59 protein-coding genes and 2 riboswitches (1 of these 61 running past the window's edge) are annotated in these 57,671 nt (G+C 39.3%); of the genes, 4 read left to right on the top strand and 55 right to left on the bottom strand.

The features are described 5' to 3' along the window. Positions 1-173 precede the first annotated feature (173 nt). The 14 genes from ACQKEV_RS04430 to ACQKEV_RS04365 all read right to left on the bottom strand — a co-directional run bounded on the left by ACQKEV_RS04430 (position 174) and on the right by ACQKEV_RS04365 (position 12,762). Positions 174-1,424: a S1C family serine protease gene (locus tag ACQKEV_RS04430; RefSeq protein ID WP_427443728.1), complete on the bottom strand. Its 1,251-nt coding sequence runs from the start codon at positions 1,422-1,424 to the stop codon at positions 174-176. 65 nt (positions 1,425-1,489) lie between these two features. Beyond that, positions 1,490-2,671 (bottom strand): S1C family serine protease, encoded by a 1,182-nt coding sequence (locus ACQKEV_RS04425; protein ID WP_427443726.1) that lies wholly within the window; start codon positions 2,669-2,671, stop codon positions 1,490-1,492. Positions 2,672-3,089: 418 nt separating this feature from the next. Beyond that, on the bottom strand, positions 3,090-3,620 hold the full coding sequence (locus ACQKEV_RS04420) for a divergent PAP2 family protein (RefSeq protein ID WP_427443725.1): 531 nt from the start codon (positions 3,618-3,620) through the stop codon (positions 3,090-3,092). Between the two features lie 719 nt (positions 3,621-4,339). Further along, positions 4,340-4,822, bottom strand: coding sequence for a metal-dependent hydrolase (locus ACQKEV_RS04415; protein WP_427443724.1), 483 nt, complete (start codon positions 4,820-4,822; stop codon positions 4,340-4,342). Between the two features lie 231 nt (positions 4,823-5,053). Continuing rightward, positions 5,054-5,701, bottom strand: a complete 648-nt coding sequence (locus ACQKEV_RS04410) for a hypothetical protein (RefSeq protein ID WP_427443723.1) — start codon at positions 5,699-5,701, stop codon at positions 5,054-5,056. A 47-nt stretch (positions 5,702-5,748) separates the two neighbouring features. Next, positions 5,749-7,311, bottom strand: a complete 1,563-nt coding sequence (locus ACQKEV_RS04405) for a fatty acid--CoA ligase (RefSeq protein WP_427443721.1) — start codon at positions 7,309-7,311, stop codon at positions 5,749-5,751. A gap of 132 nt (positions 7,312-7,443) precedes the next feature. Continuing rightward, complete coding sequence (locus tag ACQKEV_RS04400; RefSeq protein WP_427457738.1) at positions 7,444-7,602, bottom strand: hypothetical protein; 159 nt, start codon at positions 7,600-7,602, stop codon at positions 7,444-7,446. Positions 7,603-7,808: 206 nt separating this feature from the next. Next, complete coding sequence (locus ACQKEV_RS04395; RefSeq protein WP_427457735.1) at positions 7,809-8,774, bottom strand: type IV pilus modification PilV family protein; 966 nt, start codon at positions 8,772-8,774, stop codon at positions 7,809-7,811. Positions 8,775-8,787: 13 nt separating this feature from the next. Then, positions 8,788-9,222, bottom strand: a complete 435-nt coding sequence (locus ACQKEV_RS04390) for a prepilin-type N-terminal cleavage/methylation domain-containing protein (protein ID WP_427443715.1) — start codon at positions 9,220-9,222, stop codon at positions 8,788-8,790. Further along, the gene (locus ACQKEV_RS04385) at positions 9,219-9,710 is read right to left on the bottom strand and encodes a type IV pilus modification PilV family protein (protein ID WP_427443713.1); all 492 of its coding nucleotides are present in this window, start codon (positions 9,708-9,710) and stop codon (positions 9,219-9,221) included. The genes ACQKEV_RS04390 and ACQKEV_RS04385 overlap by 4 nt, the downstream gene beginning before the upstream one ends. A gap of 204 nt (positions 9,711-9,914) precedes the next feature. Further along, positions 9,915-10,070: a hypothetical protein gene (locus ACQKEV_RS04380; RefSeq protein ID WP_427443711.1), complete on the bottom strand. Its 156-nt coding sequence runs from the start codon at positions 10,068-10,070 to the stop codon at positions 9,915-9,917. Between the two features lie 359 nt (positions 10,071-10,429). Beyond that, positions 10,430-11,125: a GDSL-type esterase/lipase family protein gene (locus ACQKEV_RS04375; RefSeq protein ID WP_427443708.1), complete on the bottom strand. Its 696-nt coding sequence runs from the start codon at positions 11,123-11,125 to the stop codon at positions 10,430-10,432. 266 nt (positions 11,126-11,391) lie between these two features. After that, positions 11,392-11,532: a hypothetical protein gene (locus ACQKEV_RS04370; protein ID WP_427443706.1), complete on the bottom strand. Its 141-nt coding sequence runs from the start codon at positions 11,530-11,532 to the stop codon at positions 11,392-11,394. Between the two features lie 12 nt (positions 11,533-11,544). Next, positions 11,545-12,762, bottom strand: coding sequence for a tetratricopeptide repeat protein (locus ACQKEV_RS04365; protein WP_427443704.1), 1,218 nt, complete (start codon positions 12,760-12,762; stop codon positions 11,545-11,547). 138 nt (positions 12,763-12,900) lie between these two features. On the opposite strand from ACQKEV_RS04365, the gene ACQKEV_RS04360 reads away from it, so the two are divergent. Next, entirely contained in the window at positions 12,901-14,166 is a 1,266-nt protein-coding gene (locus tag ACQKEV_RS04360; protein WP_427443702.1) for a S8 family peptidase, read from the top strand. Between the two features lie 593 nt (positions 14,167-14,759). After that, a complete protein-coding gene (locus ACQKEV_RS04355; RefSeq protein ID WP_427443700.1) occupies positions 14,760-14,885 on the top strand; it encodes a hypothetical protein in 126 nt (41 codons plus the stop codon). Between the two features lie 807 nt (positions 14,886-15,692). On the opposite strand, the gene ACQKEV_RS04350 is transcribed toward ACQKEV_RS04355, so the two are convergent. The 26 genes from ACQKEV_RS04350 to flgB all read right to left on the bottom strand — a co-directional run bounded on the left by ACQKEV_RS04350 (position 15,693) and on the right by flgB (position 37,228). Beyond that, on the bottom strand, positions 15,693-16,037 hold the full coding sequence (locus tag ACQKEV_RS04350) for a PilZ domain-containing protein (protein WP_427443696.1): 345 nt from the start codon (positions 16,035-16,037) through the stop codon (positions 15,693-15,695). Between the two features lie 27 nt (positions 16,038-16,064). Beyond that, positions 16,065-16,511, bottom strand: a complete 447-nt coding sequence (locus tag ACQKEV_RS04345) for a YaaR family protein (protein ID WP_427443695.1) — start codon at positions 16,509-16,511, stop codon at positions 16,065-16,067. A gap of 6 nt (positions 16,512-16,517) precedes the next feature. Next, positions 16,518-17,012, bottom strand: a complete 495-nt coding sequence (locus ACQKEV_RS04340) for a DUF6115 domain-containing protein (protein ID WP_427443693.1) — start codon at positions 17,010-17,012, stop codon at positions 16,518-16,520. Positions 17,013-17,037: 25 nt separating this feature from the next. Beyond that, positions 17,038-17,814, bottom strand: a complete 777-nt coding sequence (locus ACQKEV_RS04335; RefSeq protein WP_427443691.1) for a FliA/WhiG family RNA polymerase sigma factor — start codon at positions 17,812-17,814, stop codon at positions 17,038-17,040. Positions 17,815-18,156: 342 nt separating this feature from the next. Then, positions 18,157-19,014, bottom strand: coding sequence for a MinD/ParA family protein (locus ACQKEV_RS04330; RefSeq protein ID WP_427443689.1), 858 nt, complete (start codon positions 19,012-19,014; stop codon positions 18,157-18,159). Beyond that, entirely contained in the window at positions 19,007-20,170 is a 1,164-nt protein-coding gene (gene flhF / locus ACQKEV_RS04325) for a flagellar biosynthesis protein FlhF (protein WP_427443687.1), read from the bottom strand. The genes ACQKEV_RS04330 and flhF overlap by 8 nt, the downstream gene beginning before the upstream one ends. Further along, positions 20,167-22,230 carry a flagellar biosynthesis protein FlhA gene (gene flhA, locus ACQKEV_RS04320; RefSeq protein WP_427443685.1) on the bottom strand — a complete coding sequence of 688 codons (2,064 nt, stop codon included), beginning with the start codon at positions 22,228-22,230 and terminating at the stop codon, positions 20,167-20,169. The genes flhF and flhA overlap by 4 nt, the downstream gene beginning before the upstream one ends. Positions 22,231-22,252: 22 nt before the next feature. Continuing rightward, a complete protein-coding gene (flhB, locus tag ACQKEV_RS04315) occupies positions 22,253-23,341 on the bottom strand; it encodes a flagellar biosynthesis protein FlhB (protein WP_427443683.1) in 1,089 nt (362 codons plus the stop codon). Continuing rightward, positions 23,342-24,121, bottom strand: a complete 780-nt coding sequence (fliR, locus tag ACQKEV_RS04310; RefSeq protein WP_427443681.1) for a flagellar biosynthetic protein FliR — start codon at positions 24,119-24,121, stop codon at positions 23,342-23,344. 10 nt (positions 24,122-24,131) lie between these two features. Further along, on the bottom strand, positions 24,132-24,401 hold the full coding sequence (gene fliQ, locus ACQKEV_RS04305; RefSeq protein WP_427443679.1) for a flagellar biosynthesis protein FliQ: 270 nt from the start codon (positions 24,399-24,401) through the stop codon (positions 24,132-24,134). A gap of 15 nt (positions 24,402-24,416) precedes the next feature. Continuing rightward, positions 24,417-25,109, bottom strand: a complete 693-nt coding sequence (gene fliP / locus ACQKEV_RS04300; RefSeq protein WP_427443678.1) for a flagellar type III secretion system pore protein FliP — start codon at positions 25,107-25,109, stop codon at positions 24,417-24,419. After that, a complete protein-coding gene (locus ACQKEV_RS04295) occupies positions 25,109-25,786 on the bottom strand; it encodes a flagellar biosynthetic protein FliO (RefSeq protein ID WP_427443676.1) in 678 nt (225 codons plus the stop codon). Before ACQKEV_RS04295 ends, fliP begins: the two co-directional genes overlap by 1 nt. Positions 25,787-25,812: 26 nt before the next feature. After that, positions 25,813-26,880, bottom strand: coding sequence for a flagellar motor switch phosphatase FliY (fliY, locus tag ACQKEV_RS04290; protein ID WP_427443674.1), 1,068 nt, complete (start codon positions 26,878-26,880; stop codon positions 25,813-25,815). Beyond that, a complete protein-coding gene (fliM, locus tag ACQKEV_RS04285; protein ID WP_427444824.1) occupies positions 26,870-27,859 on the bottom strand; it encodes a flagellar motor switch protein FliM in 990 nt (329 codons plus the stop codon). The genes fliY and fliM overlap by 11 nt, the downstream gene beginning before the upstream one ends. Positions 27,860-27,872: 13 nt before the next feature. Beyond that, on the bottom strand, positions 27,873-28,112 hold the full coding sequence (locus ACQKEV_RS04280) for a flagellar FlbD family protein (RefSeq protein WP_427457732.1): 240 nt from the start codon (positions 28,110-28,112) through the stop codon (positions 27,873-27,875). A 28-nt stretch (positions 28,113-28,140) separates the two neighbouring features. Continuing rightward, complete coding sequence (locus ACQKEV_RS04275) at positions 28,141-28,929, bottom strand: flagellar hook-basal body complex protein (RefSeq protein WP_427443672.1); 789 nt, start codon at positions 28,927-28,929, stop codon at positions 28,141-28,143. A gap of 62 nt (positions 28,930-28,991) precedes the next feature. Further along, complete coding sequence (locus ACQKEV_RS04270; RefSeq protein WP_427443670.1) at positions 28,992-29,429, bottom strand: flagellar hook capping FlgD N-terminal domain-containing protein; 438 nt, start codon at positions 29,427-29,429, stop codon at positions 28,992-28,994. Positions 29,430-29,447: 18 nt separating this feature from the next. Then, positions 29,448-30,800: a flagellar hook-length control protein FliK gene (locus ACQKEV_RS04265; RefSeq protein ID WP_427443668.1), complete on the bottom strand. Its 1,353-nt coding sequence runs from the start codon at positions 30,798-30,800 to the stop codon at positions 29,448-29,450. A 7-nt stretch (positions 30,801-30,807) separates the two neighbouring features. After that, positions 30,808-31,272, bottom strand: a complete 465-nt coding sequence (gene fliJ / locus ACQKEV_RS04260; RefSeq protein ID WP_427443667.1) for a flagellar export protein FliJ — start codon at positions 31,270-31,272, stop codon at positions 30,808-30,810. Beyond that, entirely contained in the window at positions 31,269-32,591 is a 1,323-nt protein-coding gene (gene fliI / locus ACQKEV_RS04255; protein WP_269926004.1) for a flagellar protein export ATPase FliI, read from the bottom strand. Before fliI ends, fliJ begins: the two co-directional genes overlap by 4 nt. Further along, positions 32,572-33,369 carry a FliH/SctL family protein gene (locus tag ACQKEV_RS04250; protein ID WP_427443665.1) on the bottom strand — a complete coding sequence of 266 codons (798 nt, stop codon included), beginning with the start codon at positions 33,367-33,369 and terminating at the stop codon, positions 32,572-32,574. The genes fliI and ACQKEV_RS04250 overlap by 20 nt, the downstream gene beginning before the upstream one ends. Then, a complete protein-coding gene (gene fliG, locus ACQKEV_RS04245) occupies positions 33,362-34,375 on the bottom strand; it encodes a flagellar motor switch protein FliG (protein ID WP_427443663.1) in 1,014 nt (337 codons plus the stop codon). The genes ACQKEV_RS04250 and fliG overlap by 8 nt, the downstream gene beginning before the upstream one ends. A gap of 11 nt (positions 34,376-34,386) precedes the next feature. After that, complete coding sequence (gene fliF, locus ACQKEV_RS04240) at positions 34,387-36,027, bottom strand: flagellar basal-body MS-ring/collar protein FliF (RefSeq protein ID WP_427443661.1); 1,641 nt, start codon at positions 36,025-36,027, stop codon at positions 34,387-34,389. Between the two features lie 17 nt (positions 36,028-36,044). After that, positions 36,045-36,341 (bottom strand): flagellar hook-basal body complex protein FliE, encoded by a 297-nt coding sequence (gene fliE, locus ACQKEV_RS04235; protein ID WP_427443659.1) that lies wholly within the window; start codon positions 36,339-36,341, stop codon positions 36,045-36,047. Between the two features lie 24 nt (positions 36,342-36,365). Further along, the gene (gene flgC / locus ACQKEV_RS04230; protein WP_427443657.1) at positions 36,366-36,821 is read right to left on the bottom strand and encodes a flagellar basal body rod protein FlgC; all 456 of its coding nucleotides are present in this window, start codon (positions 36,819-36,821) and stop codon (positions 36,366-36,368) included. Between the two features lie 5 nt (positions 36,822-36,826). Next, a complete protein-coding gene (gene flgB / locus ACQKEV_RS04225) occupies positions 36,827-37,228 on the bottom strand; it encodes a flagellar basal body rod protein FlgB (protein WP_427443656.1) in 402 nt (133 codons plus the stop codon). 83 nt (positions 37,229-37,311) lie between these two features. Beyond that, a riboswitch (cyclic di-GMP riboswitch) is annotated at positions 37,312-37,397 on the bottom strand. Between the two features lie 231 nt (positions 37,398-37,628). Here flgB and ACQKEV_RS04220 point away from each other — a divergent pair. Together ACQKEV_RS04220 and ACQKEV_RS04215 are read left to right on the top strand one after the other, a co-directional pair. Then, on the top strand, positions 37,629-38,471 hold the full coding sequence (locus ACQKEV_RS04220; RefSeq protein ID WP_427443655.1) for a flagellar hook-basal body protein: 843 nt from the start codon (positions 37,629-37,631) through the stop codon (positions 38,469-38,471). Positions 38,472-38,485: 14 nt separating this feature from the next. Next, a complete protein-coding gene (locus ACQKEV_RS04215; protein WP_427443653.1) occupies positions 38,486-39,316 on the top strand; it encodes a flagellar hook-basal body protein in 831 nt (276 codons plus the stop codon). A 379-nt stretch (positions 39,317-39,695) separates the two neighbouring features. Here the strand turns inward: ACQKEV_RS04215 and flgL are convergent, their stop codons facing one another. The 15 genes from flgL to ACQKEV_RS04140 form a co-directional block, all read right to left on the bottom strand. Then, entirely contained in the window at positions 39,696-40,580 is an 885-nt protein-coding gene (gene flgL / locus ACQKEV_RS04210; RefSeq protein WP_427443651.1) for a flagellar hook-associated protein FlgL, read from the bottom strand. A 22-nt stretch (positions 40,581-40,602) separates the two neighbouring features. Then, complete coding sequence (gene flgK / locus ACQKEV_RS04205) at positions 40,603-41,898, bottom strand: flagellar hook-associated protein FlgK (RefSeq protein ID WP_427443649.1); 1,296 nt, start codon at positions 41,896-41,898, stop codon at positions 40,603-40,605. 25 nt (positions 41,899-41,923) lie between these two features. Then, positions 41,924-42,403 carry a flagellar protein FlgN gene (locus ACQKEV_RS04200; RefSeq protein WP_427443648.1) on the bottom strand — a complete coding sequence of 160 codons (480 nt, stop codon included), beginning with the start codon at positions 42,401-42,403 and terminating at the stop codon, positions 41,924-41,926. Between the two features lie 29 nt (positions 42,404-42,432). Beyond that, positions 42,433-42,705, bottom strand: coding sequence for a flagellar biosynthesis anti-sigma factor FlgM (flgM, locus tag ACQKEV_RS04195; protein WP_427443646.1), 273 nt, complete (start codon positions 42,703-42,705; stop codon positions 42,433-42,435). A gap of 25 nt (positions 42,706-42,730) precedes the next feature. Further along, on the bottom strand, positions 42,731-43,168 hold the full coding sequence (locus ACQKEV_RS04190) for a flagellar protein (RefSeq protein ID WP_427443644.1): 438 nt from the start codon (positions 43,166-43,168) through the stop codon (positions 42,731-42,733). A gap of 69 nt (positions 43,169-43,237) precedes the next feature. Then, a complete protein-coding gene (locus ACQKEV_RS04185) occupies positions 43,238-43,669 on the bottom strand; it encodes a flagellar basal body-associated FliL family protein (RefSeq protein WP_427443642.1) in 432 nt (143 codons plus the stop codon). 18 nt (positions 43,670-43,687) lie between these two features. Further along, positions 43,688-44,455: a flagellar motor protein MotB gene (gene motB / locus ACQKEV_RS04180; RefSeq protein WP_427443640.1), complete on the bottom strand. Its 768-nt coding sequence runs from the start codon at positions 44,453-44,455 to the stop codon at positions 43,688-43,690. Beyond that, positions 44,445-45,248 (bottom strand): flagellar motor stator protein MotA, encoded by an 804-nt coding sequence (gene motA, locus ACQKEV_RS04175; RefSeq protein ID WP_427443638.1) that lies wholly within the window; start codon positions 45,246-45,248, stop codon positions 44,445-44,447. Before motA ends, motB begins: the two co-directional genes overlap by 11 nt. Before the next feature lie 54 nt (positions 45,249-45,302). Further along, a complete protein-coding gene (gene fliS, locus ACQKEV_RS04170; RefSeq protein WP_427443636.1) occupies positions 45,303-45,674 on the bottom strand; it encodes a flagellar export chaperone FliS in 372 nt (123 codons plus the stop codon). Positions 45,675-45,693: 19 nt separating this feature from the next. Next, complete coding sequence (locus ACQKEV_RS04165; RefSeq protein ID WP_427443635.1) at positions 45,694-46,083, bottom strand: flagellar protein FliT; 390 nt, start codon at positions 46,081-46,083, stop codon at positions 45,694-45,696. Continuing rightward, positions 46,083-47,621, bottom strand: coding sequence for a flagellar filament capping protein FliD (fliD, locus tag ACQKEV_RS04160; RefSeq protein WP_427443634.1), 1,539 nt, complete (start codon positions 47,619-47,621; stop codon positions 46,083-46,085). Before fliD ends, ACQKEV_RS04165 begins: the two co-directional genes overlap by 1 nt. Positions 47,622-47,646: 25 nt before the next feature. Next, positions 47,647-47,988 (bottom strand): flagellar protein FlaG, encoded by a 342-nt coding sequence (gene flaG / locus ACQKEV_RS04155; protein ID WP_427443633.1) that lies wholly within the window; start codon positions 47,986-47,988, stop codon positions 47,647-47,649. Between the two features lie 194 nt (positions 47,989-48,182). Beyond that, positions 48,183-48,896, bottom strand: coding sequence for a glucosaminidase domain-containing protein (locus ACQKEV_RS04150; RefSeq protein ID WP_427443632.1), 714 nt, complete (start codon positions 48,894-48,896; stop codon positions 48,183-48,185). Between the two features lie 162 nt (positions 48,897-49,058). Beyond that, positions 49,059-54,710, bottom strand: coding sequence for an OmpL47-type beta-barrel domain-containing protein (locus tag ACQKEV_RS04145; protein WP_427443630.1), 5,652 nt, complete (start codon positions 54,708-54,710; stop codon positions 49,059-49,061). A gap of 77 nt (positions 54,711-54,787) precedes the next feature. Further along, positions 54,788-54,880, bottom strand: a riboswitch (cyclic di-GMP riboswitch). Between the two features lie 34 nt (positions 54,881-54,914). Beyond that, on the bottom strand, positions 54,915-57,671 hold the 3' portion of the coding sequence (locus tag ACQKEV_RS04140; RefSeq protein WP_427443628.1) for a hypothetical protein. Its footprint extends 1,326 nt past the window's final position; the window shows 2,757 of its 4,083 coding nt (coding positions 1,327-4,083); its start codon lies off the right edge, out of view; the stop codon is at positions 54,915-54,917.

The following is a 57,671-nucleotide window of genomic DNA, read 5'->3' as shown; positions in this document are numbered from 1 at the left end:
GAATCTAATATAAGCTGTTACAACAGCTCCCTACACATGAAATCAAGCACATGTTAAGAGAGTTGGAAGACAATTCATTAAATCTTAAACAGATATTAGCCTCATTTTGAATTTCCCTCTTAAATCAACAGCAAAAAAAGTGCTAACTCCATTGTGAAGTAAGCACTGTTTAACTAACGATCAACAAAGTCCGTTATTGAATAATAACCATACTGATCCATGACAATGGTATAGTCTCTTTCTCTCTTAATAGTAGTGGTCTTTCCATCTGGTTCTATAAGGTTGAACTCTTCCTGTACGCATACAAGAGCATGGTCGTTTTCAATCACAACGTTTAAAGCTTTACTAGCAATAAAATTAAAACGTACTTCTTTCCCTTTATATTCAACAATATGAGGTTTCAATTCTTCGTAAGCAATACTTCCAGGCTCCACTCTCTCTTCAATAAAGGCGAAATTCCCATATTCCACTGCCGACTCATAATCAACCAGAAAATCTTCTGCAAAATCCTTTAAAGTGACTTCATCAAATTCGTAGTCGTCCTCGTACGCATATTCAAAACTTTCATCAAAAAGATCTTCATGTGGTTTGAATTTAGCCACTTCTTCTCTCGACATGGGAGAAGATGCCCATTGTTCGAGCTGTGCATACATAGCATGTGCCGGTATAGAGAATCCGATTGATTCATCTTCCGTTAGAAACGCGGTATTAATTCCAATCACTTTGCCAGTATTAGCATCCACTAAGGGACCGCCGCTACTACCAGGAGACGTTTGTGCATCAAATTGATAAAGGTCTTCGTATTGATAGCCTGCGTCAAAATCCCTGTCCATACCAGCTACATATCCTATCGATGCCGAATTATCAAAACCATAAGGGCTACCAAATGCAATAATCTTCGTACCGATTTCCGAAATTTTCTTATCCATTACCAAAGGCTTTTTGTCTTTGTATTCAACTACTTCTAGTAATGCCACATCAAACTCGTCGGAAATACCAATTACGCGACCTGTCGTAATGTGACCCATGAAATCTCTTAGCCACACTTCCGTAAAGCCCGCCACGATATGGGCACTCGTCACAACCGACCCTTTTTCATCAAATAAAAACCCTGACCCCATGCCTGTCTCGGTAGAAATGGTATATACGCTGGGTTGTATTTCTTTAATCAGATCCGTTTTATCATTCTCCGTCACATCAATATTTTCAGAAGCTAATCCAATACTTGCCTCTGACATGGTTGTAGAAGAAAAGAAAGTGTTCAGCGCCAACCCTAGTATGGACAACAACACTACTGATAAAGTGATGATGAAGTATTTGATTTTCGTCTTCGATTTAACTTGTGTCGCTTGTAGCTTTAGTCCGCAATCGAAACAATGTTTCGCATGCTGCTCATTTTTTAATCCACATCTCACACAAAACATTCCCGTACCCCTCACTGTCAAATCTCCTTACTACTATCAAACAAGCACAGCCACAAAAAATCGGATTAATAACTTGAAATTTTTGTTATCGTATAGAATCCATATTCATCAAAAATGATCGTATAGTCTTTTTGCTTCTTAAAGGTAGACCGTTCTCCTTGGGGACTTATGCTATCATAAACTTCAACAGCATTGACAATGGCATGGTCATTCTTAATCACGACATTTGTTACTTCATTCGAAGTTAATTCAAATTTAGAGCCGTTCCCTCCAATTAGAACGATGGCCTCTTCTAATTTCTGATAAGCCTCACTATCTTCACCTAGCATGTCTATAATGTAATAAAAATCTTCTTCCTCGATTGCTATCTCATAGCTGCTGCGGAAATACTGCACAAAATTCGTAAGACTGGATACTTCAAAGATGCTTTCAGAGGCGTCCTCTCCAAATTCAAAATCCTCCTCATCGTCTCCAGATGGCACAACTTTTGCCACTTCTTCCTCAGTCATCGGAGAATTTGACCATTTTTTCAGAAGCACTTCCATTGCCGAAATAGGAATGGCAAACCCAATCGTGTCATCCTCAATCAGCAGACCTGAGTTTATGCCGATTACTTCTCCCGTTTTAGCATCTAGTAAAGGTCCACCACTACTTCCCGGATAAATCTGTGCGTCAATTTGATAGACTTCTCCATAGTTATAATCTGTATCTTCTAAAGTTCGGTCGAGTCCCGTTAAATAACCAACTGATGCCGAATTTTCCAACCCCTGTGGACTTCCTAAAGCAATAATTTCAGAGCCCAGCTCCATGAATTCATTGCCAATGGGCAATGGTGTTTCACCTTCATATGCATCGACTTGAATCAAAGCGACGTCAAAAAACTTAGAAATACCAATGATACGCCCAGGAGTGTCCTGTCCAAGACTATTTCGGACGGTAACATCCGTAAAACCCGCCACTACATGAGCATTCGTCACAACAGTTCCTTTTTCTTCAAATAAAAACCCAGAACCCATACCATCATCTGTAAAAATGGTGTAGACGCTTTTTTGGGCTTTTTTAATGATGTCCTTTTTATCATCATTATTAGCATGTTTTAAGACACTATTAGTGAAAGTTGCAGGTAACATCGCCACTTTCTGAGTATCATCCAATGTATGAAGATACCCGTATCCGGCTCCCCCGATTATCAATAAAAACACGATCATCCCAGTCAGAATAATCCGATTCTTTTTATTCGTTTTCACCTGGTTCTCTTTTATTTGTTCTTCACAAAGTAAACAAATTATTTCTTCTCTTTTATTTTCCACATTGTACACAGAACATTTCTCTATCCCTCACTGTCAAATCTTGTAGCCTTCATCATACTATTTACACAGCTAAATAGACATACATTTTGTCGGAATAGTATGTTAATATATTACCTTAATACGAAATTTTCCTGTTTAGCGCACAAAAAAACGATCGAAATAAATTTTCAATCGCTCTTCTAAATCTATTTATCTTTTATAAATAAATGAATAGACCAACTCGTCCACATCAGCATTTCACCTTCCCCGTTTCACCTAATTTTTCCATTTATAAAGGTAATATCTTCATCGTATCAATTAAAAAAGGCGGCCGAAGATGATCCATCTTCGACTGCCTATAGTTCTAATATTCACGTCAATCCCAGGATACCCTTTCTGGTACCTCCAATTGTTTTCCGTACTTGCGATTTCTACGGCGCTCGTCGTTCTCGAGCTTCGCTGCAATAAGACCGTAAGCAACTCCAAACAAGGCGCCACCTAATACTTCAATAGGTTGATGACCAAGAAGCTCTTTCAGCTCACCTTCACGTTCCGTATATTGGAAGCTTGGGAAGTCGCCAGAGAATGCAACCAATTCATCTTCTAAATCATTTACGAGCTGTGCAATTTCACCCGTATGACGTCGAATTCCTTGCGCATCATACATAACGATAAAGCCGAAAACTACTGCAAGAGCAGTTTCAGTATGACGGGTTCCTTTATTAGCTGCGACATATGATGCTAATGCCGCTACACCTGCTGAATGAGAACTCGGCATGCCACCCGTTTGAATCAATGGTCGCCAATCCCATTTGCCTGTATTTCTCTTATGTGTAAAAACTTTTAATCCTTGTGCAACACCAATGGCAGATAATGCCGTAACAATTCCACGATTCATTTTTTTCATTCTCTTCACCCTCAGCTTTTTGTCATAATAAAACACCTTAAAATATTCTTCTTCCTTTTATTACCCCACTTGCTTATTTTTATTCGTTTTACATTTAAAAATGTTTCGTTAAAAATTGCAATTTCAAATTGAATTTTAAATAGACGCAGCAAATCTAGAAAAGCGAGATGTGATTGTGCGTGAATATAGGGGTTAGATTGAAAGAAAGTGGGTTCAAGTAGATAGAATCGGGGTCCAGGTAGAGAGAAAGTGGTTTTAGATTGACAGAAAGTGGTTCCAAGGTAGACAGAATGTGGATCCCGGTAGACAGAATTGAGCTCCAGGTAGACAGAAAGTGTATCCAGGTAGACAGAAAGTGTATCCAGGTAGACAGAAAGTGTATCCAGGTAGACAGAATAGGGTTCCAGGTAGACAGAATAGGGTTCCAGGTAGACAGAATAGGATTCCAGGTAGACAGAATAGGGTTCCAGGTAGACAGAATAGGGTTCCAGGTAGACAGAATGGCTTTCCAGGTTGCACAAATTGATTTCAACACTACTTGCTCAAGTCAACGAACTGGATTAGGATTGCACGCTATGCGTTGCAACCCTCTTTATGTCACCTTCTAATCGAAAATGCCCTGAGTTCATACTTTATGGAGTTCCGAGTAGCACCAAATCACTTTTCCACCAACAAAAAATGAGAGAACTGACTCGACTGGTCAGTTCTCTCATTATCCCTTATTGTAAATAAACTCCAAACGCCTCATAACCGAAATACACGGTTAGAACCGACAGTGCGGCGAAAACAAGCGATTCCACTGTGCCACCCGTTCTGGTCGTCAATGGGAAACGCACACGAATTTTAAATGGAAACAGTAACTTGATGCCGTTTCGGGTCATCATGTCCAATACCAAATGACTGACCATCCCTATCAAAATTCCCTCAGTCACTGCTTCATTCGTCACAAATGATTTCAAGAGAAGTGAAATAATTAATAAAAACAATAAGCTGTGCGTGAAAGAACGATGTCCAAAAATTACATTGATTAGTTTCGAGATCAAAGGAAATGTACGTCCGATTTTACTTCCTCCGTGACAAATATCCGGAAGAAGCGCACCGATTACTCCTGCACCTACCAACAGTACGGGATCGTAACTGGTGAATTGTGCGTAAGCAAGACTTGCTGTTAAACCGCCTATGATGTGTGTCTTTCCTGTCATGCTATTGCTCCTTTTTCATTGGTTACCATGCAGGGACGCAAATAAACATATTTCGTCTTTGCCCTGCCCCAACCTTTTCAACGATTACTTTACACCAACCCTTTTCCTAGAAACAAGCGGCTGAAGATTCATTTTTATCTTTTCCATCCAAAAACGTATTTTTACTATCAAATGCAAAAACGAGTCGCTGAAGATTTACTTTTCAGCGGCTCGTTTTTCTTTATCTCCATTTTATTCACCTACACGAAATACAAGCATATTCAACCCATCTGTCAAATCCAAAGTGAATTCGTATTTCTTCCCATTAAACTCCACTTTATACAATCCATCCTTATCGGTTGCAAACGGAATTTCCCCTAAGTATTCATTCGCCTGCGAAACCGATACTTCACTATCCACATAACTAACAAACATGCTCATTGAATGGAAAATGGCACTTCGATCCGCGCCAGCTATTTCATATCCAATTAGTTTCATTTCAGTAATTTCTTTGGTTTCATTATCAATTGTGTATTGTAGACGAATACGTAAAGAAGCTTGGAACTCATGAAAAAAAGTCGTGAATTCATCATTTGAAAGCGACTCATCTTTTATAATGCGAGATGCATCCAACCTGAACATAGGATACGTCTCTATGAAATCAGTTGCTGTAGCGTTCCATTTTGCCGCCTCATTTTCAGCATTTGGTAGCCTTTCCAGCTGCACCACTTTTTCAGGCTCTTCAACTACAGGCACCTCTTTATCTTCCTTGACAACGGTTCCTTGTACTTTTACAGTCTCTTCTTTTTTAGCCACTCGATCTAGCGCAAAAAAACCGACAAACAGCATACTCATACTCATTAAAATCCCAACAACAATCGTCAATGTTTTACTTTTCACAGAATTCCCCTAACTGTTATTCCTTCCCTGTATCGCCAGACTAAACATTACATAGGACTGACACTTTCCACTCGCTGTTCCCTCAACAGGAACTTCTGTATTTTTCCACTCGCATTACGCGGCAGTTCATTCACAAACTGATAATGTCTCGGACGTTTATAGCCTGCCAATTTGTCGTTTCCTTTACAGAACTGTTCAAGCTCATCCGCAGTAAGCGCCGAATCATTCGTTACGATAAACGCCATTACTGATTCTCCCCACTTCTCATCTGGAATCCCGAGCACCGCTACATCCTGCACCGCCTCATGTTCGTGTAACACATCCTCCACTTCACGAGGATAAATGTTTTCCCCACCACTAATAATCATGTCGTCCACACGGTCCGCCACATACAAATAGCCATCCTCATCCATGTAACCTAAATCACTGGAATGATACCAGCCTTTATAAAGCGCCTTTTCAGTTGCATCCTCACGATTGAAATAACCAGCCATCATGCAAGGACCTTTCACAATGATTTCACCCACTTGACCCGGTTTCAAAATCGCATCCGGCTCCGAAGGTCCATCCTCATTCGGCTGAACAATACGAATCTCATGATTGTACGCGGGTTTCCCGGCAGAACCCACTTTCGTCAGCTGCTCATCTTCCGCAAGAAACGTAATCGCCGGCCCCATCTCCGTCTGGCCATATGCCTGAATTAAATCGATTCCCAAAACATCTTTCACTCTCTTAACAAGAACAGGAGCCATCGGTGCAGCGCCATACAACCCACGTTGCAACGTTCCCACTTTAGACGCTGCGCCTTCCTGGTCCACCATCATGCTCCACATCGTAGGAACGGCAAACATCACGGTCACTTTTTCTTTTTCAACCGTATTAAGAGCCACTTGTGGATGGAATTGATGCATAATCACACTCTTCGCACCTGCCTGAACACGCGGAATCACACAGCAATGCAGCTCCGCACAATGGAACATCGGTGCTGTCACAAGCCCCACATCATTTTTCGTATACCGCAGCACAGCCGTGCAAATAAGACTTTGCTCCGCCATATCTCGGTGACGATGAATTACGCCTTTCGGTCGCCCCGTCGTCCCACTCGTATACATGATGGCATACGTATCCATTTCACTCACTTCCACTATCGGTGGCGTTGACGGGGCACCGCCAACTTCCGCATGATAGTTTTTCGCATACTCAGGCGTCTCTTCATTAATAAACCAGAACTGAATATCGGGAAACTGTGACTGGATCGCCGCCACTTGATCCTTCAAAGCCTCTTCAAACATCACAACTTTAGGCTCGGCATCATTTAAAATATATGCCACTTCCTCCGACTTCAACCGGAAATTGATTGGATTAAATATCGCCCCGATCTTGGCACACGCAAACAAAGTAGTCGCAAGCTCACTCGTATTGAACAAAAACGTCGACACCCGGTCCCCTTTTCCAACACCTGCCGAAGTCAACGCATTCGCCAAACGATGCACCTCGTCACGCCACTCCCCATACGTCCAACGCTGTCCCCGCTTCAAATCCACGAGCGCCTCACGGTTCGGAAAATTGCTCACCGTCTGATCAAAAATTCTCCCTAAAGTCGCATACATCGTCCCATCCCCCATCGCAATGAATGTTCATTCATTTCATTTTGTCAGAAAACATAGAACATTTCAATAACTTTTTAGTTTACTAAAGAATCGTCACTCCATTTAGCAAAATGTGCGGCTGAAGATACAATTTCAGCCGCCTCCTTCTCTTTCTAAAGGCACTTCTCCCATTTCCAACAAAAAGCTGTGTTGTCCAACTAAGATCGCTGTTTGTCCAACGAAATTGTCATATTGTCCAACGAACTCTCCAAAACATCCAACTAAATTGCTGTTCATCACTTCTTTTACCAAAATACCACCAAGCTACAGCTGGTGGGCCATTCCAATGCACTTAAAACCTTGATTGGGGCTATTCGCTACGCTCGGTAGCCTTTTCTTTTCGTACCCAAAAAGCTTGGATGCCTTATCCTCTGCGCTTCTAAGAAAACCAAAAAGAGAATCTTTTCAAAAAGTAAAACGGCCGAAGATGCAAACTTCGGCCGTTTTTTTGATGGGATTCAATTGTATGTAATAATCAATTCGGGTTGATTCGAGGAATTACCTAAGTTGCTCGGCACTTTACAATTTCCTGGATTAATTGATGGGTCGATACCCATATAGGGTTTAGGATTTTGAAGTACACCATCAATATAGACATTCCCTACAACGAAAAGTCCCCCGTGATTTTTATGGTAATTGAAATTACTTGGAATATATGCGTCACCCAAAACAAAGATTGTTGATTTGTTTTTGGTTCGCAAATAATTCTTAACTTCAAATTTCCCTTTTATAATCGCACATGAATGTGTTGGTAAATTAAAGTCATTTGCAGTCAGATTTTTATTGAATAATAGCATCTGTTTATTTTTGTTTGTTGAAAAAATATCTACATTAACATTATTGTCGAATGAGGTCCACTGTCGATAGTCATTTACTTCTTTGCTGTATATTATAGTATCACCCGGTGTCTCGTAAAGACCTGCATCCATTTTAACAGTTGCGGCTACACTAACACCTTTATCATCTGAGTTTTTTTTACTGATAACTGTAAAATCCCACTTTAATGGGTCTGTAATAGAGAGATTGCAATTAACTTGCATACTGGATGGTGAGACGGTATATTCTGATGTTATTAACTTGTAACTTTTTACCCTATTACAAAATTCATTGTTTCTACTTTTAATATCGTTTCTATATTTATCAACTACTTTTTTTTGTTGACCTGGTGGTTCACTGTTTAAGCTGTTTATGTCCACTTTGTTAAGTTGAGCTACATGATCCCATTCTTTTACAATATACGCTCTATAATGCTGTGCACCCATTTCAGCAGCATGTCTAGCCTGCACAGTTTTTTCTTTACTATCGAATTGTTTAGCAGAAGTAATATTAAGTGACATCAAACTTATACCCAGTACAGAAAATACCATGACTAGCATAAGGACAATCAATAATATATATCCTTTTTGATTTTTCATATAAAACATAAAAGGCTCCTTCCTATAACTTGCTGAAAGTGGTATCGATAATATAAATTCGGGCACCATCTTTTATTTCCATTTTAAATTTTTGGTGGCCTCCCCTGTCAATCTCCATCTTGTTGACATCGACTGTATCGAGAAACTTATATGTATAACCTGTTGAGAGGATATCTTCTGCTATTCCACCTTGTTCACCTTTTATTTTCAGTACATTGCCGATAATCTCCAATTCAAATGTTGGCGTATAGCCAGCTTCGTGAGAATTCATCAAATGTACTCTTCGCAATTTCTCAACAATAATATTCGCTTCCTGCTGCAACCTCTGATTAGATGTGTTCCGATCTGATGCATTTAAACCTTGAGTCATTATCGAAAAAGCTAACGCAGCAACTAGACCTACTAGTGCGAGAGCTGCAAGTAATTCAACCAATGTGATCCCTTTTTGATTTCTCATAAACCACTCACCTCAATAAAGATTTCAGTTTTAAACGGTTTAGAATCTTTAATAGTTGCATTAATTGGCTTCACTTCAATTTCGACTCTCTTAAGAGTATTAATATTCGTTGGCGCGGCTTTCATTGTTAGAAATACTTTATAATTTGAATTACCACTATTGATTACTTCAATTGGATCCAACCCTTTAAAAGCATCTGTGGCAGACACATCAACTCTATTAGTTACCCCGTTAGTTACCGTAATTTTTTTAAGGTTTCCGAGTTCCGTAAAATCATTCGTCATTCTAATTTTCCCAATAACGTCTTCGGCAATTTCCACCGAAGACAACGTTTCTCGATTATGAGCAGTATATTTTGCAGACTGTGTAAACATTGCCATGAACGATAAAAGAACTAATGACAGGATAAGAATCGCTGCCAAAATTTCAACTAGCGTTAAACCATTTTCGTTTAATAGCCTATGTTTTTTGTCTCCATTGGAAGTCATTCCATTCACCTACTCATTCAATTTAATTTACATTATCATTCCATTAAACACCCAATAAGTCCCACTTGTAAATAAGCATTATAATAAAATATTCATATAAACAGTACTATATAAATAGAATAATTACCAATATTATCCGACATCCAATATGAACAGTTAATTGCATGAAAAAGTAGCCGAAGATTTAATCTACGGCTTCTTATATTAATTATTCATATAGTTGTTCTCTTTTTTATCCTTCACACGTTGCACCACATATCCCAATAACGAGATGAACAACAAATACGGAACGATGAAAATGCCATAAGCTGTAACGTAATCCTGAAGGTCCTCAGTGAAATACCTCACAAAACTATCCATCTCTAACCCTCGTTTTAAATAACTAATAGAAAATCCAACTCTATTTAATTTCTCCCTGAATGTCTATAAATCCTTTTTCGAAAATGGACTTTAGACTGGAGAACAAAATTGGAGCTTACATTGCAACTCTTACTTAAACTCACATTTCCAACTAATCGATCATGCCTCATTTCTATCACAAAGAATTACCCGATATGCTTCAGCGAGTGGAACATTACCAAGGCTTTAAAGTTCTTTGGAATGATCTACTCACTACGCTAGTTCACCATTTTTATTGGCGTTTTGCCGTAAGTGGATTAATGCCACTTAGATTTCATGCCAATAAAAAACCAGCAGCATCAACGCCACTGGTCATTCCACTATAAATTCTCCATCCACAGATCGTACCCTTTGCCAGATAAATGAACCCCATCTACCGTCAGTTCTTCTTTCAATTGTCCATCGGTATCTTTAAAGTGAGGATTCAAATCAACATATTCTAGTCCATGTTTCTTCACTAGTTTTTGAAGTACTTCATTGAATTGATCAACGGTTTCGTTGGATATTTTATTTTGGAAATCTTGATTATTGATTGGAAGTATCGACTGTATTATCACTTTCGTTGACGCTTTATCGAACGATTGAATAATTTTTTCCATATTCTTTTCATACACATCCACGTCGACATTCTCACCAATATCATTAATACCAATCAAAATATAAACTTCTTTTGGTTTACGTTTCACCACTTCATCAATACGCTTTAATACACCTTTTGATTTATCATCCACGATTCCTCGATTTAATACCACTTCTCCAGGAAAATACGTCTGTAACTCTCCGTGGTCTGTGATACTGTCCCCGACGAAGATTTTATCCACTTTCCCATAATCCAGTGAATCGTATAACTGAGTTTTTTGTAGATAATATGCCGAAAAATCCTGGGGCTTTACCACTTGTTTAACTAATTCTTTTCCGCTTTTTTTAGACAAAGCATAACTTCCCGCTCCAATTAATAAAACGTTAACGAGCAATGACAAAACTAAAAAAATTTTCAACTTCTTCAACCTGTACACATCCTATTTCTATTCTAGTAGTTAATATATTGCTATATTTATATAATAGTGTTTCCGAAAACCAAACATACTAAACACTACAAATATTGGATAATGCTATATTTATAGCATTGACTTGTACATGGGAAGGCTTTACTTATTATCTTTCCATCTCTGAATCCAGACGCAAAAAAACCAGCAGCTTTAGCAGCTACTGGTTTAAAAAATTTCATTATTAATAAAAATCCCATCAATCTTCAAGGATACTCTGACATCCCTCTATGAAATCAACCCACTGGTGGGCGAATAGGAAAAGTATTCGATACATCATCTGTGCTAGCCATCTCAATTTTTACATTTTTCATTTCATGGCTGTTTGCAAAGTAAGCCAAACTCAAAATTAGTGCCAACAGAATCGTCTTTTTCATCCAAAACACTCCTCATAATATGAATTGCACGGCTTTTTCGTATTTCCCTTCACGCTTGTAATGCTCGGCTAATATATGAGAAAAAGTTTGATGAGCATCTTTCAGTTCGTCAGTTTTCGTTATGTGGGGAACCACTTTGTTTTCAAGAAAGTTCATGGCCTTTTGTTGTTGATCAGCTAGCAAATATAAGTAGAACTTTGCATACAGCTGATATGAGACCACTTTCATCTTACAGGCTTCTTCATGCAATAACGTAAAATCCCTCTTGCTGTCATTCAATCTGTCGAGCTTATACTCAGTAACAGCCAGATTGTACAAACAAAGCAAATAGTTTTCCGTATTCTTCGGAAACAGGGCGGCGCTTTTCTTAAACATTTCCATTGCACTTGCGTAGTCACCCATATGATGTTTCAGGTCGCCAATATTATGAAGCACTTGCGGTAGCAAGTCTTGCTGCTTTAACAATTCAGTGTTACGCAACAAGTGTTCATAGTTTTCCAGCGCTTCCTCATACATCTTCGACTGCGAGTAATCAATGGCGAGCGCCATCTGCACGTGTAGGATCCGCATATAGTTGAACTGCTCCGTAAAAAAACTCAAAGCTTTCTTTCCATAAAAGATTGCGTGACCCGCTTGCTCCAAATACCCCTTCACTAGTGCAAGATGATAATATAATTCTCCTTCAAAGTAGTTCAACCCAACGCTTTCTTGAACGAGCCTGGTAAGCTTTTCATCCGCTTCCCCATACTTTCCCCGTAGGATTAAAGCTATCGCAGTAAAATAGGAAAGTAAATACTGCTCATGTTGGGAAAAATTCTGACGGTGCGCTTGTAACCACTTAATCTGTCGTTCTGAGGCTTCAAGGTCCTTCTTAAACAAGTAGTAGCGCAGTTTATACATTTCGTACAAGTAAATATAATCGGTAAAACCGATGATTTCTTTATGTGATTCCAGCTCCTTGAACGTCTCGTCCGCTTTCTCCACTTCAACATAATTAATGTGAATCAGCAATTGTTTCTGCAATTTTTTAATTGCTCGTTCACTTTCCTCAACGTCTTGAAGATCCACATCTAACCGGTCCAACAACAGCCTAATTGTCTCAGAATTCGCTTCCTTGCTGTTATTTTCGATTTTACTGAGATGAGGAATGGAGCAAATCCCCATTGCCAGCTGATTTTGAGTCAGCTCCTTTTTTGTTCGATGATACTTGATCAATGAGCCAATCTGCATACAATCACCTATTTACTTTTATTTACTTTAATATTAATAATATTAAAATATTTCCCAATAATCAAATTAACAGTAGTGTGATAGGTTTGAATTAGCAACAAAAACAAAAAATTCCCCAACGAAAAGGAGCAAACAAACATGAACAAGTCGAAGAAAATCTTGATGAGCGTTTTATTGACAGCAAGTCTGGCAATCCCTACGGCAGGGGCAAGTGCTTCTACACAAAACACAGACAATGGTGTTGAGAAATTCCGTGTCTATGTAGAATCGAACAATCTTTCCCAGAAAGATACGCTGAAGAAGCAATACAAATCACGTTGGGAACTAACGGAAAACGGTTTCTCTACTGAAATGACACAAAAGCAATTCGAAGCGTTGCAAAAAAACAAAAATCTTACACTGACAAAAGTACAAGAAGTTAAATTGGATACGGACGTACGTTCAACGCAAAGCGAAGTACAAGCGGCTGAATATCCAACACACCAAACACCATGGGGCATCAAAGCCATCTATAATAACAGTAGTCAAACCACAACATCTGGTGGAGCAGGCATCAACATCGCTGTTCTTGATACAGGAGTTTACACTGCCCACTACGATCTTGAAAATGCAGTTGAGCAATGTAAAGACTTCACACAAGCAACATCACTAGTTAACGGCGCATGTAACGATGCTCATGGACATGGAACTCACGTAGCAGGTTCAGCTCTTGCTGATGGAGGAGACGACGGTGCAGGTGTTTACGGGGTAGCTCCTCAAGCTGACCTTTGGGCATACAAAGTACTTGGCGATAACGGTTCAGGTTACTCAGATGATATCGCTGCTGCCATCCGCCACGCGGCTGACCAAGCAACATCAACTGGTACAAAAACAGTAATCAACATGTCACTTGGTTCTGCAGGAAATGACAGCTTAATCTCAAGCGCTGTTACGTATGCATATAACAAAGGTGTTCTTATCGTGGCAGCTGCAGGAAATGAAGGTCCGAACCAAGGCTCTATCGGTTACCCAGGCGCATTAGTTAACGCTGTTGCCGTCGCAGCATTAGAAAACGTTCAGCAAAACGGTACATACCGCGTTGCAGACTTCTCTTCTCGCGGATACGCTTCAACAGACGGTGATTATGTAATCCAACAAGGTGACGTTGAAATCTCTGCTCCAGGTGCAGCAATCTACTCAACTTGGAACAATGGTGGCTACAACACATTGAACGGTACATCAATGGCTACACCACACGTAGCAGGTCTTGCTGCAAAAATTTGGGCATCAAACCCAAGCTGGTCACACACAACATTACGCACCAACCTTCAAAACAAAGCAAAAGCAGTCGATATTAAAGGTGGAATCGGTGCAACAACTGGTGACGACTATGCATCAGGCTTCGGCTTCGCACGTGTACAATAAACGCTAGACTACAAGATTTCTCGAAACAATTTCATACCTAAAAAGAAAGCTGCCGAAGATACAATTTCGGCAGCTTTCTTTAGTTCACTAAGGAAATCCCTTCCTATTTTGCGGTCATTTGAGGAATCATCATGATCTCTACTATTTTTCCGACTACAATGGTCATTTTTCAGACGTCAATCCAGAAAAGTCAGACGTGAACGTCATTTTTTCAGACGTCGTACGCCAAAAGTCAGACTGAGCATCTGCTCAGCTAATTATCCATACATCAAAGGAAGGAAAAATAGTTAGAAAGCTGCCGGACGAATATTATTGGCCGCTCCCTTTAGTTTTCCAAGAAATCCTATTCTGTCTTGCGGTCACTTGATGAATCATCATAATCTCTACTATTTTTCCGACTACAAAGGTTAAATTTCAGACGTGAATCCTCAAAAGTCAGACGTGAACGTCATTTTTTTAGACGTCGTACACCGAAAGTCAGACTGAGTGTCTGCTCAGCTAATTAACATTACAATAAAGAAAGGAAAAATAGTTTCCTAGTTCATCAAATAATGGCTTGTCCCCGCATATACTCCAAAAAGGAGGCGGTACATATGTCATACTATTTAGTGATTACAATTGGCTTTCTGCTATGTTTGGCTATGCTCGGGGGTGCATTTGTTTATTTCCTTTCTCATGGACTAAAACCTGGCGATGCATCGAAAATCGATCCGAAATAAGTGAATGATAGATTTATAAAACAAGCACCCGATGCTGATAAATCGGGTGCTTGTTGGTTTTTATTCACTTAATTCCAAATCTCGTCTGTGTGTCTCCCCATTGCAATCTAACCAAGTGACATATGCTGAAGGGTAGATTACGAGGAATGAGGTAAAAGATTTGACGAATAATCCATATTATCGGAGTGGAAATGAATTTGATTCATCGAGCTTTCCACAAGGTTTCTCAAACGATTATTTTGAGCCACCTCCATTTGGACCACCACCCGGCACTGGCTTGCCTCCCATGGCACCACCACCTGGCTTCTCCCCACCAATTCCAGCATGGCAGGTCGGACCTGGCGGAATCAGAAATTGTCTATTTAGCAACACGTACGTGTGGTTAAGGAACGGCAGAAGTTATTGGTTTTTCCCTACCTTTGTAGGCAGACAAATAATCGTTGGCTACCGCTGGAGAAGAAGGCGGGGATGGACATATCAAATTTTGAATATGCACGAGATACTTACTTATCAATGCTTCTAACCGTAAGAGCTCGTGGCCAAAAATTCGACATAGTTATCATTCATATTATTGGATAACTTTAATTCTGGTGTCAGATTTCCAAAGCTGGCACCTTTTATTTATTTTCATGTCTGTAAAATCTCTCTTTCAAACGAGTGGATCTTTTGGTATTTGTACATATCACATTAATCAATAAAAAAGAATCCAGCATATCAATAACTGGATTCCTTAATATCATTTACATAAACAGAGAATCTCTCTAAGATTCTCTTGGCATGAATGAACTGTGTGTTTAAACGATTTGTTTATTTCCCTTTACGCTGACGAATTTGATAATAGTTCAATTGCTTGAATAACTCAGAAGAAGTACTTTGGTTCACTTCAAATCCAACGCCGTATTCAAAATCATGCAATCTCATCGACTTACGAATAATGGATCCTTCCAATAAAAAAGGACTGTCTAAAATTTCAAAACGACAGGTTACTCGTCTCTCTAATGGAATGTCCATAGATGAGATGAATTTCAGACCTCTCACACTTACATTTTCAATTTCTACCGGCATGAAGAAGATTGCTCCATCCAATGAAATTTCTCCAGCAATCGATTGATGAAATACTACTCGAAAAAATTCGCGACGATTCTCGCTCATTTTGTTCCCCCCTTTTTATAACTGCTTTCACATATATAAATTAATAAGTAATCCTTTGATTTCGCCGACTAAACGAAGCGTATTAAGACCTTCATTTTCATTATTTAGCACTTCATCCTGTACTTCAATAAGTTTTTGATCAATCACTTCCACTAGTTGGTGCGTTTTCATTCCACCACTTGAATTGAAGCTTTGTTTTTCGGACAATTGCATCCCAAAACTTAAGGATTCCCCGATAAACTGCTTTACTAAATTTTTATAATCCAAGAGGTTTTCAAGGGTTCTTTGTTTTGCCAACTTTTGTCCTTGTGTATCCACACGAGACATTAATTGATTTAAAGAATCCAAGTGCATGTTATTCTGTGATTTCCTCATCACGTTGGCAAAAGAATCGGATGTCTTACTTTCCACTGCATTTTTAGAAATCCGGTCGTTTGAAAAATTCGTTTGCATTCCAATACGCAAATGAAACACCTCATTCTACTTTTGATTACTTTGCTTTTTTTTGAACATATTCAGGACAAGTTCCACTTCTCCCAGATCCATCTGCAACACCTTGGCAATTTGCTTTTCAGAAAAACCTTGTTTATACAATTTCAACATCTTATCATTTTCTTGCTCGTTGACCTCAGAAGCAGCAACATAAACGTGAGCTTCATCAACTTGTTGCTCTTGTTGAAGTTTCACGGGAGAGCCCCCTGCCATTTCATTGTTGAGTTTTTCTTCCAACAATCGGATTTTCTCATCGAGTTTGCTATCTTTCATATGTATATGATCGACAAATCTTTGATAAAGTTCATCATTTTCTTTTTCCACACTCGTCACGAATTCTTCCATACTTCCGTGAATCGTGTTTATATCTTCAATCATTTGAGCCCTTTTTTGTTTCAATTCGGCCAATACAAGAAATGACCGGATATTCACCAGAATAACTAAAATAATCATCGCAATCAGGAACCAATCCAACGGTATCACCTTATCCTTCTATACCTTTTTAATTTCAATAGTTTTCGTGTATGGCAAGTGTGGCTGCCCGTAAACGAAGTATTGCTTTGGAGTGCATTTGGGAAACTCGGGATACACTGACACTGAGAACTTCTGCAATTTCAGTTAATTTCAGTTCCTCGAAATAACAGAGAGAAATAACAAGCTTCTCTTTTTCAGGTAAGCGTCCAATCGCATTTGATAATGATTCTTTAATCATCTGTGCGGTTAAATGGCGTTCTGGCGATTCTGCATGCTCATTTTCAATCAGCGAGTATTTTCCGACTTGTCGATCCTCATCGTAAACAGTCTCATCAATGGAAATCATGGTGGACAGAGCCGCTTCTGAAACCGTTTTGTTCAGTTCGGATTTTGTAATTCCTAAATAATCACTGACTTCCTCATCCGTAACAGCCTCGTTTTTCTGCTGTTCCAGAATTATGTACGCATTTTCGATTTTTTTCACTTTATCCCGAACGGAACGGGGTAACCAATCGCTATGCCTAAGTCCATCAATGACTGCTCCTTTGATACGCCATGTCGCATACGTTTCAAACTTCATATCTCTTTCCATATTGAATTTATCAAATGCATCAAGCAGTCCCTCATATGCGAAACTACGGATGTCGTCCTTATCGACTGTTTTAGGCAAACTGATCATAAACCTTTGGACGATGTAATCAACCAATGGAAGGTAGCGCTCGACTAAATATTCTCCCGCCTGGGGGTCTCGCTCTTTTTGCCAATTTCCCCAATAGGCCAGTTCTTCTTTCGACAATTTGTTGTTCAACATGAGTTTCACCCCCACTTATAAGAATGCTTTATGCTTTTATTTAAAGGCTATTTAAAATGTTGCTGTTGATATACCGTAAAAAATCTGCACTTTCCACAGGCTTGCACCGAACTAACTCGGACTTAGCTTCCGAGTGGATTTCGGCACTTCGTTTTTCCTGCTGGAGTCTCCCCTGTTTTACTCCATATCACTAAATCGTAAGCGTAGTGGAATGCGGCGACTCCAGCGGGATAAGCGTGTCCAGACTAGACCCCGCAGTGAGCAAAGCGAATGAGGAGGCTAGTGGACCGCCCGCGGAAAGCGTCCGCATGGAACAAAAATTAACAAATCTATTAACAGAGCCTATTTAAATAGCATTTTCAATAAAAACCCTTTAATCCCAAGCTTATAAGAAACAGGAAGTTGAAGAAATTCGCTTGTCACATGTTGCATAGCCTGTGAAGCATGACAGTTTGGATATGCCAGTAAAAACGGAATTTGTTTTTTTACGGCATTTGGTATATTCAAATCACTTGGGATAAACCCCAACGTCTCGATTTGTTTATGTAAAAATTGCTCCGTCACTTTTTTAAAGTTATCGGCTGTTTGTTTTCCTTCTTTATCACTCGTACATTGATTGATGATGAGTTTCATATGCACGTTTTGATCTTTGGCATGAACCATCTTCACAATGGAATAGGCATCAGTTATAGATGTAGGCTCTGGTGTCGTGACTAAAATTACATCATCTGCTGCGAGAATAAAACGTAAATTTTCATAAGATAATCCTGCACCGGTATCCAAAATAATGTAATCAACTGAACCTTGAATTGAACTTAATTCACTGAAAAATTTGTTCATTTTCAATTCATCCAGGCTGAACATTTCATTGAAACCTGATCCGCCTGAGATAAATAACAAGCCATTCGGTCCTTCTTCAATAATATCCCAAATAGACAAATCCTTTTCAATCATGGTAGCAATGGATTCTTTATTGGATCTGCCAAGTAAGACATCAACATTGGCAAATCCTAAGTCAACGTCAAAAATCAGGACTTTTTTGTTTTGTTGAACGAGACTCAAAGCAAAATTCAATGCGAAGTTTGATTTGCCGACTCCCCCTTTGCCACTGGTAACGGCAATTATCCGGGTTTGTCTCTTCTCTTTCTTAGGTGTCTTATGCAACACCTTTTCCCTTAATTGTTTTGCTTGATCAAACATTTTCATCTTCCTCTAATACGAAGTTTGCTATTAACTCAGGAGTTACGGTAAGAATATCGTCTGGAACACTTTGACCATTGGCAATATATCGTATTGGGATTGAATAATGATAAATCAAGTTCAAGATGGCACCTGTTGAACTGGTTTCATCTTTTTTAGTCAATATCAGCTGATCCATTACAATCGTATCGAAATTATCAATAATTTTCGTCATATCTTCATACTTGGAAGTCAGGCTCAAGACTAAATTGATTTGTATTTTCTTACTATCCGGCAGCATCTGCTTCAAGTCATCAATATACTGTTTTTGTTGATAGTTTCTGCCTGCCGTATCCATCAAAATAATATCGCAATCGGCTAAATCATCCATTGCCGCACTCAAGTCAGCTGAAGATTCCACGACTCTGATCGGGATATTTAAAATGCCAGCATACGTTTTTAATTGCTCTACTGCTGCAATACGGTATGTGTCTGACGTAATCAGTCCAACTTTCTTATCTTCACTTAGCAAATAATCGGCTGCTATTTTAGCGATGGTAGTGGTTTTTCCTACACCTGTTGGTCCTATAAAACAAATGATATCGACTTTTCTTCTGCTCGGTCTTTTTTTATGGGCATTGATTAACTTGATAATTTCTCTTTTAGCTAGAGTTTGAAGTTTTTCTTCAGATGTATTGGGCTGCTTTTCTAAAACAAGCATTAGCTTGGCCATGATCTCAGACTGAACTTCTTCAGTTATTCCTTGTGCATTGAATTTTTTATTCAACGCTTTTAATGCTTCTGGCAAGCGATCTTCATCGATTGCCTGGAACATGAATTGCTTAAGGCTTTTCAGTTCACTCATCAGTTCATCCAGATGTTCCTCTTGCTTATCAACCGGCATGACTGATTCATTCTCAGTTATCTCAAAATCCTCATCCATTCTCTTTTCAACAGCTTGAACCTGAGGCTTGATGCTATCGGCATTACGCTTTGGTTCACTAGGTGTTGGTTCAACTGCGGCAATTACTTCAAGTTTTTCTTTTTTAAAAAAGCCTAAGTAACCACCCGTCTTGATTTGCTTTGTATTTAATATAAGAGCGTCAGGACCCAAGTCTCTTTTGATCATGGGTATAGCCTCAGTCATATTATTGACGACATACGTTTTCAGTCTCATGAGAAACTTCCCACCCCTCCAGAGATATTGACGACTCCCACGCTTTGGATCTCAACTTCCGGTTCCAATTCATTATAAGAAAGGACCGGAAGATCTGGTGCAAATCGTTCGACGAATTGGCGCATATACATGCGGGTTGCAGGTGATGTCAGCAAAATAGGTTGTACGCCTGATTGCTGAAGTTGCGTAACTTGTTCGGAAATCTTTTGAAAAATGGTTTGTGAAGCTTCCGGGTCAATCGATAAGTAGCTCCCTTGCTCCGTACGATGCACAGACTCAGCAAATTTTTTCTCGAGACTTGCACCTGCCGTAATCACCTGTAAGGCTTCATTCGGGTTCGTATATTGCAAGGTGATTTGTCTAGATAAAGCTTGTCTTACATACTCCGTCAAAACATCTGTATCTTTTGTTTGAGATGAGTAGTCGGCCAGCGTCTCCAAAATAACGAGTAAATTCCGAATCGATACTTTTTCCTTCAAAAGCTTCATTAAAACTTTTTGTACTTCACCGATCGCCATTAAGTTCGGGATTAATTCCTCTACCACTGCAGGAGAGTTTTCTCTAATGTTTTCAACGAGGGATTTAACTTCCTGTCTGCCAATCAGTTCATGTGCATGCTTCTTGATTACTTCCGTAAGATGCGTTGAGACAACAGAAGGTGGATCGACAATCGCATAACCCGCCATTTCTGCTTCCTCTTTCATTTCTTCATTCACCCATAATGCTGGCATTCCAAATGCCGGTTCAACCGTCGCAATGCCTTCAATGCTTTCGTCATCAACTCCAGGACTCATAGCCAAGTAGTGATCAAGCATAATCTCACCTGAAGCCACTCGGTTCCCTTTTATTTTAATGACATATTGATTTGGAAAAAGTTGAATATTATCACGGATTCGTATGACCGGTACCACAATGCCTAGTTCGATCGCACATTGTCTGCGAATCATAATGACGCGGTCCAGTAAATCCCCGCCTTGATTCTTATCGGCAATAGGGATCAAACCGTATCCGAATTCGAATTCGATGGCATCCACATGGAGTAGGTCAACAACACTTTCAGGACTTTTCAATCCTTCCAGCTCCTGTCCATCGTGAGAAGAAGCTTCTTTTTCTTCCTCTTCTTCGGCATTCAGTGTACGTTGCATTTTATAGCCTCCATATGCCACAAGCCCAGCAACTGGCATCACCAATAAAGGATTAATAGGCGTGAAGATAGCGAATAAAGAAAGAGTACCAGCCACCACATATAGCAGCTTTGGATAAGCAAAAAGTTGTCTCGTAATATCTGAACCTAAGTTCCCTTCGGAAGCGGCTCTTGTTACCACGATGCCGGCTGCAGTAGAAATCAACAATGCCGGAATCTGACTAACCAGACCATCTCCGATAGATAGGAGTGTAAACAATTTTGCAGCTTCTCCAACAGGTAATTTATGAACGATTACCCCGATGATTAAACCACCGATAATATTAATGAGAACAATGATAATTCCCGCAATCGCGTCCCCTTTGACGAACTTACTGGCACCATCCATGGCACCGTAGAAGTCGGCTTCCTGGCTCACCTTTTCTCTGCGTTTTCTTGCCTCTTGGTCGGAAATCATTCCTGCACCTAGATCGGCATCGATACTCATTTGCTTACCTGGCATCGAGTCGAGTGTGAAACGAGCAGCGACTTCCGCCACACGTTCAGATCCTTTGGTAATAACCAGGAATTGAATAATAACTAAAATCAAGAAAATCAATATACCAATAACGGGACTTCCACCTACTACGAATGAACCGAACGTTTCAACAACTTCTCCCCCTGTTTGATTGGTCAAAATGGATCGAGTTGTTGAAACATTTAATCCGAGACGGAACAATGTTGTCAGTAAAAGCAACGTAGGAAAGATGGAAAATTGTAGCGCTTCCTTCGTATTCATCGCGACTAAAATAATCGTCAAGGAAATACTGATGTTGATCATAATCAAGAAATCCAGCAATAGTGGCGGAAGAGGAATAACCATCATCACGACAATCACTATGACTGAAACTAAGACGAGATAATCTTTGATTTTCATGCTGTTTCCTCCTCCCAAAAATTCATTTAATCTTTCCTTTTAATCGGTAGATATATGCTAAAACCTCTGCTACAGCCAGGAATAATTCTTCCGGAACGTAATCCCCTATTTCAACTTGGTTGTATAGGGCACGGGCGAGTGGTTTATTTTCCATAGTCACAATATCAAGCTCTTTAGCTTTTTCTTTTATTTTCAGGGCGAGATGGTCTTTCCCCATCGCAATGACCATTGGTGCTTCCATGGTTTCTGCATCATACTTGATCGCAATTGCGTAGTGAGTAGGGTTGGTAATGAGAACATCCGCATTCGGCAAGTCTTGAATCATTCGATTCATACTCATTTGTCTTTGCCGTTCTTTAATTTGGGATTTAATCAGAGGGTCTCCCTCTGCTTTCTTGAATTCATCCTTGATATCTTGCTTGGACATTCGAATGCCCTTTTCAAATTCGTACTTTTGATACATGTAATCCATAATGGCTAGAACCAATAAGATAATTGAAGCAACCATCCCCATCTTGAAAACTAGGGAACCGATAAATGATAAGGAATCGCCGATACTTTTTTGTGAAAGTAAAAACAACTCTTCTTTTGCCGACCACAAAACATTAAAAGCGGCGAAGCCAATAATGGCGATTTTAAGTAATGATTTTAATAGTTCCACTAAGGCACGCATGGAAAAGATTTTCTTGGCACCTTCAATCGGATTCAACCTCTCGAGCTTCATCATGAGAGGTTCCGTTGTAAATAGTGAGCCAATTTGTATGTAATTGCCCAAAAATCCGAACACCATCGCAATGATCATAATGGGAGCCATGATGATTATTGCATTGAACGTCATTTGTTCGAACAAGGTGCGTATATTACTAGGGCTCCATTCCCAGCCGATATACTGAGTGAAATTGATTTGAAAGATTGCAAGAAGTCGATCCAGTATCCAGCCACCCAAAAAATTGAGTAACAAAATCCCGCCAAGCATAATTAAAGCTGCAGGTACTTCTGCACTCTTGGCCACTTGCCCTTTACGTTTGGACTCCTGCCTCTTCTGAGGTGTGGCTTTTTCGGTCTTTTCCGAAGCAAAAAACTGTAAGTCGAGAGGATATCTTTTTTGCACTTATGTTCCCCCCATCAACCTGATCAGCTGAGACATGCTTACCATTATTTTTTCGAACAGGATCTGTAATAGGTAAAAGAAAATGGGCATCGAAAGAAATAACATAATAAACCCGACAAAAATCTTCAAAGGCAGACCGACTGCAAAAATGTTTAACTGTGGTACGGTCTTAGCTAAAATGCCAAGAGCGATATCAATCAGAAACAATGCGCCGACAATCGGTAATGCGATCTGCAAGGCGATGACGAACATTTCTACAAACAATGTTGTGAAAAAATGAGTGATATCTCCAAAATCAGCCGCGAAGGAAACAGATTCAACCGGAAATGACTTGAAGCTTTGCATGACTCCATCCAGCATTAAATGATGTCCATTAACGGTCAATAAAAAAAGAAGTGCCAAGATATATTTAAAGTGACCAATAATCGGCACCTGACTGCCTGTTTGCGGATCCATCACACTGGCAATGGCAAAGCCCATCTGGAAGTCAATAAAAGCTCCCGCTATTTGAACCGTGTATAACAATAAGGCAGCTGTAAATCCAAGAGCGATCCCTACGGCAAGTTCCTTTATAATCAGCAGGATGTAATAGGAGTCCATTAGAAGTGCTTCTTCAGCATCCATGCCGGATAAAGCAATTAATGAAATGAAAAAACCCAATCCCACTTTAAATTGGTTCGGAACACCTTTCATCGAAAATAAAGGCGCAACGAGGAAAAAGCTAGTTAATCGAACAAAGATAAGCAGTAGATATGGGTACATCTCAAAAATAGTATTCATATCAATCCCACTATCCGATTAGTTGCGGAAGTTGTTGGAATAAGTCTCTTGTAAAATCCAATAAAATCGTTAGCATCCATGGTCCAAACAACACAATGGATAAAAACACGGCCAATATCTTCGGAATGAACGCAAGCGTCTGTTCCTGAATCTGTGTCATTGCTTGGAACACACTGACAATCAGTCCGACAGCAAGTGCAACTAATAGCATGGGAGCAGAAATGATAATGATCATGTATATCGATTGTTCCGCTAATTTGATCACTGTATCTGGAGTCATCGTTTTCTTCCTTCCCTAAAAGCTGACGAGCAGCGATTCTATAATTAAATACCATCCGTCAACCAGCACAAACAACAGGATTTTAAATGGCAACGAAATCATGACTGGCGGCAACATCATCATCCCCATGGCCATTAACGTACTGGCGACCACCATATCGATAATTAAAAACGGGATAAAGATGACAAAACCAATTTGAAATGCCGTCTTCAACTCGCTGATAGCAAAAGCTGGAATTAGCGAAGTCAAAGGAATTTCTTCAATGCTGTCGGGTTTCTCCAAGCCAGCATATTTAAAAAACAAAGCGAGATCCTTTTGTCGCGTATGTTCGGCCATAAATTCCTTAATCGGCATCACTGCCGTATCCAACGCTTTCTCTTGTTTGATATCCCCCGCCAGATAAGGCTGTAAGGCCGTTTCGTTAATTTCATTTATAACAGGCGTCATAATGAAAAAGGTCATAAACAAGGCTAGTCCCACCAGTACCTGGTTCGGTGGCATCGACTGCGTTCCTAATCCTGTACGGACGAATGACAACACGATGATAATTCGTGTGAAACACGTCAACATGATCAAGATTCCTGGTGCGAGTGAAAGGATGGTCATCAGGAACAAAAGCTGCAATGTAACGGAAACATCTCCCGGCGCATCCGTACCAAAATTGATGCCAGGAATGCTAAGTGAAAGCAGGAAGTTTGTCATCATCATTATGATTTACCTTCCTTTTCATCGTCTGCTTTGGTTAAATCGTGCTTAAGTTGTTCTTGTTTACTCTTTTGTTTATTTAGACTTTGCTTGAATAAATGCTCAAAACCATTCGAAGATTTAGATTCCAATCGTTTGCTGATCTTTTCTTTTGAAAAATCAACGATTGAGTTTGATAAATTCATGATCGGGTTAGATAGCATGTTTGGTTGTTGCTCTAAATCACTTTCAATACTGCTAATCTCATCCGAATTTGAAAATTCTTTAATCAAAGTGACTTGGTCTCCTACTCCCAGCAAATAAACCTTGTCCCCTACTTTTACAAGTTGAAGTGATTTATTGTTACCTAACGGCGTACCGCCCATTAATTTGACGGCTTGATTGGGTTGGAATTTCTTTTGTCTGATTGCCAGAAACTTAATCAATCCATAAATCATGACGAGAATCAGCAACGTATAGAATATAAGTTTAATAATGATGGCCACGAGACTCGTGTCTTTAGTAGGCTTTAACTCTTCTTCAACAAGTGGCTCTAGTTGTTCATCGGACTGATCTTCTTCCCCCAAAGCATCTTTTACGGACTGATCTTTAGCAGCACCAACCGAATTCGGGGTCAACAACACATATAAAGTGAACAGCACAATCATCGTTAGTACTTTTACATATTTTTTTTGAATCAAACCTGGCAAACTCCTTACTTAAGGCATTAACGTAATTTAGAAATACGCTCTGCTGTGCTTAAAATATCTGTTACGCGGACGCCGAAGTTTTCATCAATCACGACAACTTCACCTACAGCAATTAACTTGTTATTGATTAAAATATCGACAGGTTCACCGGCCAATTTATCAAGCTCAATAATCGAGCCTTGGGAAACACTTAAAATTTCTTTTACCATCCGTTTTGTTCTGCCCAGTTCAACCGTGACTTGAAGTGGAATGTCGAGTAACATGTCCAAATTATTCGGTTCTGCGTGTGCCGAACTAGATTCATCAAAATTTGAGAATTGAACAGATTGGATATTTGGTGATGTACCTGTTTCGTCTGTTTTACTAGCTGCATCTGTTTGAGTAGTCGATTGAAATTGCATCTCTTTTGTCTCCTCTGGATGTCCTTCTTCCAATGAATCTGTTAAGATCCCTACCACTTGTTTTGCCATGCGGACAGGAATACACAGATGAAGGGTCATATGTTCCTGAGTGGTTATTTTCAGTTGGAAATCTGCTTCTACAAACCATTCTTCATCCGTAAATTTCGCGACGGGGAAGTCATTGAGTGTTTCAATTAAGTCCATTGATGACAAGGAGTGGGTAATCTCTTCGTCTAGTACGGTGGACATAGATTGGGAGACAGTAGTAAACATTTGTTGCACCACTTCTTCTACCACTTGGAATTGTTTTCTGATATGATTCTCTTCACTGTCTTTATGGATCAGATTAGTCATGGTCTGGACGTCATCCACATGTACGGAGAGAATCTGTAAGCCGTTGATGCCACCTTCGTATTCTCCCAGGACGACAATGAATGGCTCTTTTGTATGGTTTAATAACTCATCATTGCGTTTGATGGATAGCTTTGTATTCGAAACAGTAACTTGCTGAGTGAATAAAGTGGTAAGTACTGTAGATGAACTTCCTAATGAAACATTCAATAACTCTGACAATGCTTCCATTTCACGGTTCGATAAAGAACTTTCGGATATTATTTCGTCGTCTGTTCCAGCTTGCCCCAGTAAACCTTTGATTTCATCTGCAGATAACTTATCAGTTTTCATCGAATTCATCTCCCTCTCTATGAACTTCGGTTATTTGCACAGCCATACGTCCTTTGGAAACTCCAGGTTGTGCAAAAAATTTCTGTTTTTCATCTACCAATATAGTTACAGGGTCATCATAAGACTCATTTAGACGAATGACATCACCGCTCTTAAGATTTAAAAAATCGCCAATGTCGATCGTGGATCTACCTAATATCGCTTTGACATTCAGTCTCGTCGCTTGCAATTTTTTCTCCAATGCTGCTACTTCCTGATTGACCACCGTTTTTTTCTGGTTAGCTAACCAATGGCGCGCGGATAACTTCGGTAAGATCTGCTCCAACACGACATGCGGCAGGCATATATTGATGATTCCTTCTACATCACCAATTTTTGCATGTAATGCTACTAAAATGACCGTTTCATTCGGTGGGAACATGGTTAAAAACTGAGGATTCACTTCTATTTCTTTGAACTCCGGAGACAGTTTCACTACAGACGACCAGGCTTCCTGAAAACTGATCAGTGCCTTGATGAAAATTCGTTGGATGACACTGATTTCGATTTCCGTTAAATCGCTACTTTTCAAGGAAATATTCCCTTGTCCACCAAGCAATCGATCAACCGTGACATAGACCACATCCGGAGAGAATTCCATTACCATACTTCCTTGAAGCGGCGGTGCTTTAAATACACCTAGAATGGATTTCTTCTGAACATTATTGATAAATTCCTCATATGGGAATTGTTCAACTGAAGTAACAGAAATTTGTACGAATGTCCGAAGCTGAGTAGATAAATAAGATGTCAGCAAACGGGCAAAGTTTTCATGTATTCTGCTTAGTGTTCGAATTTGATCTTGTGAAAAACGCATTGCTTTTTTAAAGTCGTAAGTTTTTACATTTCTTTCTTTGCCAGGTTTGAACGATTTAGGTTCTTCCTTTTGCAAAGAAGATAAAATGGTCTCAATATTTTCATCTGATAAGAAATCCACCAGGACTGTCCTCCCTTCATTCCATCCAGTTTGGCTTCTGCAAACTCGGCAAAAGGTTTATTTTCTGGTAGTAGGCTGTTACTTTATCCGTTACTTCTTCAACTGTCTCCAAGACATGTACTTTTTTTCCAGATCCCAACGTTACCACTGTATCTGGAATGGATTCGATTCTTTCGATGTATAGAGCATTTAATGTCAAAGGTGTTCGATTAAGTTTCGTTAATTGGATCATGTTAAAAGCGGCTGGAGAGACCATTCATCCCTCTCAGCCTGCCCTCCCTATTTTATCGTTTCAAGTTAACGACTTCTTGTAAGATCTCATCAGAAGTAGTAATCGTACGAGAATTTGCCTGGAAACCACGTTGTGCGATAATCATTTCTGTGAATTCCTCTGTCAAATCAACATTTGACATTTCAAGCATGCCAGAAGCTATTTCAATGTTATTCGTAGATGGTTTACCAGGACTCATTTGTCCACCTGAACTAAGAGTCATTTCATAGAGCGATCCGCCAAATTTTCGTAATCCAGCTGGATTATCAGGTGTGACGATTCCGATAAATATACCAGTTTTCACCTCAGCGCCATCAGTTTTTTGCTTTCCGACCAGTTCTCCCTGACGATCGATGGTAAACGAATCATATGTGCCTGATGGGATATTTATTGGCGCACCCGTACTGTCCAACACATTATACTTTTGTGATGTAACCAGGTTTCCTTTTGCGTCAACCACAAAATTACCTGCTCTTGTCAAATAATTAACTGGTGGGGTGGATTCTGCATTTTGAACAGCGAAGAATCCATCGCCATTAATAGCCAGATCTGTTCCAACACCTGTTGTCATGAAAGAACCTGGATTATGATTTACAGTGATGGCAGAAGTCATTGATCCTAAACCAACCTGCATTGGATTAACACCGCTGCTTGATAAGTTTTGACTTAACAAATCTTGAAAATTGATTGAGCTCTTTTTGTACCCGATTGTGTTTACATTCGAAATATTATTTCCGATTACATCTAATTTTGTTTGGAAGCCTTTCATACCCGACACACCTGAATACATTGAACGTAACATTTGTTTTTCCCCTTTCAAATATTGCCTGATCCCCTTTGTGGATTAGACAATTTCCTGTTCATTTATTGTTTTTCTATACGATGGATGGAGTCAATCGGAACCTTAATATTATCGTTTTCAAGTTCAACTATTAACTCACCATTTTTGATTGCCAGTGCCTTGACAATCCCCTCACCTGACTGCAGCTGCCCGTTTACTTCCTGCTCCCAATACACCGTGTTGCCTATTAAATCCGCATTTTCAGATAGTGACTGTTTCCCTTGAAGACCAACAAACTGAGTCATCGCCTGATTTAAGTTTGTTAATTGTTCCAAACTGCTGAACTGAGCCATCTGACCAATGAATTCCGTATCTTTCAATGGTTCCAAAGGATTCTGGTTCTTCATTTGTGTCACAAGGATTTTCATGAAAGCATCTTTACCAAGTCCATTTTGTGGTTCCGTTTGCTTTGTTGCGCCTGCCGTTTGCATACTGACCGAGCTAGAACTATTCACATTCATTGCAATGCCCCTTCCTCGTTAAATTGTATAATCTACTTTCATTAATCCCTCTGACGAATGGTTACGTTCTACAGCGGCTTCTTCTTCAATTCGTTGATAGCCGTTTTTATTATGTGATGCATTTCCTTGCTTTTGCTGTTGTTGAGAAAAGCGTTGATCTGGATGTGCATGTTGTTGTCCTAATGAGGACTGGGAACTTTGTTGAGAAATTTCAATGCGATCAATCGTTACCCCTTGCTGAAGCAATGAATTTCTTAACTGATTCACTTGCAGTTCCAATGCTTCTTTCGCTAGTAAGTTACTGGTGAAAATTTGGGCTGCGATCTTTCCTTCGGATGCTGTCAGTCGAATATCCAGATGTCCGAGATGTTCAGGAGAGATGTTCACTTTTAGTTGCGTTCCTTCTTGCGTGCCATTCAAACGGAAAGTACCTTTCAATACCCCTCCCAATTCTTCAATCAAGTTTGACATTCGAACTGTTGGTGTTTGTGTTGGTGTCGCAGTAGTCATCTCTGGACGAATTGGAGCATGACTAGCTTTTGCAACGTCGGTTGAGGTTCCAGTCAACACTTGTCCATTCACTTCACTTTGAACAACTTCCACTCGCATCGCACTGCCATCCTGTGGTTGATGTTGGGAAATGGATTGCACAGAAAGCGTGCGCGATGGATCTACATTCGATCCATTATTCCGTGGTATTTCAGTTAATTGTGTTTGATCACTTGTTTGTTGAGGTAAATCGTCTATATGCTTAAATATTTTTGTTACTTCGCGCAGCTGCTGTAATTCCACTTGTTTTCCTGTAGCAGACTGCTGTTCGGTTTCAAGTTGTTGGATAAAAGCAATCAATTGTTTGAAGGCTTGCTCCAATTTTTTCGGATCGGCTAAAATATTATTTTCTACCCCCGCAAGTTCTGTAGCGGCTTCGAAAGATTTAGTAATACTTGATTGTTTTTGGATTTCCTGATCAATCTGGTTCAGCAGATTAACCAGTTTTTCCTGAACTGAAGGACTTATCACTTGCGTCTCTTGACTGAGCTCAACACTCTGTAGCTGGTTTTCTAGTTGAACCGTTTGAAGAGAAAGCATTTGTACGATATCCATCATCATTTCCTGCTCTTCAGGTGACAAATTATCTTTCGGGATTTCCTGCAAGGTTTGCAACATCTCTTGAAGTTTTACTAGCAGCTCACCCTGCGGATTTACATTTACATTTACTTTTTCTTCACTTGCACTTTGTCCTTCTGCAGTTACAGAACCTAATAATGCAGCGAAATTCACAGTGTCTTTGGCAGATTCACTATTTTGTTTCGATGTAACGGACTTGGAAGTTGATATGTTTGAAGGAAAAGATAAACTCATAGTTTCCATTGTTTCATCACCCTTCAACTAAACTTGCTTTTGAAGTCCGGTAAAATCGTGTGCTTGCCAATTCATCGAAGAAATTTTGTTCGGCCGTTTTACTTTGTTCAACAAATACAGAATGTTCTTGTTGCTTTAGATTTCCCCATGTCTTTTCTTCCTGAGCTTTCTTTTGCAAATGCGTTTGAGTTCTCGACACATTGTGTTGCAAATGCTCCAGCTCACGATTCGAAGAAATCAATAGATCCTGTAGTTGATGGATATAATTGACCAGCATTCTTAATTCTGAAATGTTGACTCCATCTTGCTGTTTTTCTTTTTTCAAACGTTCTGCATCCATGATTTTGTTGTGTATGGCTTGCTTTTTTTGATGTCCTACTTCGTGTTGTTTGATGGCATCCGCCATTTGCATTTGTGCTAAGCCTTTTTCATTCTCTTTTAAATCCAATATTTTTTGAAATCTAAAGTTGAATTGTGTCACGTCTGTGCTCCCCCAAATTGCGCTGATAGCCGGTCGGTACTCTCTTCCAGCTTTGTCTTTTCATATATATCTTGTTGCAGAAATTCTTTTATTAGTGGATAGGAACGGATTGCATCATCAATTTCTTTGTTCGCTCCGCTCTTATATGCGCCAATATTGATTAAATCTTCCGATGCATCATAAGCCGCCAATAATCGCTTAAATTCAACGGCTGCCTTTTGGTGCTCGTCTGACACCACATCATGCATGACCCGACTGACACTCGACATAATATTGATTGCCGGGAATTGTCCTTTTTGGGCAATTTTACGATCCAAGACAATGTGTCCATCAAGAATCCCTCGGACAGCATCAGCAATGGGTTCGTTCATATCGTCCCCATCAACAAGCACTGTATAGAACGCAGTTATGGAGCCCTTACTTGAAGTCCCTGATCGTTCCAGTAACTTTGGCAACAGTGCGAAAACACTTGGTGTGTATCCTTTACTCGTTGGTGGTTCCCCGACTGCAAGTCCCACTTCACGTTGCGCCATGGCAAAGCGTGTCACTGAATCCATCATCAACATGACGTTTTTTCCCTGATCACGGAAATATTCCGCAATGGCTGTAGCAGTCATGGCACCTTTTATTCGTTGTAACGGTGTCTGATCGGAAGTTGCGGCAACAACTACTGATTTTTTTAACCCTTCAGGACCAAGATCGCGTTCGATGAAATCCCGAACTTCCCTGCCCCGCTCACCGATTAAGGCAATGACGTTAATGTCAGCTTCTGTATTGCGGGCAATCATACCTAGCAGTGTACTTTTTCCAACGCCACTTCCTGCAAATACTCCAACTCGTTGACCTTGTCCAACCGTTAGTAAACCATCAATGGCCCTTACGCCTACTTCCAATGGTTTATCAATTCTCGGTCTTTTCAATGGATTCGGCGGCGTGTTGTTCGTTGAATACTTTTTCAAGCCTTTTGGAAGCTGACTTTCATCCAAAGGTTGGCCAGTGCCATCCAGAACTTTGCCCAGAATGGAAGGTCCCACTTTGATTTGAAGGGGGTAGCCGGTTGCAACGACCAGACAGCCCGGACCTATTTGGGATACGTCTCTTAGCGGCATGAGTAATATTTTATTTTCTTTGAAGCCAACGACTTCCGCTTCAATCGGACGCTCGTAATGGTTGGGATATAAAAGGCAAAGCTCCCCGATTTTAGCATAGGGTCCTCTCGACTCAATGGTCAGGCCGATAACTTGAATCACTTTCCCATGCTTTTTTACTGGCTCAATCTCTTCCAATAATTCTAGGTACTCATCTTCCCTTAGGTTCATCGTTGGTTTTCTCCTCACAATAAGCCAGTAAGTGCTTTTTAATTTCCTGCAACTGACTGTCAATCGTGGCATCATAAGAACCACTTGCCGTATGAATCATACAGCCACCTTTTGAAAGGTTGGCAACCGGAATCAATTTAAACTCAGAGTCAGCTTTTACATAGGTCTTCAATTCTTCGAGAAACGGTAAAATAATTGGATAATCTTCTAGCGACACTTGCATTACGACATCTTCTGACTCTTCGATTTGTCTTAAAGCTTGCTTTACGATGTTCAACAATTGGTCATCATGCTGCTTCAATTCTTTTTTGATCACCTTCTCAGCAACTCTAACGCTGAGTGACAATAAGAATGATTCAGATTCCTGAACTATTTTTGCTTTTTCTTCATAAGCCGTCTCAATCAGTGCATGCATTTCCTTGCGTTTTTGCCGAAATTCTTCTTCCACTAACAGCGTGCCTTGCTCAAATCCTGCTTGAAAACCTTGTTCAGATGCCTCTTTTGCCAGGCTACGAGCTTCTTGCTTGGCTTCGTCCTGTTTCTCTGACCACCATTGGTCAATTTCGGATTGGGCACTGTCCATTTCGTTCTTCATTTTCATTTGAAGTTCACTGTACTGAGTTTCCATAGCTTTGATTTCCATAATTAAATCTTGCTTCTGCAAAACGGGATCAATTTCTTGTTCTTTTATAGCCACTGTTTTGTTTTCTATTTTTTTCGTCTGAATAATTTTCTTTTCAATGGTCGGAAACGTATGGGAGCGAATGATATTAGACAATCACTTCATTCCCTTCACCACGAGCCACGATAATTTCGCCTTTTTCTTCTAAACTACGAATCAATGAAACGATGTTGGTCTGTGCGTCTTCAACATCTTTTAATTTCACAGGTCCCATTAATCCAATTTCTTCTCGAATCAAATCTGCCCGTCTTGTAGACATATTGCTGTAAATCGTGTCCTTCACTTCGTCACTCGCTACTTTCAATGCGTAAGTTAAATCTCCGTCATTAACTTCACGAATAACTCTTTGAATTGAACGTGTATCCAAGTTCACGATGTCTTCAAATACAAACATACGCTTCTTGATTTCTGCTACAAGATCAGGAGTTTCAGTTTCAAGCTTAGAAAGAATCGCTTTCTCTGTACCACGATCCACCTTGCTCAATACTCGGACAATAGCTTCCACACCACCGGTAGACGTATAATCTTGCGCTCCTGTTGCTGAAAGCTTTCGTTCTAGAATTTGTTCAACCTGATGAATGACCTCTGGTGAAGTGCTTTCCATCAAGGCAATCCTTCTTGCAACTTCTGCTTGCTTTTCAGGAGGCAGTGCAGATAGGATTTGCGATGACTGCTTTGGATCCAAGTATGAGAGTACTAAGGCAATCGTTTGTGAATGTTCGTGTTGTAAAATATTCAAAATTTGATTTGGATCAGCTTTTCTCGCAAAACTGAACGGTTTTACCTGCAGCCTGCTCGTTAAACGACCAATTGTATCCAATGCCTTGTCTTTACCTAATGCTTTTTCAAGAATATCCCGTGCATATTCCAAGCCCCCCTCATTCATGTAGTCCTGGGCAAGAATCATTTCATAAAACTCATTGATTACTTTTTCTGTTTGACTGTTTTTTAATTGGCGTATATTTGAAATTTCCATCGTGACTTGATCGATCTCGGGTTCCGTCAACTGTTTAAAAATTTCTACCGATACTTCCGGTCCCAATCCCACTAACAATACGGCTACTTTTTGTATACCGCTTAGCTCTCTTCCATGTTTAGCCATGTGTCAGCCTCCTACTCATCTGCCATCCATGTGCGCAACAATTTCGCAAAATCTTCAGGTCTCCCTGTCGCAAGCTTTTCAATCGTTTTTCGCTTAGGATTTGCTTTTGTATTGAATTCGGATAGGTCAACCTCAGCATCCTCAAGGTCACTGACTTTTTCAATTGGTTGATTAAACATATCAAGACCATATTCTTCTTCCTCCACGCTTTCACGCTTTCTATTACGCAGCACAATGATTAATGCAATCGCAAGTAGAAGGAAGACTACACCCGCAACGATGGCCCAAAGTAATGGGTTTGATAAGTTATTGATGGACAACAATGATTCGTCTGGTGTTTCCCCGTCAACCACAGGTTTTCCTTGGAACTCGGTTGCAAATACGGAAATCCGGTCATCCAACGATTCTTCCGTCACTGGTGTTCCATTCATGCTCAAAGAAGTGCTTACCGTGTTTTTCAATAGATTGCTGATGTCATCTATATTTTGTTGAGTTAAGCTATCCGGATCTTCTGGGTTTGGAGGTTCGACTCCAACGTTGATTGTAATGTCATCTATCACATACGGACTCAATTCGATTTGGCGGTTGATTCTATTGACTTCACGGTTGATACGTTCTTCCGTTTTATCGGATTTCGTATTCCCCTCCCCATCAACCCCCGGGTAATTGGCGATTTCTGTTTCTCCAGTCCCCGTTGCGTCAGCAATTGCTGCCCCTTCGCTCGAATAGGACTCCACAATTCGTTCCACACTGATATCGATACCTTGATTTTTTTCTTTATCGACGGCTTCAACAAGGTTTTCTTCTCGCTTCTCCTTGGTGAAGTCAATGGTTGTCATGACAGATACAACCACCTTGTCATGTCCAAGTGTCAAACCCAGCATTTGCTGCAGTTCACGCTGAATATCTCGTTCAATATCTTTCTTGATTTCCCGTTGCTGTTGATAGACAGATAATGCCGAATCCAGCTGGTTTTCTTTTTGAATTTCAAAAACCTGGCCATTTTGATCCATGATGACAATTTCTTCTTGAGGCAAATTGGGAACACTCTTACTGATTAAATGGTACAAACCATTCACTTGCTTCTGATCGAGTTGAAAAGATGGGTCACCTTTCACCACAACAGATGCAGTAGCCACCTGTTCTTCATCTGTAATCCATACATTTTCTTTTGGAAGTGTAATCATTACATTCGCTTCGGTCACACCATCAATTTGCTTAATCAATTCAGCAAGTTCATTTTGCATCGCGTCACGTTCCACTACATCAAAATGACGATCTGTCATTCCGAGACCCATGTTCTCACTGAAAATACTGTAGTTCACATTTCCACTTTTCGGAATTCCGTCCGCAGCCAAACTGACTTTTAAATTGGCTACTTCTTCGTTTGGCACACTGATAGATTTTCCGTCAGATGAAACTTCTACTGGAATTCCTTGTTCCTCGATTGCCGTCTTAATTTCACCAGCTTCTGAAGGAGACAAACCCGTATAAAGTGCCGCAAAACTTGGTCGTGAATTTAAAAATACAAATACAAAAAGTAGAATTAACGTGACAAAAAACGTCCCGATTACAGACCATTTAATTTTTGGAGAAAAACTTCCCCATGATTCGATTATTTTGTTTTTATAAACCAATAACTTTTCCTTCATTTATCTCATCCTAAAAATCATAGTTGCATTCTCATCACTTCTTGATAAGCTTCGACCACTTTGTTACGGACTTGGACGGTAAGCTGCAAGGAAAGACTTGCCTTTTGTGATGCAATCATCACTTCATGAATATCCTTAACTTCACCCGTTACCAATTGGTTGGTCATTTTATCCGATGTGTTCTGTGCGGCTTTAACTTCTTCGAGCGTCTGCTTAAATAATTGACCAAAACCTTCTACCTGATTTTCAGGTTTTAGTTTTGAGATTGATTGATTTTGTATAAATGGCGTTTGAATCAAACTTAATTTTTCCATGGTGCCCCCTAGCAATCTGATAGATTATTTACCAATCTCCAAAGCTTTCATGAACATATTCTTCGAAGCATTCAATGCTGTAATATTCGCTTCATATGATCGGGTTGCAGACATGAGATCGACCATTTCCTTTATCGGATCAACATTTGGCAAGCGAACATATCCATTCTCGTCAGCATCCGGATGAGAGGGATCAAAAGATAATGTAAAGGGTGCTTGATCTTCATCAATTTTTGAAACAGTAACTCCCGATATTTTCGTCGACTGATTATTCATAGCTGACTGAAGTTGCTGTTGAAATGGGGATACACCGCTTTGTGATAATTCAACAGATTTTCGACGATACGGTACCCATTCGCCATTGACAAGTTGCCCACGCGTTGTGTTGGCATTGGCAATATTAGAAGAAACAACGTCCATTCGCATACGATTCGCCGTTAACCCCGAAGCGCTGATATTAAAACCATTAAATAAACTCATAACTGCTACCTCCCATCATTAATTACTGTACGTAAACTGTTAAATTTGCCGTTCACTCTTTCCGTAACGGCGTTGTACCATAATTGATTTTTAGCTAACTCCGCCATTTCATAATCCATATCCACGTTGTTTCCGTTCGGATTAAATTGTGTGGATTTATTCTCTTTAATGGTCGGATTAAAATTCGACGATTCGCTACTGAAAGCAATATGTTTGGCATCTGTTTTATAGCTGGACATGCGTTGGTTATTCATTGCATCATTCAATGTTGACTGAAAACTCACTTGCTTGCTCTTGTAATTGGGTGTATCGACATTTGCGATATTAGCTGAATGAATGCGTTGCTTTAATGTGGCATTTGATAATGCCGCTTCCAACGACTGAAAAGATTGAGGAAATAGTTTCATCTTTTAACCCCCATGTTTAAGTGTTTGGTCACATATAAAAGTCCACCTTTAATTAAAGGTGGACAACTTTAAAAGCTTCCATCTTCGGTAACCCGGCTGCCTTATAAATCTTTACTTAGGCCCGTGGCTTTGCGTCCCTATCTTTCGAATAAGTTTGCTATTATCGGTATGATAAAAACTCTATATTTTAATCTAATTGTAATTTTATGTCATATTACGTCATAATTTAGTAATATTTGTACCAAAAATATAATCTCATATTTTCTTTAGTTTGTATATTTTTATTTTTCATTGTATTTTGGATTACCTTAATTTACAATATCGCCCTATATTTTCTGTTAATTTCGTGTTATGCTTACCCATAATCAACCTAGTGCGTTTGAAAGGGTGAAAACAGGGTATGTTTCGTGGTTTATATACGGCAACATCAGGGATGATGGCTAATAACAGAAAACAACAAATTTTGACAAATAATTTAGCCAATGCAAGTACTCCTGGATTTAAACAGGATCAAAGTACTTTACGTGCGTTTCCTGAACAATTAATTAAAGCGATGGAAATGAAGAGCATAACGGGCGGAACCATGAAAATAGGGCACTCCACTCTGGGAACTTTAAATACTGGCGTCTATACACAGGAAGGAATTCCTTCTTTCCTTCAAGGTGCTCTAAAAGATACTGGTAATACAACTGACTTTGCTTTACTTGATGATATTTTGCCAGTGAATCCGTTAACTCAAAAAAAGGGTTCTCTTGTATTTGCAGTTAGACTCGAAAATGACCAAGTCCGTTATACACGAAATGGACAATTCTCCGTTGATCAAAACGGCTTCCTGAAAACGAGTGATGGTTACAATGTATTAAATCAAAACTTGCAGCCGATTCAAGTGAATTCAAAAGAATTTACAGTTCAAGAAGATGGCCAGATCATTTTACAAAATGGTGTTGCCACTAATCGACTATGGCTCGGGTATACCGAAGATCCTGAACAATTGGTAAAACAGGGTCAGGGGTTATTGCGTTGGGAAGGTAATCCTGCTGATGCTCCTCAATCCATTGAGGGGACAGGCATAAACGGTCCTTTCGTCAAACAAGGCTTTATTGAACAATCCAATGTGGATTTGACTCAAACGATGACGGAAATGATGAACACTTATCGTGGTTTTGAATCGAATCAAAAAGTTATTCAAGCTTATGATCGCAGCATGGAAAAAGCAGTCAATGAGATTGGCCGTATTTACTAAGGAGGTATATATACATGAGTATCCAAATGAATTCCGCTACAACATCCATGCGTGAATTGCAAAAGAAAATAGATATCATTGCTAATAATATTTCCAATGTAAATACAAATGGGTACAAACGTCAGGAAGCGAATTTTTCAGACGCCCTTTACCAATCTATTGAAAAGCAAGCTGGACCTCAGAACGAAATTGGCCGTATCACACCTAATGGCCTGCGCGTTGGTTCAGGCGCAATTATTACCCAAACCAGCATTCGTACTGAACAAGGCTCGCTGAAACAAACAGATCGCCCTCTTGATTTCATGATTCAAGGAAACGCTGGATATTTCCGCGTGGCTTCAAAAGGAAATACATTTTATACAAAAGATGGATCTTTTCAAGTACAACCCGTCTTGAATTCTAATCAAGTAAACTTGGTAACGTCTTCTGGAGATTCGGTTCTTGATCGCAATAACCGTCCGATTGCTTTTGACGGAGATTACAACAACATCAAGGTGACAGAAAACGGAACGCTTGAAGTAAGCTATCGAGATTCTTCAAAACAGCCAACCCAAATTCAGTTAAGTATCGCTCAAATTAATAGACCGAATCTGCTCGAAAAAATCGGAGCCAATCGCTACCAACTTCCAGGCACCGAAGCCGAGCAAGTAGCAAACGGTACTCTGCAAATTGGAAACAATGATGGTTCAATTCGAATTTCGCAAGGGGCACTCGAAATGTCCAATGTTGATTTAACTGACGAAATGACCGAATTGATTTCCACTCAACGATTGCTTCAATCTCAAGGAAGAGCTATATCATTTGCGGATGATATGATGGGCTTGGTCAATACGATGAAATCGTAAAAGTAAAAAGGATGGGATTAGTGACTTTGTCATTAATCTCATCCTTTTTTTGTGTTTTTTGAAATTTTAATCCCGTTTGGAAAGTAAAACGGGGCGGCCTCAAAAGTCATTTTAAAATAGACTTTTAAGGGCAACCCCGTTTTCAAATTATAATATTGACTCTCCGTTACAGGCGGACGCTTTCCGCGGGCGGTCCGTGAGCCTCCTCGTCGCGAGCTCCTCCGGGGTCTCACCTGGACACGCTTTTCCCGCTGGAGTCGCCGCCTTCCACTACAATCAATTAACTGTTCAAAAATTAACACTCATATACAACGTGGCTATTTAAATTTCTCCACCATTTAACTTAGGGCTTATTAGAAAGCCCCATTTTATTAATTCTTTATCTCAGGAAATCCATCAAACTTGGTTGAATGATTTTTGCCGAAGCTGCAAGACTTGCCTGATAGACACTCTCTTCACTTTTCAATTTCGTGACGGCTTCTGCATAATTAACATCTTCATGTTTTGATAACATAGACTTAAGTTCAATATTGCTGTCTTGAATCCGGTTTTCCATTGATTCAACCCGGTTCTTTCTAGCACCAGCTTCTGCAGCTACTGTTAACATTCGATCGATGCCTTTATCAATCTGATCCAGCTGAATGTCAGTTCCAGAACGAAGTCCCGCAGATAATTGATTTAATGTTCCAAACAGATTCGCATCATCATCAGCTTCTCCAAACAACTCATCGGCTGTAATATTTGCTTTAATAGACACGCCATCCGCAATCGTAAACATTTTAGAATCTGTATCAAATGTATCGATCAAATAGGAATCTTTATTTGGATAAGGAGACTCATTCGTTTTTAGGCCATTGAATAAATGTTTACCATTTACTTTTGAATTGGCGAATTGACGAATTTGCTCGGTCAATTCTTCCACTTCCGTTGCAATGGCACCTCTATCTGTTTCAGACAGAGTATCATTACTTCCTTGAACACCTAGTTCACGAACTCGCTGCATGACATTGACCATTTCGTTAATCGTTTGATCCGTTTCGTCCATCCAAAGAGTGGCTTCACTCGTATTACGTTCATATTGTTCATTTGCAACAAGTGCACTTTTCAGGTTCATAGCCTTACTTACACCATTTGGATCATCTGACGGACGGTGCAGCTGTTTGCCCGTCGATACTTGGTTATTCATCTTTTCCAGTCGGCCCAGGTTCTGATTCATATGGCGAACTGAATTTTGATGTAACATCTGCTGTGTAACTCTCATCATCATTTACCTCCCATGCCTATCATCAACGTGCGGCCATGCGGTTGATGATCGTATCAAGCATCTGATCCGTCGTTGAAATCATTCTTGCTGCAGCACTGTACGAATGTTGGTACTTAATTAAATTAGCCATTTCTTCATCCAGGGAAACACCAGTTACCGATTGTCTACGACTGTCTGTAGCTTGCAAGGTTGCTTCATAGTTTGCCACATTTCGGATGGCCGTTTGGCTTTCAGCTCCAAGTTCGCTGACCAGTGCTCGGTACTTCTTACTCGCATCTTTATAATTATCTTCCATACCATCCTTTAACACACGGATGATCTGACTGTCACCTTTTACTGCTGAATTGACCTCGAGTGAATCAATTGTCCAGTTGGAATCCACACTGAATAAGTTTCGTGAAGATGGTGTTGGATTGATTGGATCCGTTGGGTTAAGTTGTTCCATCTCGTTAGCCATAACAAATTCTTTAACAACATCCTTCAGACTGTCTTGGTACTCACCCACTGTTTCAATCGATTGGATGACACCAGACAATTCACCACTACCAACGTTGTTTTTATCTGTAATCTCAATTTCGGTGTTATTAGATCCTGCCTTATAGTTAATCCCAGAAGATTTGAACGTAATATTGTAAACACCGTTTGTTTCATTAACATTGATATCAACTATTTTTGATAGTTCTTCTACTGCCAAATCACGTTTATCCAATAAGTCATTTGACAGTACGCCGTTTCGTTTAATGCTATCATTCAAGGCAGCAATCTGTTGTAAGTAACCTTCTGCTTCCTTCATTTTTTCCGATTGCAAAGTTTCCAAATCTACTTTTAAATTGGTCAACGATTCGTTCATGGACTTAGCTGTATCTACAAATGCTTGTGCCCGCTCTTTAACAACTGCTTTAGCCGAAAGACTGTCTGGCTCATTCGCCAAGTCTTGCCATGCACCCCACAACTGGTCCATAGAAGAATTGAGACCCGTTTCACTAGGTTCATTGATGATTGTTTCAAGTTGATCAAGCGTTTCCTGTTTGACGGATGCTTCACCTAGTTTTGCCGATTGATCTCGATATTTCTCGTCTAAAAACTTATCTCTCACACGAGTAATGGAGTCCAGTGAAACCCCCGTTCCAAGTTGGCCTGGGTTAACGACACCACTTGTCCAAACGTCAAGTGAAGGGGAAGTGGTTGAATTCACTTGTTGGCGTGAGTAGCCCTTGGTATTTGCATTGGCAATATTGTGACCTGTTGTTGCAATACTTGCCTGCCCAACCATTAATCCGCGCTTCCCAACTTCTAATCCGTGAAATGTTGAAACCATCTTATTCCCTACCTTCTAACGTCAATCATGCTTTTGTATCGAAAAAGCCACGATTGCTTGTTTGTGATTTTTGTTGATTTGGAGATTGATAATTGAAATGTTGTTGTTTTGACTTCGTAATGTGTTCAATCATATGTTGAACAAAATTTACGGAGTCTTCAATGAGTCGTTCATTTACTTTATTTATGTCATGCAACTCCGTCATGAGTTGTTGCAATGTTTTCAATTTTGATTGTAGATTCTTCCTTGTTAATTCATCTGGAAGTTGTTCTACAAATTGACTGAAACTAAGAGATGGATGATTTTGCAGCGCGCTTTCAACCAGCTGTTCACGTTCCTGATCTACTAGATTGAGCTGTTTTACAATCTTCGCTTCTTCTTGTACCAGTTGATTCAACTCGTCTACTTTTCGTTCGATTAATAAGACTTTCTTTCGTTCAGCCAAGTCGATGAGTTGTTTCAGTATGACCATTAATTCTTCCAGCGTCGTGACTAACTGAAGCATCCGACACCCTCCTCTATTAAAGCGGAAATCTATTTATCAAACCAGAATTGATAGATCTTATCTGCCACTTTGTCACTGTGAATTTGATACTCACCTGACTGAATTTGGGCTTTTAATGTGCTGATCTTTTCTTGTCTGTCTAAATCTATTTCTGTGTTCTTTTCAAATAGCTCTTTTGCTTGATTTGAAATTTGAAGCTGGTCTTCTTTTTGCAAAGGCCTTGTTTTTCCAACTTGTGTGACCTGCATTTGTTTTTGATAAGATTGAATAAAGGAAGAACCTGTCGTCTTATCGATATTCATTCCTTCACCGCCCTGTCGTTTATTTTTATTTCTTTAACTGCCAATATTGTGGCATGTTCTTATTTTTCGCTTGTTTGTTTTGTGTGTTTCTAATCTCATCTATGAGAATTTCTCTTTTCAATGTTTGATTGATTTCAGATGAGAATTGATGAAAACACTCATCACATAACAACTGTCTTTTTATCATTTTATCACAATGCGAACACCGGTATCCCAGGTTTGGGTAGTCCTCTGCATAGATCCGGCCGTCTCGAATGAAATCAGCAACCTGTTTCACTAAAACTTCCGTTTCTATGCTTACTTCTTCAATCGTAGCAAAACGGTTTTGCTCGTTTGATAAAAAGTCTGAAACCAATTTAAAATCCTGCTCAGTTTTTTTGTAACAATCTAAGCAGTAATCCGTATGATCTCTGAGAAACAGTTTCCCACATATCCTGCAGTTATCCAATTGGCCTGATTGCATTTGATATCACCTGAATCCTTCTAATATTTATATCGGCACTTTTCAAAAAAAGTTTAGTACAAATACGAATTATTGTAATTTAAATTCCGTTACCAATACCCGTTCGACTTCTCCAGTTTCCACAATACGTTCAAGTTTTGCAGATAGTTCCTTTTCGAGTTTGACAATGCCTTCATTGCCAATCAACTCGTCTTTTGTGAAGCTGGCAATGGTAGAAATAATAGCAGCACGCACTTCAGGTTTACGTTTCTCTGCCTCTTCCTTTGTTTCCTTGCTACTTAACAAAATATTGAACTGTACAATCGCAAAATTATTGGGAGAAGCTAGATTTGTTGTGATGATATCCGTATCTACACTCATTTCAGCCAATTCTTCAGCCGAAACACTTGTTTCTTTTTCTTTTTCCTTACCCAATACATCATCTTTCAAAAAAAACATGGCTCCACCGCCAAGTAAAACGACTGCGAAAAACATGATGACAATTACTTTCATTTTCCCCATGGTACACCTCTTCGGTATTTAATTTTCTTGTTTGTAAGGTGATATTAATACTTCCACTCGGCGGTTTTCTGCTCTGCCTTCAGGCGTATCATTCGAAGTGACTGGATGGTATTCACCATATCCTGTTGCACTAAATACTTTAGGATCTAACTGTTTATTTTCAAGAAGTATTTTCATGAAATTGATGGCCCTGGCAGCACTCAATTCCCAGTTCGATGGGAATTCTTCTGAGTTAGCCGGAATATTATCCGTATGACCATCAATAAAAATGTTTCGTGGTGGATCAGTGACCAGTAAATTTGAAATTTCAACCGCAATTGTTCTTGATACATCATTTATATCTGCGCTACCAGAAGGATAAAGAACACCTTCTTTTATTTTAAGCACTAAACCTTTGCTTGTCAGAGCTGTTTCCAGCTTTGTAGATAATCCCTTGTCTTTTATGTACACTTCGATCTTCTCCTGGAGCCCTCCAAGTTCTTTCATGTCCTGCTCTCTTGCTAATTCCGCTTCCGATTTTTCTTCTTTAGGCGGCTCGATCTCATCCAACTTGGAAATTTGAGAAGTATCATCCATGATCTCAATTGCCGCTTCTTCATCCAAAATGCCTGTCCCACCTTGCAGCTCGTTATTAAATGACTCTGCGATTTCCTTGAATTTTTTCGAGTCAACTTCACTTGCCGCAAATAAAACGATGAAAAGAGCGAGTAACAGCGTCAATACATCGGCATAAGGAATAAGCCATGATTCATCAACATGTTCTTCATGCTTTTTCTTACGCTTCAACGCGAACACCTTCTCTTGTTTTTTCTTCCTGCACAAGAACGCGATCTTTAGCAGGTAAATATGTCAGAAGTTTCTCTTCCACGATACGTACCGGAAGACCTTCCTGTACAGCTAGCAATCCTTCCAACATGATGGATTTCATTCTAGCTTCCTGTTCTGATTTTCGCTTTAGTTTATTGGCAAATGGATGCCACATGACATACCCCGAGAATATACCGAACAAAGTAGCAATGAATGCTGCCGAAATGGATTTACCAAGCAATGCAATATCATTCAAGTGACCTAGAGCAGCAACCAGTCCGATAACAGCACCGAGTACCCCTAGAGTAGGCGCATATGTACCTGCTTGTGTAAAAATCTTCGCACCAAGTTCATGTCGCTCTTCCATCGCAGCAATTTCTTCTTCCATCAAATCACGAATATGTTCCTGTGACTGACCATCAACCACCATTTTCAACCCACGTTGCAAAAATGGATCTTTCACTTCTTCCGAACGTTCTTCCAAAGCCAGTAATCCTTCTCTTCTTGCGACCATCGCCCATTCCGTGAACACCGGAATCAATTCCTTAAGAGGAACCATCTTCGACTCGGAAAAAATCACTTTGAATAAAACCGGAATTTTCTTCACTTCTTCAAGTGGAAACGCAATCAGTATACAGGCAGCCGTTCCGGCAAAGATGATCACCAGTGCTGCGGGATTATATAAAGCGATTGGATCGGAGCCTTTCAAGATCAGCCCACCAACCAATACGACCATTCCAAGTATTATGCCTATCCATGATGTCTTATCCACACCAAACCCTCATTTCAATTTCAAAGAATAACAAACGTACCGTGACTTTTAGTTCTATTTCGCCAATTGCATGACTTGTTTCCATGTGTCACGCAACTCTACGATATACCCTTCCACTTCTTCCAAGGATTCCAGGTTATTTTTCATATTGGCGTCAATTAATCTCGTGTACATATATTCATATAGTTGTGCCATATTGTTCGAGATTTCGATATCTTGATTCAAGGTAATTCTCAACTCTTGAACGATATTTTGTGCCTTGATGATATTTGTGTTTTTTACTTCGTAATTTTTTTCCGCCATCGCTTTTTTGGATAGTCTTATGAACTTTAGACACCCGTTGTAAAGCATAAGCGTTAACTCCTGAGGAGATGCTGTCATTACTGAATTCTGTTGATACGCTTGGTAAGGGTTGATTACTGACATATTAAAATCCTCCTGAACATTACTTCCGTTTATCGATAAAAGATCCCTCGGTTGATACATTTTGATACGCACCAATAAACTTCCTGGACCCTTGTTTCGTTTGATTAATTTGTTTCATTTGTGTCTTAAATGATTGATGCAAGCCAGTCATAAGTGATTCAATCATTTGTTGGAAGTCTTTCACTTGATGAATGATTTGTTTATCTTCATCTGTCCATTGAAAGTCCGCTTGCTGTATATATGATTCAAGCTCATCAATCAGCTGTTGTCTTTTTTCAAAGAGTGATTGTAAATTCTCCACTTGCCCATTTTCATTATCTTTCATATTTGAATACAACTTTTTAGCTTGATTATGGATTTCTTCGGTCAATTGAAGATAATCAGCTAGTACGTTTTGGTACCCACTCATTACATGCCACCGAACATGTTTTGTTGCATCCACGTACTTTGTGAATTTGCTTGACTGATTGCTTTCTCCATGGCCGTGAACTGTCTCCAGTATCGATTTTCTGTCATTTTCAAACGATCTTGCCAGTTGCTTATTTCTTCACTCATCTGTTTAATCTTTTTAGAGATGATACTGTTGTCAACAGAAGTTGCAGGGCTCCCTGCTTGGTTGCTCAAGTTTTTAACTACCTCATTCAACTTTTGATAAACTCGGTCACCGATACCAAGACCGTTACCAGTCGCATCTTTATTTGTGAATAATTGCATCACTTCGTCCGGCTTATTCGTAAGAGCTTCTTTCAACTTATCTTCATTGATGAAAAGTTTTCCACCTTCCGTATATGAGCCAGTATTAATACCAATTTGCGAAAGTAGACTGATGTTTCCACTCGCAATGCCTTGGACAGGGTCCATAAAGGCACGTCTTAAATCTTGGATTGCATTTTTTAAAATGGGGTCATTTCGCAACAATCCGCTTCTAGCTTTTTCTTCCCATAATTCTATTTCTTTCTCACTCATGTCTTTTTTCTGTTCATCAGAAAGTGGTTTAAAGTCTGGATAGCGTTTCTCCACTAGTTTCTTCTCGACGCTAGCAATCGTTTCGTTATACTTCTCTACAAAACTTTTTATCGACTCAAGTGATTTCGTTGTATCGGATTGGACGGTGATTGTTGAGGTACCTGTTTGCAACAAGTTTAACGTAATACCATTAATTGTTGTTTTGTTGCTCGTCAAGTTATTTACTGTAATACCGTCGAACTCTACTTCTCCATTTATGGCAGCCGTCATGAAGCTACCAGCTACTGCGGTACTAGTAGAGTACGTTGTTACGTCTGCGTCCATTGCATTCTTTTTACCAATTACTTGATTGGCTAAGTTTGCATTTGGTGTGCCATCAGAATTAATAAAATCGATTGAAAAGTTTTGGGTAGCCCCCATCCCTTTTGTTGAGATGAAAAATCTTGATGTCGTGTTATCGAAGCTCGCACGCAATTCTGTAGCAGTTCCTGCAGTTATATCCTGTAGCTTTTTGGCAACATCTGCATATGTCATATCAGCTGTGATATCAACGTTAGTTGTTGTTCCTCCATTAATATTCACTTTTATTGTACCTGCAGTACCAATTAAATCGGTGGAATTCGCTGGAACGCCTGTAGAATTATTAATAGTGCCTGCAGAATGCATTTTAGCTGGGCTTGCTACGCTTACTACTTTTGCTGTATATGTACCATTGACTGCATTAGCAGTTGTTGTAGCAGTCATACTACTTGTGTTTGATGATGTTGCACTATAAGCATTAAAAGTGCTTTGAAAACGCAAATCACTTGCACTTGCCCGAAGATTCGACAAGGAAAGATTAAACTCACGGAAGGAATCACGTTGCCATTCCGTCCATACTTTGTTTTGCATGAGTTTATCTAAAGGCATTTTTTTCGCTTTCATAAGTTCACTTACTAATTGATCGGTATCCATTCCTGATGCTAATCCACCAATACGCAACTTACCTCACTCCTATCGTTTTTAATTAAAACTTATCATCTACCATTAACCCAGCAAGTTCAGCCATGGATGCATACATATCTAAAAATTTCTTATTTGGAATTTCTTTAAGGACTTTATCTGTGTTTGTATCAATCACTTGGACATAATAGATATCCAACTTTTCATGCAGTTTAAATTTAACTGAAGTCGTTGTAGGTTCAAGAAAATCATTCATACCTTCTACTTTGGTTTCCAACTGTTCTTTCGTAATTTTTTCTGGCTCTTGAATTTGTTTTACTTCATGTTTTTTCCCTTGTATCGGTTGGTCTTTTACAGGTTCTATTCTGTTTGTGAACGGTATGACAGATGGTTGTTTCACTTCCATTAGTAGCTCTCCCCTTATCTCACATCAACTATATCGGTAGATTAGGGAAAGCATGATTGTCCATTAATCATTCTCTTATCTGCCATATCAACCTTTATTTAATATATATCGGCATAAAACTCGAAATTTTTAGCTTTAATTCACATTTATTTGTTCAAAAAAAATAAGACCGATTCAGTTAGAATCTGCCCTATTTATGAAAGATTGTTAAACTGACGACTGACACCTGTAGTCCAATGGTTGTTCAGCCCAGTTGGATCATTTGCTACACCAATTGGGGCATATTTTGCTCCTATTTTAGCTATCGTGTCTATTCCTTGGTTTAAATAATTTTTTCTTAAATTACGTGCCATGTCAAAAATGCTATCCTCAACTGAGTCATAACTTCGGAGGCCGTTCTTACCCATCATACCTGCGACATTATTCTTCTCATTAATTGCTCTTGATGAACCATTCCCTGTTTCATGGATAGCAATCGCAGAAAGGAGACTCGGATCTATATCATACTTTTTCCCTGCATTGATAAAGTGCGAGGCTGTTCCGCTTAATTTCCCTTCCAAACTATTATCCAGTTTCAAGAGTTGCACAGGTTTGAAATAGAAGTCACTTGTGTCATTCGGACTTGTAGGTACACCTATTTTATCTATTGCCTGCATATTTACAGGAAGATTAAATTGACTGTTCATTTGTGGCATCAACTGATTTTGAGCAAAAGGCAGAGTCGTTGTATTGTTCGATTCGCATCCTTGCATCGCTGCATTCAATAACATCAGGAATAGAGAATTTTCGTTTCCTGCATTGCCGAGTGAATTGGTTGCACTACCCGTTTGATTAATCGAAGGCATTGCTTGTGCCTTGGAAGCCATTGTCATGTAATAAAACCAATTGGAAGAGATTGGGCTGGTCATTGATAGATTTCGCACCCTTCTTTATATGTTCATACAATTCATTTTACATAGGAACAATATTTAAATGAATAGTCCTATGGTTGCATCATTTGGTATTTTATAGAATATAAACAATAAAAAGAAAGACTGTGATTAGAAATAAGTCACAGTCCTTCTTCTATATTAGTTTAGTCCAATTGCTCTCTTCACAAAAGATATTAACCATTCCCAGAAGTTGAACCCATGGTGATGGCCGTTATTCGAGCCTTGTTTCGAACCTTTCACTTCCACTTCAGTAGTTCCAAGTACCAGATATTCGCCAAGCATTCCACTAAATTCAAGTGTCTGCTTTCCATTATCCCAATCGAAGTCATCCCGATTGAATTTGAATTGGCCTTTTTCGGCTTGTTTTACATACCCATTATTACTAGAAATGGCAGAAACGCCGTTGATAGATACCGTTTCTAATTTAAAATCCTTCAAGTTAAAGCCTTTCGGCAATGTCACATCAACTGTAAACACACCTCCGTTATCTTTGATAACACCTGGATTTACTTTGATGCTCGCTGATGGAATATAAACACTGATTGTTTTTTCCAAAGTAATCGTCCAACCAGTATTGTCAGTTACCGTTACTTTAACTGAATAACGGCCAGGCTGAGTGAATGAAATGCTTTCACCGTTTTTGTATTCCTTTCCATTTACCGTCAAGATTTCTGATTTGATTCCAGAGCCTGCATCTTTTGCGATATACGTTAACGGTAGTTTAGTTCCTAGCTCATACATATCTTTCAAGTTCCATGAGACAGTTGGTGCAGTTTTGTCGATCTTCACTTCGACAGTTTTTGAATCTTCTTTATTGCCCACATGATCCACACTATAGAAGGAAACTTTGTTAATTCCCTCGTTTGTTACCGTTAAACTTGTGCCTTTTACAAATTCAGATCCGTCCACTGAATAATAAGTTGCTGAGACGCCACTCAATTCGTCTTTCGATACCAATTCCATTGTAAACTCTTTGTGCCATTCATTTGTTACATTCGATGTTGTTACTGGTGCTGTTGGATCAATTTTCACTTCAACAGTTTTTACCTCTTCTACATTTCCAGCGTTGTCCACACTGTAGAATGAGATTTCGTGTATACCTTCTTCATTAACTGTAATTGTTTTTCCTTTCACAAATTCAGTACCATTGACTGAATAATATGTTTTAGAAACGCCACTCAATTCGTCTTTCGATATCAATTCCACTGTAAATTCTTTATTCCAGTCAGCTGTTACATTCGAGCCTGTTTCTGGTGCTGATTGGTCGATCCTAACTTCTTCTGTTTTCGTGTCTTCTTTATTTCCAGCCTTATCCACACTATAATACGAAATTTTGTTAATCCCTTGTTCAGTTAGGGTAAAGTTAGTTCCATCTTTGAATTCAGAACCATTCACTGAATAATAGGTAGCAGAAACGCCACTTAAGTCATCTAATGTTGTCAATTCGACTGTAAACCCTTGTTGCCAATCATCCATTACATTCGAAGTTGTTTTCGGTGCTGATTGATCAATTTTAACTTCTTGTGTTTTTGCATCTTCTTTATTTCCTGCCTCGTCTACGCTATAGAATGAGATTTCGTAGATTCCGTCACTACCCACAGTGAAACTACTTCCTTTTACGTACTCAGAACCATTTAAAGAATAGTACGTTGCCGAAATGCCACTTTCGTTATCTTTTGCGATCAACTCAACCATCAAATCAGAATGCCATTCACCTGTTACATTCGATATTGTTTCTGGTGCAGTTCGGTCAATCTTAACTTCTTTTGTTTTTACTTCTTCTTTATTACCTGCATTATCCTCGCTATAGAACGAAACTTTATTGATACCTTCATCAGTTATTACTAAGCTCGTACCTTCTAGAAATTCTGATCCGTTCACAGAATAGTAGGTTTTAGAAATGCCACTTAAGTCATCTTTTGATGTTAGCTCAACTGTCATACTATCCATTATCCATTTGGATACTTCGTTTAAAGAAGTATGTGGTGCGTTTTTGTCTATCTTTAATTCGAACGTCTGGACTTTTTCTTTATTTCCAGCCTGGTCAACAGAATAGAAAGAGACTTCGTTTATTCCTTCTTGATATAGTGTGAAAGTTGTACCAGCAAGGTATTCGGAACCGTTTATTGAATAGTAGGTATTCGCGATGCCGCTTTGACCGTCAAATGTTGTCAATGTCACATCAACTGGTTGAGTAGACCAAACTGGAATTCCGCTCATCATAGTCTCTGGTGCTGTTTGATCAATTTTCACGTAAGAAGTTTGGACAGACTCTTTATTTCCTACTTTGTCGACTGAATAGAAGGAAACTTTATGGATGCCTTCTCTTTCAATTTCAAATAAGTTACCTTCCAAGAACTCACTGTCATTCACAGAGTAATAGGTGTTTGCTACTCCAGTTTCATTGTCCGTTGCAGACAAAGTCACAACGGTTTTTTGATTTACCCAGTCCTTAGGTACACTAATAGTTGTTACCGGTTCTTCCGTGTCAACAATCAATTTAGCCATAACGACGTTAGACGGTTCCGATTCCCCGAAAGAGTTCCCATGTGAAGTCACATAAAATTCGTGATTTGCATACGACAGATTAGAAACTGTGTAAGACAAATTATTTACTTTTTCTGCTATCAAAACTGGGCTACCCTCGTTCATTTGATAAACATTATAGCCGTTGGCATAAGTGACAAAATCCCATGTTATCCTAGTACTTGAATTACTTAGAACAGTCACATTAGCAACAGGGGGCTGCATAACTGGATATACAATCTCTTTCGTAATTATGTTAGAAGGATTAGATTCTCCAAACTTTGTACTGTATGCACTTACTTCAAAGGAATGTGTATCTTCGGTCACATTGTAAACTTTGTTTGTCAAAGACGATCCTTTATAAATCAACTTTCTAGTGTCCCCTATCGTTTGATAAACACGGTACTCATTCGCCCAAGGAACAGACTTCCACGAAAGCGTGACATTGTTAATGTTGAAGAAATCCCCTGTTAAGACAGGTGGTTGTACAACCGGCCAAGTCAAACTGACGCCTACTGTAATACCTTCAGGAGATTCTCCGAAACGGGTACTTTCTGAGTGCACTTCGAATTCGTATTCCCCTTCCGGCAAATCTCTGAACGTTGCGCTTGTACCAACCACTGTTTGTCTCAAAATCAATTGACCATCAATTTTTTGATATACTTTGTAACTTGAAGCGTAAGTGGATGCATTCCATCTTAAAACAATATCATTTCCGTTAGTGATGCTTTGGGTTAGATTCAGTGGAGCTTGCATTACTGGGTAAAGCACAGTAACTGAAACTTCACTTCCTTCTGGCGATTCACCAAAACGGTCACTGAAGGAGTGAACTTCATACGTGTAATCTCCCTCAGGCATATTGGACAATGATACTAAGTTACTTGTAACAGTTTTGACCAACTCTCGTTGCTCATTTATTACTCGATAAACTTTATAAGATGTTGCATTCGTAGAAGCATCCCATTTTAGTGAAATATCATTACCATTGGCAATATTGTAAATCACATTTTCTGGTGCTTGCATCGTATACTCATTCTGTTTAACTACTAATTCACTGCCATTTAGTGATTCCCCAAATCGGGTACTTACTGAATGGATTACATATAAATGTTCACCAGCTGGCACTTTAGACAGTATGGTAGTTAATGTTGTAGATGAAGACCTCAATATTTTTTGGCCATCTACCAGTTCATATACTTTGTAACTGTTTGCATTTGGAGCAGCAATCCATGACAGTACAACGTCATTGCCATTTTGTATTTTATGAGTTACATTTTCTGGCGCTTTTATTGTCGGATGCACCAATGAAAATGTAATTTCTGCTCCAAACTCCGATTCACCATGGGTGGAAGAATTAGAATGGACTACATATGTGTAATCTCCGGCAGGCATATTGGAGTAGGTAATACTTAATGTAGCTGAATTGCTCTTCTGCACTTTTACTCCATCAATTACTTGATAAACCTTATAGTTTGTTGCTTTTTCTACAGCTGTCCAGCTCAATTTGATATCATTTCCGTTAGTTATGGTATTTGTTAAATTCTGCGGAGCCTGCATTGTCTGGCCCTTTAAATTAAACGACACCTGAGCTCCATTAGTAGACTCTCCGAATTTGGAAGAGCTTGAATATATCTCATATACATAGTCCCCTGAAGGCATGTTCGAATAAGTCACACTAGCACCTGTTACGGTACTCTTTAGTATTTTTTGTCCATTGACGATTTGATAGATTTTGTAATTTGTAGCATAATCAGCCGCATCCCACGACAAAGTAAAGGATGTTTCGGATTTTAATGTTTCTTTTACATTCGCAGGTGGCTTCATTGTTGGATGAACTAAGGCAAAAGAAACACTGATGCCATCTTTCGATTCACCAAAACGATCGCTAAAAGAGAATACTTCATAGTCGTAATCTCCGGCAGATTTATTTGAATAGGTAACGGAAGTACCTGTTACCGTGCTTCTCAACACCTTTTGTCCATCAACAATTTGATAGACCTTATAGCTTGTTGCGTTGGCAGAACTGCTCCAATTTAACACAATGTCATTTCCGTTTTGGATTTTGTACTCTATGTTACTCGGAGCTTCTAACATCAAGCCTTCAACCGACAAACCCACTCTACTTCCTTCAGTGGATTCACCAAATCTATCACTGAAAGAGTAAACTTCATATACATAATCTCCAGCAGCTACCTTCGGATAGCTGACACTCGTGCTTGCCACTGTACTTTTTAATACTTTTTCTCCATCAACGATTTGATAAACTTTGTAGCTGGATGCGTAAGGAACGCTTTCCCAAGTCAACAAGATATCATTCGTATTCTGAAGTTTGTACGCAAAGTTATCTGGTGCGATCATGGTCACTGAGCTAACCGTAACAGCTAGCTTATTGCTTTCAGTTGACTCCCCAAAACGATCACTGTTAGATCGAATTTCATATATATAATCTCCTGCCGGCAAATTCGTAACTTTAGCAGTTGTAGTAGTTAAAGTATTTTTCAAAACGGATTGTCCATCTACAATTTGATAAAGTTTATAATTAGTTGCGTACGGAACTGCATCCCATTTTAATGTGATGTCACTGCCATTCGTCACAGAATAAGTGAAATTGGCTGGCATTGTCATTATTGGATACACAACTTCACCTTGAACTACATCTGAAAGTGAAGATTCCCCGTATAATGTATTCATCGCCGATACGGCATATTTAAAGTTTCCTTCTGGCGCATCAGAAACTGTGAATGTTTTGTTCGTAGTAGAAGTTAGCAATGTCTTCTGACCATCATCTGTTAACTTGTACAGATTATACTTTTCTATATAAGCAGATGTCCCCCAACTCAATACAATATCATTGCCATTTCTTATCGTTTGCGTCATTGCTGATGGTGCTTGCATTTCCGGGTAAATTATATCAACAGAAATAGGCGCACAAGGACCTGACTCGCCTTCAGCACTCAAAGTTGAAACAACGTATCGATATGATCCTTCAGCCAAATTGTTTAAATTATAGCTAGTGGAAGTACTCTTTCCAAGAAGAGTTAGCTGACCTTCCTGAATTTCATACACATTGTATCCAGTTGCTCCGAATACTGGACTCCATGTAAGTTTTACGTCATCTGGTGTTACTTGTTGAGTAGCCAAATTGCTCGGCGGTAAAATGTTGCTATTCGTTGAAGCAAATGCAATTGCAAAAGGGTTAAGCATTTGAATTAAAAGTAGCAATAATGCCAAATAAGATGTTAGTTTAATCGTTTGTTTATTCATTCCAATACCTCTCCGCTTCTTGAATTCCAAAGAAAAAGAACCTTCAACAAGGTTCATAGAATCGGACTATGATTCCTTGTGGTAACCGGCTGCCATCCATGAAATGATTACATGGTACAGGCCCTTGGCTTTGCGTCCCACGGTTTCCCAATGGTTTGCCTTTTTCACTTGGTATCTATTATATTTTTAGTCAATTATCATTGGCTAGTTAATAATCAATATTAAAGTCTTTCGTATTGAGCCATTTTGAATCGTAATTGTTACTTTTCCATAGGAGGCAGTTGACGGAATAGTAATCCTTCCATCCTTATCAATCATTGCCCGGCTAGGAACTAAACTTTTGTATATGGTTCCTGCATCTGCATTTGTTATATCTTTAAGATGTCCTTCTCCATATATACCGTTAACTCTCAGCTGAGTTGTGCCATTGCGATGCATAACATCCGTTACGTTTAACACTTGCATGTCTGTTAGTATTCCACTTCGATCTTCTTCTACTGTGAGAATTAGGGACATTTGCAAAGTACCATTTTTTACCGTAATCGTTACATTTCCATAAGATGCTGAAGGCGGGATCGTTACCGTTCCATTCTCATCTACCATTGCACGACTTGGTGCTGAACTTATATACTTAGTTCCTTCAATTCCTTTTGTTAGATCTTTTTCCGTTCCATCTCCATAGAAACCCATAACGGTAAGCTGACTCTGTCCGTTCCTTTGCAGTACATCAGCTTCATTTGTTACTTTAATATCTGATAAGACACCACTTAAATCTTCTTCAATTATAAGAATAATGTTTTCTTGCAAAGTACCGTTTTTAACCGTAATTGTCACATTTCCATAAGATGCTGAAGGTGGAATCGTTACAGTTCCATTCTCATCCACCATTGCACGGCTTGGGGCAGAACTTATATACGTGGTTCCTTCAATTCCTTTTGTCAGATCTTTTTCTGATCCGTTTCCATAGAATCCGGTAACTGTCAGCTGTCCACTTCCATTCCGTTGCAGTACATTAACTTCGGTTGCGACTTGAATATCTTTTAACAGTTCACTTTGATTTTCTTCTACAGTTAGAATCACGGACTTTTGTAAAGAACCGTTTTTAACGGTAATCGTTACATTTCCATAAGATGCTGAAGGTGGAATCGTTACAGTTCCATTTGCATCTACCATTGCACGACTTGGGACTGAACTTATATACGTGGTTCCTTCAGTTCCTGTTGTCAGATTTTTTTCTGATCCGTTTCCATAGAATCCGGTAACTGTCAGCTGTCCACTCCCATTCCGTTGCAGTACATTAACATCGGTTGTGACTTGTATTTCTTTTAACAGTTCACTTTGGTCTTCTTCTACAGTAAGAATAACGGACTTTTGTAAAGAACCGTTTTTAACGGTAATCGTCACATATCCATAAGATGCTGAAGGTGGAATCGTTACAGTTCCATTCGCATCTACCATTGCACGACTTGGGACTGAACTTATATACGTGGTTCCTTCGATTCCTTTTGTCAGATCTTTTTCTAATTCATTTCCATAAACACCACTAACGGCAAGCTGACTGGTTCCATTCCGTTGCAGTACATTAATATCGGTTGTGACTTGTATTTCTTTTAACAGTTCACTTTGATCTTCTTCTACAGTTAGAATAACGGACTTTTGTAAAGAACCGTTTTTAACGGTAATCGTCACATTTCCATAAGATGCTGAATCTGGAATCGTTACAGTACCATTCGCATCTACCATTGCACGACTTGGGACTGAACTTATATACGTTGTCCCCATTTCCCCATTGGTAATATCCTTTTCACTTTCGTCATTGTAAGTTCCAATCGCGGAAAGTTTAATTACATCTTCTCGATAAACACTTTGATCATTTGGAAATACATTTAATTCAGTTATATCTGGCACATCTACTATGATTCGAGTTTTTACTGACGCCAAATTATTTTTAGCTGTTATAGTAACTTCTCCACTTGAAGCACTAGGAGCTAGACTAATTAAACCATTCTCGCTTACCTGAACACTTGCAAGATTTGAGGAAAAATATTTAGTGCCTTCTGTAGAATTTGTGACATCTTTAGTTGTTCCATCAGTCATAAATGCTTTTAACACAACTTGCACTTTGTTATTGATTATAGAAAGATTTTCTTCAGATGGTGAGATTACTAAAGTTTTTACTACAGGCTTCGTGACAGTAACCGATGTTTTAGAAACGATACTACCATATGAAACTTGTATTTCAGCAGTGCCCTGCGTATCTCCTGAAGCAGCCAGAATAAGTCCATCCTTATTAACAGATACAATTAACGGATTACTGCTCTTATACGTCACACCACTTGATGAACTTGTAACATTTTTCCTTGCTCCATCTTCAATTAATACGACTTTCATTTGCTCAGCCTGTCCCGGCTGTAAAATTGATGACAATGGTGATACCTGCAGCATCGACCCACTCCCACCATTTACTTTCACTTCAACTTGTTTCGTTAAATTCCCGTAGGAAACTTCTATAACCACTACGCCAGAACCTGCCTGTTCAGGAACTGTGAGAAGTCCTTTTGAACTGACTAGTAGTAAATCTGGATTTGAGGTTGAATATCTTGTCAAAGAATTAGATGTTACATTTTGGTTTTCTGCAGATTGATTAGTAAACTTCAACAATGGACTTAATTGATATGTTTGCCCTTTAGTAATACTTTCTGGGGCAGAGAACCAAAGTGAACTTGGAACAGGCGGGCTGACTGTGATTTTTCCATTTACTACATTAATATTGAAGGTCGATAAAGGATTTCCTCCTACTTTTGTTGCTACAGTATGATTTCCTAAGACATCACTTATTGACAAACTCTCAAGCACCCATTCATCAAATTCGTCGTATTTATCGATTTGTACATAGGCAGTATATTGATTATTTAATTTTGTAAAATACAAATTCAATAATTTTCCACTTGGCTTTCGGTA

It is taken from the genome of Paenisporosarcina sp. NPDC076907, from assembly GCF_050269735.1.
GTDB lineage: Bacteria > Bacillota > Bacilli > Bacillales_A > Planococcaceae > Paenisporosarcina.
Note: the sequence above shows the minus strand (reverse complement) of the source record. Positions and strands in the feature narration are given on the sequence as shown.

Coding starts and splice junctions, on each gene's coding strand:
- ACQKEV_RS04215 (WP_427443653.1), top strand. CDS start 38,486: ATGAGTATCCAAATGAATTCCGCTACAACATCCATGCGTGAATTGCAA.
- ACQKEV_RS04280 (WP_427457732.1), bottom strand. CDS start 28,112: ATGGTCTCTCCAGCCGCTTTTAACATGATCCAATTAACGAAACTTAAT.
- ACQKEV_RS04365 (WP_427443704.1), bottom strand. CDS start 12,762: ATGCAGATTGGCTCATTGATCAAGTATCATCGAACAAAAAAGGAGCTG.
- ACQKEV_RS04200 (WP_427443648.1), bottom strand. CDS start 42,403: ATGCTTCAGTTAGTCACGACGCTGGAAGAATTAATGGTCATACTGAAA.
- ACQKEV_RS04395 (WP_427457735.1), bottom strand. CDS start 8,774: ATGTTTTATATGAAAAATCAAAAAGGATATATATTATTGATTGTCCTT.
- ACQKEV_RS04380 (WP_427443711.1), bottom strand. CDS start 10,070: ATGGATAGTTTTGTGAGGTATTTCACTGAGGACCTTCAGGATTACGTT.
- fliR (WP_427443681.1), bottom strand. CDS start 24,121: ATGAATACTATTTTTGAGATGTACCCATATCTACTGCTTATCTTTGTT.
- fliS (WP_427443636.1), bottom strand. CDS start 45,674: ATGTCAGTAATCAACCCTTACCAAGCGTATCAACAGAATTCAGTAATG.
- ACQKEV_RS04405 (WP_427443721.1), bottom strand. CDS start 7,311: ATGTATGCGACTTTAGGGAGAATTTTTGATCAGACGGTGAGCAATTTT.
- flgM (WP_427443646.1), bottom strand. CDS start 42,705: ATGAATATCGATAAGACGACAGGTTCTTCCTTTATTCAATCTTATCAA.
- ACQKEV_RS04335 (WP_427443691.1), bottom strand. CDS start 17,814: ATGTTGAACAACAAATTGTCGAAAGAAGAACTGGCCTATTGGGGAAAT.
- flaG (WP_427443633.1), bottom strand. CDS start 47,988: ATGGAAGTGAAACAACCATCTGTCATACCGTTCACAAACAGAATAGAA.
- ACQKEV_RS04370 (WP_427443706.1), bottom strand. CDS start 11,532: ATGAAAAAGACGATTCTGTTGGCACTAATTTTGAGTTTGGCTTACTTT.
- fliG (WP_427443663.1), bottom strand. CDS start 34,375: ATGGCTAAACATGGAAGAGAGCTAAGCGGTATACAAAAAGTAGCCGTA.
- ACQKEV_RS04220 (WP_427443655.1), top strand. CDS start 37,629: ATGTTTCGTGGTTTATATACGGCAACATCAGGGATGATGGCTAATAAC.
- ACQKEV_RS04185 (WP_427443642.1), bottom strand. CDS start 43,669: ATGGGGAAAATGAAAGTAATTGTCATCATGTTTTTCGCAGTCGTTTTA.
- ACQKEV_RS04350 (WP_427443696.1), bottom strand. CDS start 16,037: ATGAGCGAGAATCGTCGCGAATTTTTTCGAGTAGTATTTCATCAATCG.
- flgC (WP_427443657.1), bottom strand. CDS start 36,821: ATGAGTTTATTTAATGGTTTTAATATCAGCGCTTCGGGGTTAACGGCG.
- ACQKEV_RS04265 (WP_427443668.1), bottom strand. CDS start 30,800: ATGGAAACTATGAGTTTATCTTTTCCTTCAAACATATCAACTTCCAAG.
- flhF (WP_427443687.1), bottom strand. CDS start 20,170: ATGAGACTGAAAACGTATGTCGTCAATAATATGACTGAGGCTATACCC.
- fliQ (WP_427443679.1), bottom strand. CDS start 24,401: ATGACTCCAGATACAGTGATCAAATTAGCGGAACAATCGATATACATG.
- flhA (WP_427443685.1), bottom strand. CDS start 22,230: ATGAAAATCAAAGATTATCTCGTCTTAGTTTCAGTCATAGTGATTGTC.
- flgB (WP_427443656.1), bottom strand. CDS start 37,228: ATGAAACTATTTCCTCAATCTTTTCAGTCGTTGGAAGCGGCATTATCA.
- ACQKEV_RS04355 (WP_427443700.1), top strand. CDS start 14,760: ATGTCATACTATTTAGTGATTACAATTGGCTTTCTGCTATGTTTGGCT.
- fliP (WP_427443678.1), bottom strand. CDS start 25,109: ATGATGATGACAAACTTCCTGCTTTCACTTAGCATTCCTGGCATCAAT.
- ACQKEV_RS04330 (WP_427443689.1), bottom strand. CDS start 19,014: ATGTTTGATCAAGCAAAACAATTAAGGGAAAAGGTGTTGCATAAGACA.
- ACQKEV_RS04420 (WP_427443725.1), bottom strand. CDS start 3,620: ATGAAAAAAATGAATCGTGGAATTGTTACGGCATTATCTGCCATTGGT.
- ACQKEV_RS04190 (WP_427443644.1), bottom strand. CDS start 43,168: ATGCAATCAGGCCAATTGGATAACTGCAGGATATGTGGGAAACTGTTT.
- ACQKEV_RS04385 (WP_427443713.1), bottom strand. CDS start 9,710: ATGACTTCCAATGGAGACAAAAAACATAGGCTATTAAACGAAAATGGT.
- ACQKEV_RS04360 (WP_427443702.1), top strand. CDS start 12,901: ATGAACAAGTCGAAGAAAATCTTGATGAGCGTTTTATTGACAGCAAGT.
- ACQKEV_RS04430 (WP_427443728.1), bottom strand. CDS start 1,424: ATGTTTTGTGTGAGATGTGGATTAAAAAATGAGCAGCATGCGAAACAT.
- ACQKEV_RS04165 (WP_427443635.1), bottom strand. CDS start 46,083: ATGAGTGGGTACCAAAACGTACTAGCTGATTATCTTCAATTGACCGAA.
- ACQKEV_RS04145 (WP_427443630.1), bottom strand. CDS start 54,710: ATGAATAAACAAACGATTAAACTAACATCTTATTTGGCATTATTGCTA.
- flgL (WP_427443651.1), bottom strand. CDS start 40,580: ATGATGAGAGTTACACAGCAGATGTTACATCAAAATTCAGTTCGCCAT.
- ACQKEV_RS04150 (WP_427443632.1), bottom strand. CDS start 48,896: ATGACCAGCCCAATCTCTTCCAATTGGTTTTATTACATGACAATGGCT.
- fliY (WP_427443674.1), bottom strand. CDS start 26,880: ATGAAAACTGATAAGTTATCTGCAGATGAAATCAAAGGTTTACTGGGG.
- ACQKEV_RS04275 (WP_427443672.1), bottom strand. CDS start 28,929: ATGTTACGTTCAATGTATTCAGGTGTGTCGGGTATGAAAGGCTTCCAA.
- ACQKEV_RS04390 (WP_427443715.1), bottom strand. CDS start 9,222: ATGAGAAATCAAAAAGGGATCACATTGGTTGAATTACTTGCAGCTCTC.
- fliE (WP_427443659.1), bottom strand. CDS start 36,341: ATGGAAAAATTAAGTTTGATTCAAACGCCATTTATACAAAATCAATCA.
- ACQKEV_RS04415 (WP_427443724.1), bottom strand. CDS start 4,822: ATGACAGGAAAGACACACATCATAGGCGGTTTAACAGCAAGTCTTGCT.
- fliF (WP_427443661.1), bottom strand. CDS start 36,027: ATGAAGGAAAAGTTATTGGTTTATAAAAACAAAATAATCGAATCATGG.
- ACQKEV_RS04270 (WP_427443670.1), bottom strand. CDS start 29,429: ATGAATGTGAATAGTTCTAGCTCGGTCAGTATGCAAACGGCAGGCGCA.
- flgK (WP_427443649.1), bottom strand. CDS start 41,898: ATGGTTTCAACATTTCACGGATTAGAAGTTGGGAAGCGCGGATTAATG.
- fliI (WP_269926004.1), bottom strand. CDS start 32,591: ATGAACCTAAGGGAAGATGAGTACCTAGAATTATTGGAAGAGATTGAG.